This is a genomic window from Succinivibrio faecicola, from assembly GCF_019448115.1.
Lineage (GTDB): Bacteria > Pseudomonadota > Gammaproteobacteria > Enterobacterales > Succinivibrionaceae > Succinivibrio > Succinivibrio faecicola.
This window is the reverse complement of sequence record NZ_JAGFNY010000014.1, coordinates 1-49,140: the sequence shown is the minus strand read 5'-3', so window position 1 is coordinate 49,140 and position 49,140 is coordinate 1. Positions and strand designations below refer to the sequence as shown.

Annotated in this window: 42 protein-coding genes and 1 tRNA gene; 29 read left to right on the top strand and 14 right to left on the bottom strand. The window is 36.0% G+C overall.

Annotated elements, in window-relative coordinates:
* Positions 1–83 precede the first annotated feature (83 nt).
* A complete protein-coding gene (locus J5V48_RS05440; protein WP_219937556.1) occupies positions 84–797 on the top strand; it encodes an HAD family hydrolase in 714 nt (237 codons plus the stop codon).
* Here J5V48_RS05440 and J5V48_RS05435 read toward each other — a convergent pair whose 3' ends face one another.
* The gene (locus J5V48_RS05435) at positions 798–1,490 is read right to left on the bottom strand and encodes a hypothetical protein (RefSeq protein WP_219937555.1); all 693 of its coding nucleotides are present in this window, start codon (positions 1,488–1,490) and stop codon (positions 798–800) included.
* 170 nt (positions 1,491–1,660) lie between these two features.
* Between J5V48_RS05435 and J5V48_RS05430 the strand changes: the two genes are divergently transcribed.
* The 10 genes from J5V48_RS05430 (at position 1,661) to J5V48_RS05385 (ending at position 9,537) form a co-directional block, all read left to right on the top strand.
* Positions 1,661–2,194: a YceD family protein gene (locus J5V48_RS05430; RefSeq protein WP_219937554.1), complete on the top strand. Its 534-nt coding sequence runs from the start codon at positions 1,661–1,663 to the stop codon at positions 2,192–2,194.
* 163 nt (positions 2,195–2,357) lie between these two features.
* Positions 2,358–2,582, top strand: coding sequence for a 50S ribosomal protein L32 (gene rpmF / locus J5V48_RS05425; RefSeq protein WP_219937553.1), 225 nt, complete (start codon positions 2,358–2,360; stop codon positions 2,580–2,582).
* A 65-nt stretch (positions 2,583–2,647) separates the two neighbouring features.
* A complete protein-coding gene (locus tag J5V48_RS05420; protein WP_219937552.1) occupies positions 2,648–3,622 on the top strand; it encodes a phosphate acyltransferase in 975 nt (324 codons plus the stop codon).
* Between the two features lie 66 nt (positions 3,623–3,688).
* Positions 3,689–4,642, top strand: a complete 954-nt coding sequence (locus J5V48_RS05415; RefSeq protein ID WP_219937551.1) for a beta-ketoacyl-ACP synthase III — start codon at positions 3,689–3,691, stop codon at positions 4,640–4,642.
* A gap of 20 nt (positions 4,643–4,662) precedes the next feature.
* The gene (fabD, locus tag J5V48_RS05410; protein WP_219937550.1) at positions 4,663–5,595 is read left to right on the top strand and encodes an ACP S-malonyltransferase; all 933 of its coding nucleotides are present in this window, start codon (positions 4,663–4,665) and stop codon (positions 5,593–5,595) included.
* Positions 5,596–5,604: 9 nt separating this feature from the next.
* Positions 5,605–6,348, top strand: coding sequence for a 3-oxoacyl-[acyl-carrier-protein] reductase (gene fabG, locus J5V48_RS05405; protein WP_219937549.1), 744 nt, complete (start codon positions 5,605–5,607; stop codon positions 6,346–6,348).
* 182 nt (positions 6,349–6,530) lie between these two features.
* Positions 6,531–6,767, top strand: coding sequence for an acyl carrier protein (acpP, locus tag J5V48_RS05400; protein WP_219937558.1), 237 nt, complete (start codon positions 6,531–6,533; stop codon positions 6,765–6,767).
* A gap of 105 nt (positions 6,768–6,872) precedes the next feature.
* Positions 6,873–8,120: a beta-ketoacyl-ACP synthase II gene (fabF, locus tag J5V48_RS05395; RefSeq protein ID WP_219937548.1), complete on the top strand. Its 1,248-nt coding sequence runs from the start codon at positions 6,873–6,875 to the stop codon at positions 8,118–8,120.
* 230 nt (positions 8,121–8,350) lie between these two features.
* Positions 8,351–9,028 (top strand): hypothetical protein, encoded by a 678-nt coding sequence (locus tag J5V48_RS05390; RefSeq protein ID WP_219937547.1) that lies wholly within the window; start codon positions 8,351–8,353, stop codon positions 9,026–9,028.
* Positions 9,028–9,537, top strand: a complete 510-nt coding sequence (locus J5V48_RS05385; protein ID WP_219937546.1) for a CinA family protein — start codon at positions 9,028–9,030, stop codon at positions 9,535–9,537. Before J5V48_RS05390 ends, J5V48_RS05385 begins: the two co-directional genes overlap by 1 nt.
* On the opposite strand, the gene J5V48_RS05380 is transcribed toward J5V48_RS05385, so the two are convergent.
* The 4 genes from J5V48_RS05380 to J5V48_RS05365 form a co-directional block, all read right to left on the bottom strand.
* On the bottom strand, positions 9,534–11,210 hold the full coding sequence (locus tag J5V48_RS05380) for a glycoside hydrolase family 36 protein (protein WP_219937545.1): 1,677 nt from the start codon (positions 11,208–11,210) through the stop codon (positions 9,534–9,536). The genes J5V48_RS05385 and J5V48_RS05380 overlap by 4 nt on opposite strands.
* Positions 11,211–11,312: 102 nt before the next feature.
* A tRNA-Ser gene (locus tag J5V48_RS05375) sits at positions 11,313–11,403 on the bottom strand.
* A 26-nt stretch (positions 11,404–11,429) separates the two neighbouring features.
* Positions 11,430–12,158 (bottom strand): DNA alkylation repair protein, encoded by a 729-nt coding sequence (locus J5V48_RS05370; RefSeq protein WP_219937544.1) that lies wholly within the window; start codon positions 12,156–12,158, stop codon positions 11,430–11,432.
* Between the two features lie 2 nt (positions 12,159–12,160).
* Complete coding sequence (locus tag J5V48_RS05365; RefSeq protein ID WP_219937543.1) at positions 12,161–13,471, bottom strand: Y-family DNA polymerase; 1,311 nt, start codon at positions 13,469–13,471, stop codon at positions 12,161–12,163.
* Positions 13,472–13,674: 203 nt separating this feature from the next.
* Here J5V48_RS05365 and J5V48_RS05360 point away from each other — a divergent pair, with 203 nt between their 5' ends.
* Positions 13,675–14,706 carry a LacI family DNA-binding transcriptional regulator gene (locus J5V48_RS05360; protein ID WP_219937542.1) on the top strand — a complete coding sequence of 344 codons (1,032 nt, stop codon included), beginning with the start codon at positions 13,675–13,677 and terminating at the stop codon, positions 14,704–14,706.
* A gap of 179 nt (positions 14,707–14,885) precedes the next feature.
* Here the strand turns inward: J5V48_RS05360 and J5V48_RS05355 are convergent, their stop codons facing one another.
* The 3 genes from J5V48_RS05355 to pta form a co-directional block, all read right to left on the bottom strand.
* Entirely contained in the window at positions 14,886–15,593 is a 708-nt protein-coding gene (locus J5V48_RS05355; protein ID WP_219937541.1) for an L-ribulose-5-phosphate 4-epimerase, read from the bottom strand.
* Between the two features lie 154 nt (positions 15,594–15,747).
* Complete coding sequence (locus J5V48_RS05350; protein ID WP_219937540.1) at positions 15,748–16,533, bottom strand: NAD-dependent epimerase/dehydratase family protein; 786 nt, start codon at positions 16,531–16,533, stop codon at positions 15,748–15,750.
* 44 nt (positions 16,534–16,577) lie between these two features.
* Positions 16,578–18,545, bottom strand: coding sequence for a phosphate acetyltransferase (gene pta, locus J5V48_RS05345; RefSeq protein ID WP_336244988.1), 1,968 nt, complete (start codon positions 18,543–18,545; stop codon positions 16,578–16,580).
* A gap of 295 nt (positions 18,546–18,840) precedes the next feature.
* Here pta and yfbV point away from each other — a divergent pair, with 295 nt between their 5' ends.
* The 8 genes from yfbV (at position 18,841) to J5V48_RS05310 (ending at position 27,607) form a co-directional block, all read left to right on the top strand.
* Positions 18,841–19,287, top strand: coding sequence for a terminus macrodomain insulation protein YfbV (yfbV, locus tag J5V48_RS05340; RefSeq protein WP_219937539.1), 447 nt, complete (start codon positions 18,841–18,843; stop codon positions 19,285–19,287).
* 345 nt (positions 19,288–19,632) lie between these two features.
* Positions 19,633–20,616, top strand: coding sequence for an ABC transporter substrate-binding protein (locus J5V48_RS05335; protein WP_219937538.1), 984 nt, complete (start codon positions 19,633–19,635; stop codon positions 20,614–20,616).
* An 84-nt stretch (positions 20,617–20,700) separates the two neighbouring features.
* The gene (locus J5V48_RS05330) at positions 20,701–22,233 is read left to right on the top strand and encodes a sugar ABC transporter ATP-binding protein (protein WP_219937537.1); all 1,533 of its coding nucleotides are present in this window, start codon (positions 20,701–20,703) and stop codon (positions 22,231–22,233) included.
* Positions 22,217–23,272, top strand: a complete 1,056-nt coding sequence (locus tag J5V48_RS05325) for an ABC transporter permease (RefSeq protein WP_219937536.1) — start codon at positions 22,217–22,219, stop codon at positions 23,270–23,272. Before J5V48_RS05330 ends, J5V48_RS05325 begins: the two co-directional genes overlap by 17 nt.
* On the top strand, positions 23,265–24,287 hold the full coding sequence (locus tag J5V48_RS05320) for an ABC transporter permease subunit (protein WP_219937535.1): 1,023 nt from the start codon (positions 23,265–23,267) through the stop codon (positions 24,285–24,287). The genes J5V48_RS05325 and J5V48_RS05320 overlap by 8 nt, the downstream gene beginning before the upstream one ends.
* Before the next feature lie 181 nt (positions 24,288–24,468).
* A complete protein-coding gene (locus tag J5V48_RS09915; RefSeq protein ID WP_255557730.1) occupies positions 24,469–24,603 on the top strand; it encodes a hypothetical protein in 135 nt (44 codons plus the stop codon).
* A 147-nt stretch (positions 24,604–24,750) separates the two neighbouring features.
* A complete protein-coding gene (locus J5V48_RS05315; RefSeq protein WP_219937534.1) occupies positions 24,751–25,866 on the top strand; it encodes an IS110 family RNA-guided transposase in 1,116 nt (371 codons plus the stop codon).
* Between the two features lie 508 nt (positions 25,867–26,374).
* Complete coding sequence (locus J5V48_RS05310; RefSeq protein ID WP_219937533.1) at positions 26,375–27,607, top strand: carbohydrate porin; 1,233 nt, start codon at positions 26,375–26,377, stop codon at positions 27,605–27,607.
* Between the two features lie 72 nt (positions 27,608–27,679).
* On the opposite strand, the gene J5V48_RS05305 is transcribed toward J5V48_RS05310, so the two are convergent.
* Together J5V48_RS05305 and J5V48_RS05300 are read right to left on the bottom strand one after the other, a co-directional pair.
* Complete coding sequence (locus tag J5V48_RS05305; RefSeq protein ID WP_219937532.1) at positions 27,680–29,059, bottom strand: carbohydrate porin; 1,380 nt, start codon at positions 29,057–29,059, stop codon at positions 27,680–27,682.
* A 168-nt stretch (positions 29,060–29,227) separates the two neighbouring features.
* Positions 29,228–30,826 carry an AAA family ATPase gene (locus J5V48_RS05300; RefSeq protein WP_219937531.1) on the bottom strand — a complete coding sequence of 533 codons (1,599 nt, stop codon included), beginning with the start codon at positions 30,824–30,826 and terminating at the stop codon, positions 29,228–29,230.
* Between the two features lie 279 nt (positions 30,827–31,105).
* Here J5V48_RS05300 and J5V48_RS05295 point away from each other — a divergent pair, with 279 nt between their 5' ends.
* On the top strand, positions 31,106–32,455 hold the full coding sequence (locus tag J5V48_RS05295) for a carbohydrate porin (protein WP_219937530.1): 1,350 nt from the start codon (positions 31,106–31,108) through the stop codon (positions 32,453–32,455).
* An 83-nt stretch (positions 32,456–32,538) separates the two neighbouring features.
* Here J5V48_RS05295 and J5V48_RS05290 read toward each other — a convergent pair whose 3' ends face one another.
* Entirely contained in the window at positions 32,539–33,966 is a 1,428-nt protein-coding gene (locus J5V48_RS05290) for a carbohydrate porin (protein ID WP_219937529.1), read from the bottom strand.
* 356 nt (positions 33,967–34,322) lie between these two features.
* On the opposite strand from J5V48_RS05290, the gene J5V48_RS05285 reads away from it, so the two are divergent.
* A complete protein-coding gene (locus J5V48_RS05285; RefSeq protein ID WP_219937528.1) occupies positions 34,323–35,666 on the top strand; it encodes an ATP-binding protein in 1,344 nt (447 codons plus the stop codon).
* 71 nt (positions 35,667–35,737) lie between these two features.
* Here J5V48_RS05285 and J5V48_RS05280 read toward each other — a convergent pair whose 3' ends face one another.
* Positions 35,738–37,153 carry a carbohydrate porin gene (locus J5V48_RS05280; protein ID WP_219937527.1) on the bottom strand — a complete coding sequence of 472 codons (1,416 nt, stop codon included), beginning with the start codon at positions 37,151–37,153 and terminating at the stop codon, positions 35,738–35,740.
* A 266-nt stretch (positions 37,154–37,419) separates the two neighbouring features.
* Here J5V48_RS05280 and J5V48_RS05275 point away from each other — a divergent pair, with 266 nt between their 5' ends.
* Together J5V48_RS05275 and J5V48_RS05270 are read left to right on the top strand one after the other, a co-directional pair.
* Positions 37,420–39,048 carry an AAA family ATPase gene (locus tag J5V48_RS05275; protein WP_219937526.1) on the top strand — a complete coding sequence of 543 codons (1,629 nt, stop codon included), beginning with the start codon at positions 37,420–37,422 and terminating at the stop codon, positions 39,046–39,048.
* 173 nt (positions 39,049–39,221) lie between these two features.
* Positions 39,222–40,535: a carbohydrate porin gene (locus J5V48_RS05270; protein WP_219937525.1), complete on the top strand. Its 1,314-nt coding sequence runs from the start codon at positions 39,222–39,224 to the stop codon at positions 40,533–40,535.
* 81 nt (positions 40,536–40,616) lie between these two features.
* Here the strand turns inward: J5V48_RS05270 and J5V48_RS05265 are convergent, their stop codons facing one another.
* A complete protein-coding gene (locus tag J5V48_RS05265) occupies positions 40,617–42,047 on the bottom strand; it encodes a carbohydrate porin (protein ID WP_219937524.1) in 1,431 nt (476 codons plus the stop codon).
* Positions 42,048–42,412: 365 nt separating this feature from the next.
* Between J5V48_RS05265 and J5V48_RS05260 the strand changes: the two genes are divergently transcribed.
* Genes J5V48_RS05260 through J5V48_RS05250 form a run of 3 tightly spaced genes read left to right on the top strand, consistent with a single transcriptional unit; the run spans position 42,413 to position 46,118 of the window.
* Positions 42,413–43,645, top strand: coding sequence for an extracellular solute-binding protein (locus J5V48_RS05260; RefSeq protein ID WP_219937523.1), 1,233 nt, complete (start codon positions 42,413–42,415; stop codon positions 43,643–43,645).
* Positions 43,646–43,678: 33 nt separating this feature from the next.
* On the top strand, positions 43,679–44,890 hold the full coding sequence (locus tag J5V48_RS05255) for a sugar ABC transporter substrate-binding protein (RefSeq protein WP_219937522.1): 1,212 nt from the start codon (positions 43,679–43,681) through the stop codon (positions 44,888–44,890).
* Positions 44,891–44,915: 25 nt separating this feature from the next.
* Positions 44,916–46,118, top strand: coding sequence for an extracellular solute-binding protein (locus J5V48_RS05250; protein ID WP_219937521.1), 1,203 nt, complete (start codon positions 44,916–44,918; stop codon positions 46,116–46,118).
* A gap of 78 nt (positions 46,119–46,196) precedes the next feature.
* Here J5V48_RS05250 and J5V48_RS05245 read toward each other — a convergent pair whose 3' ends face one another.
* Positions 46,197–47,798: a xylulokinase gene (locus J5V48_RS05245; RefSeq protein ID WP_219937520.1), complete on the bottom strand. Its 1,602-nt coding sequence runs from the start codon at positions 47,796–47,798 to the stop codon at positions 46,197–46,199.
* A gap of 168 nt (positions 47,799–47,966) precedes the next feature.
* Between J5V48_RS05245 and yfcE the strand changes: the two genes are divergently transcribed.
* Both yfcE and J5V48_RS05235 read left to right on the top strand, forming a co-directional pair.
* Positions 47,967–48,539 carry a phosphodiesterase gene (yfcE, locus tag J5V48_RS05240; protein ID WP_219937519.1) on the top strand — a complete coding sequence of 191 codons (573 nt, stop codon included), beginning with the start codon at positions 47,967–47,969 and terminating at the stop codon, positions 48,537–48,539.
* An 8-nt stretch (positions 48,540–48,547) separates the two neighbouring features.
* Positions 48,548–49,000, top strand: a complete 453-nt coding sequence (locus J5V48_RS05235) for a NanQ anomerase/TabA/YiaL family protein (protein WP_219937518.1) — start codon at positions 48,548–48,550, stop codon at positions 48,998–49,000.
* The last annotated feature ends 140 nt before the right edge of the window (positions 49,001–49,140 follow it).

Genomic DNA, 49,140 nt, shown 5'->3' with positions numbered 1-49,140 from the left:
AATACATGTTTTTAAAGAGCATCAACGCTAGAGTGCATCTAGGTTTGTTTTAAATTTCCATGTGGGAAACTAGAGTTAATTAAATGTCAGATTACTCTCATATTGATGGAGCCCGTGACATTGTAAGGGCTGAGTGTTTTTCAAAGATAAAAGAACATCTAAAGGCAGTTGTTTTTGATCTGGATGGAACTCTTACAGACAGTGTAGGACAGATTATTGCATGTACTCATCATACATTTGATTTTTATAAAATCAGACAGCCGGAAGATAAAGCTATTATGAGTACCATAGGAAAAGAGCTGTCTGAGGCTTTATGCATACTTCTGCCAGACGAGTATAAACATCTTAAGGTTCAGTTTACCAAGGATTATAGAGAAATCTTTTCTGCTCACAAGGAATATCAGATAGATAAGGTTTTCCCGGGAGTAGAAGAGCTTGTAAAAAAACTAAGAGAGCACAACATAAAGATTGGCTATGCCTCTGGCAGATCTGAAACTGGTATAAAAAGAACTTTAGATGCCACCTTTCTTGGCGATTACTGTGATGCAATCTGTGCAGGAAGTGAGGTTCCGTCTAAACCTGAACCTATGATGATGTACAAGGTATGTTCAAGACTCAATGTCAGCGAAAAAGACACACTTGGAGTTGGAGATTCTGGGCTTGATATAAAAATGTACCAGAATGCATCAAGCATGTCTTTAGGAGTTCAGACTGGAGTATGGTCAGGAGAGGCTCTTTTGACACTCAATCCTGATATGCTGCTAAAAAGCATAGGCGATCTGACCTCATATCTCTAGTTATTTTCCTTTGGTGCACTTCATATCGTTTAGTGCACCGTGACCTGCAAATATGAATGGATAGTTATCTGTTGCTCTGTCTGTTATAAAAAGAACATTGATTTTGCAGTTAGAGTTAAGATCATTCATTTTTTCTTTTGTATAGAAAATACTGTCAATAAGCTGAATATCGAAAACAGCTCCCTTTATATCATTGGTAATAAAAAGCTTATTCTCAAAATTTCTGCTTACACTCTGAACCTCAAGATCAGATAAAACTAGAGGAACTTTTGAAAGCTCTAAAAGGTATGGCTGCATTGTTTTGTTGTTAGCCATTTCAGATAACTGCTTTTGAGTTACAAAAATTCCGCTATAGGTTGCATATCTGTTATCTTTACTGATATTTACAGTTGCAGGTATTGTGTTATTGTACTGCTCAGTTGTTATGACAGAGACAGCTGGCTCCTTAATAGTGCTTGAAAGTCCTTTTGATGAATAGTTAAAAACAATGGTAGTAGTCTGAAACTTCTTTCTTGCTGTCATGTCCTTTATCATAATCTGTTCAAGATTATCATTGTAAATTTCAGTCTTTCCTAAAATTGCCTCATAAACACCGTAATGTTCAGTCACAAATTTTTCTGTAAGAACATATGCATTTGAGCTAGCTGTATAAATCAAGGCCAGGGCTGCTGCAAAAACAGATAATGCTTTCATTGATACTCCAATATACTGTACGGACAATTTAAGTATAAATGTTAATTGTAAAAACGTTGAAAAAAAAGAAAATTTTTTGATGTGTGTATATAAAAATTTGTACTCTACACTACACAGCATAAACTACTGTATAATTTGCACCATGTATTAACAGTTTTCAGGATATAAGCATGCAGGAATTACCATTTAGCAAGGTTATTAGTTTTGATAAGGCAGTAGGAAGTAGTGCTCAGTACAGTGTAAAGATTGAACAAGAGCATTTTCCAAGGCTTAGTGAATCATGCTGCTCAATATTAGAGCCAATTGAAGCAAATTTCAGATTCTTTAAAGATCTTCAGGGGCTTTCAACTATTGAAGGTAGCCTGAAGGCAAAAGTTACATTTGTATGCCAGAGATGTTCTAAGGAGTTTGTAAAAGAGCTTAACAGTACTTTTTCAAGTACCTGCGATGAGCAGAAGGCAAAAAGTCTTAAGATTGATCAGAAACTTGATATAGTTGAACTCAACGATGACGGCACTTTCAATCTGCTAGATTTTCTTGAAGACTGCCTTCTTTTAGAAATACCTTTTATTACATCACACGATGAGGATGATCCTGAGTGTATTGAAAACGAGAATGGATGGTCATTTGGAAAAATAGTAAAAAGTTCAGAGGACAATCCATTTGCTAAGCTTCAAAGCCTGAAAGAAAACTTAAAAAAATAAGCAGAAAAATATAAAAGGTAAGTTAATTTTTCTTCTTGAAAACAAAACTGAATATAAGTATAATACTGCGATTAGTTCAGCCTGTGGCTGAGAGTTTTTTTGTTTATGTGAAGCAGAGCATTAGGCTTTGCGATGATGTTAAGTTATATTAGGAGACAACAAGATGGCTGTTCAGCAGAACCATAAGTCCCGTTCACGTCGTGACATGCGTCGTTCACACGATGCTTTATCAGCAATGAGATTATCAACCGATAAGACTTCAGGTGAAGTTCATATTCGTCACAACATCACTGCTGATGGTTACTACCGTGGTGAGAAGTTAAACTTAAAGGCAGCTGAGCCTTTATTATCAAAGAAAGATTACTTAGCTTCTATTAAGGCAAAATAATTTTTTTTTAATAAAATGATTTATAGGAGAGGGTGTCGAGTTATATTTGACGCCCTTTTTTGCTTATGAGAACTGATAATTATATTACAGTAGCTTTAGATGGTACCGGTGGAGATAATGTTGATCCACAGTCAGTAGCATCTGCTGTCCGATTCGCAACTGTTTTTGAGCCAAAGCTCAAGGTTATTGTCTACGGAGACAAGAAACTACAGACAGCTTTAGAATCACAGAAAATTAGCCCTGATCGTTATCAGTTTGAATATGCTCCGGTCGTTATTGCACAGGATGAAGAGCCAAGAAAGGTAATTTCAGGCTTTTTGAATTCTGCTATGAGATTGGCAATTGAAGCTGTAAAAGACAAAAAGGCATCAGTTGCAGTATCAAGTGGCGGTACAGGTCCATTGGTATGTTTATCAAGACATATTCTTGGTGTCATTGATTCAGTAAGACCAGCATTATGCGCGAAAATTCCAGCAGGTCCTGGCAGATACTCATTAATGCTTGATTTAGGGGCAAATGCCTTAAGCGGAAGTGAGGATATGTATGAATTCGCCCTTTTAGGATCAGCTGCCTACAAGTCAATGTTTAATACTGACAGACCAAGAGTCAGCATTCTTAATGTAGGTACTGAGAGAAACAAGGGCAGTGCAAAGGTCAAAGAAGCAAGAGACCTTGTCGAGAGTAACAGCAAAATCAATTTTGTAGGCTTTGTTGAAGCAAACAACATGTTCTGCGACTATGCAGATGTCATAGTAACTGATGGCTTTACAGGAAATGTAGCACTAAAGGCTGCTGAAGGTGTTGCCTCAGTATTTTTAAATGCACATGGAATCAAGAAGTTTTTCTCAATGCTTGCAAGACCTGATTGGCTTGAACCATGGCAGTATAACGGCTCTATGCTTTTAGGTGTAGACGGACTTGTTGTAAAAAGCCATGCAAGTGCAGGTAAGGAAGCTGTTGCAGTTGCCCTTGTACAAGCTTATAAACTTGCAAGACAGAATATTGTTGAAAATATCAAGAATGAACTGAAAAAAGCATAATAGAAATATTTGCATTTTCTTGATAGAATACCGTCCATTGTTTTTTTTAAATTTGTGGAGACTTCATTGTTTACTAGAATTCTAGGAACAGGTAGCTATTTGCCTGAGCAAGTGCGCACTAATGCTGATTTAGAGCGTATGGTAGAAACCTCTAATGAGTGGATATTAGAGCGTACAGGTATCAGTGAGCGTCGTATTGCAGCTCCTGACGAAACAGCTGCTAGTATGGGTGCTATTGCTGCAAAAAGAGCTATTGAAGCTGCTAATGTTGACGTATCCGAAATTGATCTTGTTATTTGTGCAACAACTTCTTCACAAAATGCTTTCCCATCAACAGCCTGTGAAATCTCTGGAATGTTAGGTATTTCAGATTGTCCTGCTTTTGATCTTGCTGCAGCCTGTTCAGGTTTTAGCTATGCATATGCATTAGCACATTCCATGATTCTTTCAGGTCAGTCAAAGAAAGTTCTGATCGTTGCTGCAGATCTTATGTCTAGAGCATGTGATCCTAATGACAGAACTACCATTGTTCTTTTTGGTGATGGTGCATCAGCATGTATTCTAGGTCAGTCAGATACTGAAGGAACAATCGCTGTTCATATGTCTGCTGATGCCAAATATGGTCCTTTACTTTCATTACCTTATCCAAAGCGTGGTGAGAAGTCTGAAAATGACTGGTTGTATATGAAAGGAAATGATGTGTTCAAGCATGCCGTAACTGTTCTTGCATCTCTGGTAAGCAAAACCCTTGAGAAGGGCAATATCAAACCAGAACAGCTTGATTTTCTTGTTCCACACCAAGCTAACATGAGAATCATTGCAGCTACTGCAAGAAAGCTAAAACTTGATATGTCACAGGTTATTGTTACTCTCGACAAGCAGGGTAACACATCAGCCCCATCTGTTGGTCTTGCTCTTGATGAAGGTATCAGATCAGGACGCATCAAGCGTGGTGACATACTATTATTAGAATCATTTGGTGGCGGTTTTACCTGGGGCTCAGCTCTGATTCGCTACTAATAAATACAGGAGTTTATTTTATGAAAAAGTTCGCTGCCGTTTTCCCAGGTCAGGGTTCACAAAGCGTTGGTATGTTTGCTGATTTCATGGACAATGAAATTGTAGCAAAGACTTATGAAGAGGCCAATGCTGCTTTAGGTTACGATCTAAAGGATATTACTTTAAACGGCCCAGAAGCAGAATTAAACAAGACTGAAGTTACTCAGCCAGCTATTTTAACTGCATCAGTTGCTGCATACAGAGTTCTTGAGGCAAAGGGCTTCAAGCCTGAGGCTGTTGCAGGTCATTCTTTAGGCGAGTACTCAGCATTGGTTGCTGCAGGTGTTATTTCATTTGCTGATGCAGTAAAACTGGTTCGTCTTCGTGGTAAGGCAATGCAGGAGGCCGTTCCTGCTGGTGTTGGCGCAATGGCTGCTGTTTTAGGTCTTGAAGATCAGGTTATCGTTGATGTATGCAACGAAGTATCTACAGAAGATGACAAGGTTTGGGCAGCAAACTTCAATACTCCAGGTCAGGTTGTTATTTCCGGTAACAAGGGGGCTGTAGATAGAGCCTTAGAGCAGTTTACAGCTAAGGGTGCCAAGAGAGTTGTTCCTCTTGCAGTGTCAGCTCCTTCACACTGCCCTCTAATGCAGAAAGCTGCAGATGTTTTAAAGGCTGAATTATCAAAGATTCAGATCAATGATGCATCAATCCCTGTATATGTTAATGTTCTTGCAAAGCCATTAACCAAGAAAGAAGAGATTATTGATGCTTTAGTAAAGCAGTTAACTATGCCAGTTCGCTGGGTTGAAACTGTAAATCAGTTAAAGGCTGATGGTGTTGAGGCTTTAATTGAAGTTGGTCCAAATAAGGTGTTATGCGGTTTAAACCGTAGAATCGACAAGACTCTTGGCAGTGCAAATATCTGCAATGAGGAAACTCTTGCAAAAGCTTTAGAAGTTATTGCTTAAGGATTTAATATGAAATTAGATTTTACAAATAAGGTTGTATTAGTAACTGGCGCAAGTCGTGGTATCGGTAAGGCTATTGCTCTTGCATTCAAGGATCTTGGTGCTAAGGTTTATGGTACAGCTACATCACAGTCAGGTGCAGATGGCATTACTGAGTACTTACAGGGGCAGGGTAAGGGTTTTGTAATGAACTCTCTTGATTCTAAGACTGTTGAAGAGTGTTACAATGCTGTTGTTGCAGATGCTGGTACCTGTCCTGATGTTTTAGTAAACAATGCTGGTATCACAAGAGATACTCTTTTCATGAGAATGAAAGATGAGGATTTTATGGCTGTTATGCAGTGCAACCTTCTTGCATGCGTTCAGTTATGTAAACTCTGTGTTAGCCCTATGATGAAAAAGAGAGCTGGTAGAATCATCAATATCTCTTCAATCGTAGGTCAGGATGGTAATGCAGGTCAGACCAACTATGCTGCAGCAAAGGCTGGATTAATCGGTTTTAGTAAGTCACTTGCTAAGGAAGTTGGATCTCGCGGAATCACTGTAAACTGTGTAGCTCCAGGTTTCGTTGCAACTGACATGACAGCTGCATTAAATGAGGAGCAGTTAAAGGCTTGGACCAATACTATTCCTCTAAAGAGAGCTGCAACTCCAGAAGATATTGCAAATTCAGTTGTTTTCTTGGCATCTGATATGGCATCATACATCACTGGTTCAACCATTGATGTAAACGGTGGTTTACACTGTAACTAGTGAAAATTGTGGTTTAAATCACTAAATGCTGTAAATTTGGTGATTTTAAACTACCAAAATGTTTAATTAAAGGCTATAATAGGTCACAAGGTTTTAACTGATTTTGACATTGGGTCGAAATCGCTTTTTATAGGACAGTAGCTGCTTAGGCAGTCTGATCAAGGAAAGAAATGAGTAACGACATCAAAGATATTGAAGAGCGCGTTAAGAAGATTATCGTTGACATGTTAGGTGTACAGCCTGAGGATGTAGTACCTGAGGCATCATTTGTTGATGATCTAGGTGCTGACTCACTCGACACTGTAGAGCTAGTAATGGCTTTAGAGGAAGAGTTCGAGACTGATATTCCTGATGAGGAAGCAGAGAAGATCAATACCGTTAAGGCTGCTATTGATTACATCACTGAGCATCAGAACTAATCAATTTTAAATAAGATGGCTAAACCATCTTCTGATATTTAATCAAATAGACTGGAGATGAATTTCATCTCCTTTCTTTTTCTTATAAATTACGGAGATCCAACGGTGCAATTACGTAGGGTTGTAGTTACTGGTCTGGGTATGTTAAGCCCAGTTGGCGGTAACCTTGAAGAGTCTTGGAAAAATCTTTTAGCTGGTAAGAGCGGTATCAGCAAAATCGAGCATTTTGATACTACTGATTACACAGTAAAAATTGCTGGTTTAGTAAAGAATTTCGATCCAGAGCAGTGGGGCATCGCTCGTAAAGATGAGCGTAAGATGGATACCTTCATTCAGTACGGTATCGCTGCTGGTATTATGGCAATCAATGATTCAGGTCTTGAGATTACAGAAAAGAATGCAGACAGAATCGGTACCATGATTGGTTCAGGTATTGGTGGCTTAACCTTAATCGAAAAGAATATTAATGGTCTTGCTGCACGTGGTCCACACGGTATCAGCCCATTCTTCGTTCCATCAACCATTATTAACATGGTTTCAGGTCAGCTTTCTATCATGAAGGGTCTTCGCGGTCCTAACCTATCTACAGTAACAGCTTGTGCAACCGGTACTCATGCTATCGGTTTATCAGCTCGTTTAGTTGCTTTTGGTGATGCTGACGTAATGATTTGTGGTGGCGCTGAAAAGGCTTCAACTCCTATGGGTATCGGCGGTTTTGCTGCAATGAAGGCATTATCACACCGCAATGATGATCCAGAAGCTGCATCACGTCCTTGGGATAAGGATCGTGACGGTTTCGTATTAGGTGACGGTTCAGGTGTTCTGGTTCTTGAAGAGTACGAGCATGCAAAGGCACGTGGTGCAAAGATCTACGCTGAGTTAGTCGGCTTTGGTATGTCAGGTGATGCTTACCACATGACTGCAACTCCAGAGACTGGCGAAGGCGCAGCTCGTTCAATTCTTCATGCTTTAAAGGATGCCAACGTTAAGCCAGAGCAGGTTAACTACATCAATGCTCACGGTACTTCAACACACGTTGGCGACTTATCAGAGCTTCGTGCAGCAAAGAGCATCTTCGGTGACGCTCCTAAGAACTGCTGCATGAGTTCAACCAAGTCAATGACTGGTCACTTATTAGGTGCAGCTGGTGCTATCGAAGCAGTTATTACTGTTATGTCAGTTAAGGATCAGATATGTCCTCCAACAATCAACCTTCAGAATCCTGAAGATGAGGTTGGCGATTTTAATCTTGTTCCTAACGTTGCTCAGAAGCACGATATTGAGTACGCATTATCAAATAACTTCGGTTTTGGTGGTACTAACGGCTCATTATTATTCAAGCGCGTTGACTAATAGATTAACCAATATCATTTAGCCACAAAGAGGCTCATCTTTTTGATGGGCCTTTTTTTTATTGGTCAAACATCAGTTGAAATAATTAAAAACAAAGATTTTATATAATATAATTAAGCGTTTGTTTTTGAACACTTTTGAGAAATATCACATCATTTGTAGCAATTTTTTGTATAGCAAGTAAACAAGTGTTATATTACTAATAGGAATTTTATAAAAAAGAGTAAATCATGCAGTCATATCTAGATGTTTCTATCATTGCAGTTATCATTGTAACGGTTGTTATACTCCTTTTTATACTCATATCATTTCTTATAAATTCTCACAGAGCATCAGCTGTTGAAAAGAATTTACTTCGTGTAATAAGTCAGCAGGAAGTAAAGATAACTGAGCTTGTATCTGAAAATGAAAAAATTAAAAATATCAATGATTCTCTTGAAAGAAGAATCAAATCATCAGAACGCTCATTACAGTATGTAACAGATACTCTTCAGGATCTTATTGATAAACAAAGAAAGATAGATTCATCTTTTGACTCATTAACCAACAAGATAGAGCTTCAGAAAAAAGAGTTTGAGGAAAAATCAGTTGATAATCAGCCAATTGTTCTTGCTAAAAGACTTCTGTCTGAAGGATTGAGTATCTCTGAGGTTATTGATAGAACAAATCTTCCAAGTTATGAAGTTGAAATGCTTGCAAAAGTCCATAAACTTGATAAGAGCACTTCTCCAATGAGTATTGAAGATCAGGTAAGAGCTCAGACAGAGAAGTTCATCAGCACACCATCGGTTAAAGTTGATGAGCCAATAGTTGCAAAGAGTGCTCCAAAGACAGCTCATGTAGCTAGTTTAAAAGCAAGAGATGCTTACGGAATCGGCTCTAAATCCATCTTAAGAAGACAAAGATAATGAACTACAAATCAATGATTACTCAAAAAGCACAGGAGCTTTTTGAGCTATATCCTATTTATAAAGAAGTATACGTAACAGCTGAATCTTTAACTGCAGGATTGATAGGTGCCAGCATCGTTGAGATCCCAGGATCATCTGCATATTTTGACAGGGGCTTTATTACTTATTCAAACGAGGCAAAAATGGAGTGTCTTGGCGTTAGTGAAGATACTTTAAAATCATACGGAGCAGTAAGTGAGCAGACAGTTGTACAAATGGCAACAGGAGCCCTTTTAAAAAGCTCTTTAGGAACCATGAGTGTTGCTGTAAGTGGAATTGCAGGTCCAGATGGTGCAACTAAGACAAAAAGAGTTGGTACTGTGTGGATGGCTGTAAAGCAAAAAGATAAAGCTGCTTATACAAAGTGCTTTATCTTTGATGGCAATCGTGAAGAGGTTAGAGAACAGACTGTATATCAAGCATTGTGTGCTTTAGTCAATCTTACAAAAGGACTGGCTCCTTTTTAAATATTTGATACAACCATGACCTTGCCGTAATCTAAGGTAAGGTCACCTTTAACCATCTTACCTGTAAAGAAATCTTTAAATTCCTCTTTTAGCGAAAATGTTTTTCTTTGTGAATCAAGATTAAAGAAGATCCTTGTTTTATATTTATTTCCTTGAAGAATGAAACTGTCAAATTCATCAGATATATTTATATCAATGCAGTCTTTGTGAATATCAAGAATACGTTTAATCAGTTTTTTATTATTAGGAGATATTTTATCAAGACTGTCGCCAAGGAAAACAGATCCGTTAGCAAGAAGAATAGTTGCCACATGCATCATGAAATCCTCAGGATCTGCAATCTGGTCTTTGTAATTATGAAGACACATACAGTCAGGATCGTTAATCCAGAGTGATTCATTCATCCAGGTTCTGTGTCTTAGCTCATTTAGCTGCTGAATAAATCTATCTTTATTTCTTATAACATCATCAGAAATTCTCATTGAATGAACTAGACCAATAGACGGCCAGAAAGGAGCATTACATCCAAGAAGGATACTATCTTTTCCTACAACATCAAGAATTGTTTTAAGTCCTAATCTGTAATTTTCAATTGGAGTGATTCCACTCTTGAAAACAAGATGCTCACAGGCTCCCCAGTAACAGGCATCAAGTTTATAGAATCGTATATTTAATACATCATGAAAGTAAGAGAAAACACGGGATATATAATTTCTTACCTCTTCAATTGAAAAATCAAGAGAATACCAAGGTAAATCTCTCCATCCTTCATAGGTATTTACACCAGCATCCTCCAGTTTTCCTAATCTGCTTTTAGCAAAATATTCTTTATTTTTTCTAAAAAGCTCTGAGTCTCCTGAAGCGATGAAAGGTGCAACCCAGATACCAGGCTCTTTTCCTGCGTCTTTAATTTCCTTAATAAGATCCTGCAGATTATTAGAGAACTTGTTTGTAAAATCAAGCCAGTCACCCATGTGTTTTTGATAACCGTCGTCAATTAAAACATATTTTGTATTGTCTATATGTTTCATAAATCTTAAGTTATCTTTTATGATCTGCTCACTGATATTCTCATAATAACAGTACCATGAGCACCATCCACTGGGTTTTTGTGCAAATAGACGTTTGTTGTATCTGTTTATGCGAGCAGACAAACTTTTTAGCAGTTCATTGTTGGATGTTGCACCAAGAACAGTGACGATTTCAGACTCAATTGTATCAGCAAGTTTGTTTGCATGAGAGAAAATCTGCATTACTACAGTGAGTCTGCCAGAATTGTAGATTCTGAATTTTAACTGATATTTATTGCAGGAAAGAGCTCCTATAAGGAGTTTTTCTCTACCTTCATTCAGGAGAATATAGTTATAGCCTTCTTTATATTCATTAGTAATGAATTTGCTTTTCTTATAAGGCTCTTTATCATCAGGGCAGCGACCTATTTCAGTAATATTACTGAAAGTTCCCATACTCTGAGAAAGCATTTGAAAACCTTCAGCATAGTAAGTTGTATTTGAAGATGCTATAACCTCATCAAAAAGAACAATTTCTTCATTCTCAATTTTTGATGAAATAAACTTTTTAAAGGTGATTTCCTGGTTATTAACAGTTACTGCTGCATTGAAGTTTTCAAGATTCTTCTTGATTTTTTCGAGTACATCTACTGCTGTAAGCATATCTGGCCATCTCCTGTTTTTTTCTAATTCTCTGAGAGATAAGGATATTTTGCAATAGAAACGAATGATAGAGGTGTGAAAATGAGATGTACTTCAATCAAATGGCGGAAAGGAGGAGATTTGAACTCCTGGAACATTAAAAATGTTCGTCGCATTTCGAGTGCGATGCATTCAGCCTCTCTGCCACCTTTCCTTTGATGATCATTATAAGAATTTTCATTATTGATTCAATGATCTTTTCTTCAAAGTTTTAATAAAACTTTTGTCTTCTGCACTGGGTATTCTTGATTCAGTGATTTTTGCAATTGCCTTGTTATGAGTTTTTATGGACAGGTTATCTTTTTTTAGATATTCAATTGTAGTGTCTTTATCTGTACAGTACATACTTGCAATGCACCATGCAATAGCCATATGAACATAGTAATGGCTGTCATCTGCTTTATCAAAAACGCCAAACAGATAATTCATATATTCAAAAGAGCAGTAACAGTTGTTTGCACAAACAATGGCAAAACGTCTTACAAAAGGAGGATTCTCATTATCAAATAGAGGCTTTATAAATTCGAAGAATTCTTTTTTATTATTCTTTATAAATGGTTTTAAAAGTGTGCAAAAACCATCAACAATTGTCCAGCTGTTTAATAATTTAAAGAATTGCCTTATAAGTTTTATTTTATCTTCAAAAGATAAATCTGCTTTGCTAATTGCAACAGCAAGGCAGTATCTTGTTTCAAAGTATGAATTTTCATCTAGTTGATTTATCAAAGATATTAAATCGTAATTGTGTTTTAAAAGTGACAAAGCTGTTTTTTTGACAGTAGGGACTTTTACGCCAAGGATGATATCGTCTTTACAGATTTTTGATGTAAATTCTTTGTATTTTTCCTCTTTGTGTACACAAAGTATTTGTTCAAGCTCTTTTGTAGAAATAGTTTTATTTGTGTTCATTTCTAGAAAACCTCAGGAAGTTCGTCAAAAGAAGCTGTATATCTCTTTGAAAAATGATCTTTATTGATTTTGTCTTTCTTTTTGTTTTCAACTTTTGTAAGTGAATGTAAAGCTCCAAGATATATGGTATCTTTGTTGTCTTTATTTATTTTATCTACTGCATTCATGAGGTTATTGTTTTTGTTCAGTTCACTTTGATTTGGAGCTTTATTAAACAGATCTGACTGAAAGGTTCTTGAATCCGTAAATTCATACAATATGATGCCAGCCTTTGCATATTCGTATCCATCAACAAAGATTCTATCTAAAAGAATTTTGGCAGCAGATGCGAATACCCTGGTATCAGAGCATGGATATTCAAGACAGATTGCAATTTCGTTTGAATATTTCTTTGCATTACCAAAATAAGATGTTCTTATAAAAAGAGCCATCTTTTTTGCATAAAGCTCTAATGAGCGAAGTTTTTCACATGCACATGAGACGTAATTTGCAAGAGCCTCATAAATATCATCAATCTTTGTTAGTCTGTTTTTAAACGATCTTGACCACATGATCTGATTTTGACAATCAGAATCTACAATACTCTCTATGCAGTCTATTCCGTTAAGCTCGTTTATAGTTCTTGAAAGATTGATATTATATTTTTTTCTCATTACCTCAGGATCAGCTTTTGATAACGAATAAGCTGTTTTAAAACCTTCATTAGTGAGTTTTTCCTCACTTGAAGGGCCAATTCCCCATATTTCCTTTAATGGACTTTCAATAAGAATCTTCTGCCTTTTATCATCGCTAAGTGCACTAAAGATTCCTCCTGTATATGAATTTATCTTTGCATAGTGATTGGCTAGTTTTGCTAATGTCTTGCTTGTCGCAACCCCTATTCCTACAGTAATTCCTATCTGCTTTAGAACGCATGCTCTGATTTTTTTTGCAGTTTTTATTGCTTCAGCTTCTGTAATATTTCTATAACATAAAAATGCTTCATCAACAGAATATACCTCAATATCCTGGCAGAATGATTCAAGGCAGAGCATTACTCTGTTTGATATATTTAAATATAAAGAGAAGTTTGATGAGAATGTTTCAATTTTATATCTGTTAATTTTGTCCTGAATTTTAAAAACAGGAGAGCCCATTGCAATACCGAGATTCTTTGTTTCATTAGATCTTGATACGACAATTCCGTCGTTGTTTGATAAAACTGCAACTGGCCTGTTTTTTAGATCCGGTCTGAATATCTTTTCGCATGATACGAAAAAGTTATTGCAGTCGCACAGAAGATATACCATTGATAATTTATTTATCTCTTTCATAAGACAAATATAACTTTTATAGGTATTTATTTCAATAGAATATTTATCGCAAAATTTGTGATTTATTAAGTAAAATGAAAAAATATTACAATTTTTGCAAGCTGAATAACATTAAAAAACATTTATGTTAGTAAATGATAAAAAAATATAACATAATTAAGGCAAATAATTTTGTAATCGTTTACGGATTTTATGGTGAACTGATGAGCGTAACATTAAAAGATCTTGCTAAAGCTTCTGGTGTGTCGATAGGAACTGTTTCAAGAGCTTTAAATGATAAAAATGAGGTAAGTGCAAAGACTTCTGAAAAGATAAGACAGCTTGCCCATGAACTTGGTTATATTCCAAACAGAGCAGGTAGAGCATTATCTGCACAGAAGAGTATCAGCTGTATTGGAGTATCACTTCCAAGTATTAATTCTCCTTTCTTTGATGATATCAAAAAAGGTATCGATAATGGATTAAGAGAGTTTAAAGATCTCGGCATTGATGTGATATTAAAAGAACAAGAAGGCTGGGATGTTTCAACTCAAATAAAGATCATTGATGAGCTTGTAGAAGCAGGTTGCAAGGCATTAGTAATCTGTTGCGTTGATTCTATCAGTATGAGAGATAAGATAAACTCTCTGTTTGAAAGTGGAATTCCTGTAGTTCTTTTAAACAATGAGGTCCCAGAGACTAACAGATTATTTTTTGTAGGTCCTGATTATTTAAAATCAGGTCAGGTTGCAGCTTCAATGGTTACAAAATGCTGCAATTTTACACCTCTTAAGATCCTCTTGGTTGTCGGTTTCAAAGATCATATCGGTCATAAAACCCGTGTCAAAGGCTTTATTGATGAGCTTAAAAAAGAGAGAGATGATGTTGATATTGTAGATACTATTGAAGGATGCGATCAGGATATCATTACTCAGCAGGTAACAATGAAAGCATTTTTAGAGCATCCTGAGATAAATGTTGTATATATGACATCAGGCTCAGGTGTAAGTGGTCTTGGAGCAGCAATTATCGCTGATTCCATGCACAAGCGCTTTGTTGTAGCCTGCGATGAGATTTATACAACAAAAGAACTTGTAAAAAACGATATAATCGATTTTGTTGTATGTCAGCAGCCATATAATCAAGGATATCAGGTTATTAAAAAGCTGCATGAATATTTAAACAAGGTCGGAAATACAACTGCTTGTGATTACATTGTTGAACCAGTTATAAAAGTTAAAACTCATTTTGATTGACTTTTTTAGATTTTATAATGGTTCTTTTAAGATCCTTTATTAGATAAATCAACTGCTACCTTTTGGTAGCATTTTTTTGGATACCAGCTAATAAAGAATAACAAGTAAAAATATGATACTCAATATAAGAAAGCCTGGCATAAGCCAGGCACATGAGTGTTATTCATTGTAAGGAAAAATCAGTTTTTCTTTTTCTGTCCGTAGTAGGCATTTTTACCATGCTTTCTTAAATAGTGCTTATCTAAAAGCTCCTGCTGCATTCTTGTAAGATCAGATCTTAAAGTTAAAGCATGATATGCCATATAGGCAACTTCCTCTAAAACTACAGCATTATATACAGCATTGTCTGGATCTTTTCCCCAGCAGAAAGGTCCATGTGAATAAACAAGGCATGATGGTACATCCTTAAGCGCTATATTTCTTGTTTTAAAGGTTTCAACTATAAGTTTTCCTGTCTCAAGTTCATATTCACCTGCAATTTCCTGAGGTGTCATTTTTCTTGTACATGGAATGTCACCATAAAAATAATCTGCACCAGTTGTACCAAGCGCAGGAATATCAAGACCTGCCTGTGCAAATGATGTTGCATTTCTTGAATGGGTATGTACGATACCGCCGATATCCTCACATGCTTTATAAATCTCAAGATGAGTTGCAGTATCGGTTGAAGGATTTAAATCACCTTCAACTACCTTACCTGTTTCAAGATCAACTACAACCATATCAGAAGCTTTCATTGTTTCATAATCAACTCCTGATGGTTTGATAACAACAAGACCTGTATTTCTGTCGATTCCTGAAACATTACCCCATGTAAATGTTACAAGATTGTGTTTTGGAAGGTCCAGATTTGCTTTGAAAACGGCGTGCTTTAATTCTTCTAACATGGATATAACCTCAGTTGATCATTAATCTACTGCTATTATAGAAAAGAAATAAAATAAAAACTTGATGTAGTTAAAATATTCGTAAAGGGTTTGAGTATATAAAATTAACGCTTTGAAAAATAAGTAAAATTAAATATACAAACGATTGCGAAAATTATATGTAATTAGTAAATGTCATGGAGTTTTTAAGAAGTTTTACTGGTTTTATTCTCTTATCTATAAGAAGAAGAGAACTTCTTTTATCAATAAACAGAGCTTCTTTTAATAGTGGCAATGAAATGGTATTGATAATCTTTGATTGCTGAAAATGCAAAATAAGATTCTGTAAATTGAGCTGATAGTCAGAGCAGATGTCAACTATATCATCAAGTTTCTCATCAATAATGATATTAAGAGCTCTAATACAGTCATTTAAAGTGATGTATGGAACATAGTTCTGCCCATTCAAGAAATTCAATTTAGGAAGATAGGACAGATAATGGATTAAACCATCTTTTTTTGAAAGAACAGTTGCAAATCTGGCAAGACAAACTTTAGTCATTGAAAATCTTTTTTGTGCTCTTTTCTCAACTTTCTGACAGATATATGCAAAGCAGCTATCATCCATTGTAATAGCACTTGCCTGAATAAACAGAACAGGAGGATTTTCTTTTAATGCATAGTAAAGATAGTCAATAAGATCAATTCTTGATTTTTCAATTTCCAAAAGTCTTTTCTTTGTCAGAAATTTTTTAGAAATTGATTCTCCTGCAAGATTTACAACAACTTCAATTGAGGGAATTTTATCAGTATAGCTAAGAAGTCTGATTGCAGATGGCAGTAGTTTCTTTGCATCTATTGGGGTTCTTGAGAGCACAAAAATTTCATGCCCTTTTTGTAAAAGATCAGAGCAAAGTGATCTTCCTATAAGACCAGTACCACCTGTAATCAGTATTCTCATAAACAAATAAGGGCAGCAAAGCTGCCCTCCTTATAGCTAAATCATTAAGCCTGAGTTGCCTGAATAGCGGTTACTGCAATTGTATAGATGATATCATCCACTAATGCACCACGAGACAAATCGTTTACAGGCTTTTTCATACCCTGAAGCATAGGTCCGATTGAAACGAGGTTTGCAGAACGCTGTACAGCCTTATAAACAGTGTTACCAGTTGAAAGGCTTGGGAAGATAAATACAGTAGCCTTACCAGCAACAGGTGAGTTAGGAGCTTTTTGTTTTGCAACATTTTCCATAACAGCAGCGTCGTACTGTAGAGGACCGTCAACAAGAATATCTGGACGCTTCTGACGAACAAGCTCTGTAGCTTCTCTCATTAAATCAACATCAGCACCCTTACCTGAGTTCATTGTTGAATAGGTAACCATAGCAACGCGAGGATCAATTCCAAAAGCCTTTGCTGTATCAGCTGACTGAATTGCAATCTCAGAAATCTGCTCAGCATCAGGATTGATATTTAAAGCACAGTCACCATAGATGTAAACCTGCTCATCCATTAACATGAAGAAAATTGCAGAAACAAGTTTTGCATTTGGAGCGGTCTTGATGATCTGAAGTGGTGGACGGATGGTGTTAGCTGTTGTATGTACTGCACCTGAAACAAGACCGTCAAGCTCATTTCTCTCGATCATCATTGTTGCAAGAGCAACGTTGTCCTTTAGCATATCAAGAGCCATCTGCTCAGTCATACCCTTTGACTTGCGAAGCTCTACTAATCTTGCAACATAGTTCTCACGAACCTCATCAGGATCAACAAATTCAACTCTCTCATTCAAGGTTACACCCTGCTGTTTTGCAACCTCAAGAATAGTTTCTTTCTTACCGAATAATACAGGAGTTGCAATACCCTGTTTTGCAACTGCTGCAGCTGCTGCAACTGTACGTGGTTCATCACCTTCTGGAAGAGCAATCTTCTTGTTAGCAGCACGTGCAAGCTCTGTTAACTTGTAGCGGAATGCAGCAGGGCTCATTAAAGGTAATGCATTCTTATCATAGGTCTTGATTAACTCAATAGCCTTTGAATTAAAAGCTTTAGCAACAGTATTTTCAATATATGAAATCTGCTCTTTCTTATCATAGTTAACGCAAGCAACAGCAGATGATAAAGCCTGTACAACTGCTAAAGCTGACTTATCAGTTCTGATAATAGCCTTGCTGTTTGATTTGCCATCTACACCTGAACAGATAATGGTTAATGATGCATTTGTTGTAACATCTGCATCTTCAGTAATAAGGATCTGACCTTCTTTTGCATTTTGTGCACTGAATGTTACCTTGAATAGCTCAACATCAGTATCGCCTGTAACTTCTGATTTTAGAATTGAAGCTACTTCATTTGCATTTAATGAGTAGAACTTCTTGTCATAATCAACAGTAGCAATAAAGTCCTTAAGTACAGGCTCTTTTACAGAGCAGCTGCCATCAGAGCACTGGCACTTGCCACAGCCTGATAAAACAAGCTTCTTGTTGCCGCTAGCATCTTTAGGTGCCTTGTGATTTAAAAGAATTGAACCTAATACTTTCTTTTTACCGGCATTGCCAAAGAAGTTTAAGGTTGCATCAATTGCATTTTTTGCACATTCGCAAACGCCGGTTGTAAGAGTAATGATATCAGCATCAAAAGCATGGCAGATATCAGCATTGATGATATCGGTATCAAAAGGAGCATCACAAACACCTTCGATGATAACTACATCGTAGTCCTTACCCTTTGTAAGATCGTTAAAATCAGCAACTATTCTTTCTAGAACTTCTGATTTGTTACCTTTTGCAATCTGTTTTGCTGCGCAGAACTTACATAATCTGTCTTTTGTACATGAATTTGTAGGATTGTAGAAAGGTGAGAATAAAGCTGCCTTTACGCCATTATCATTTAAAGCTTTTACAAGACCTAATGATACAGTATAGATACCGCTGGTTTTATATGTAGGAACCAGCATTACATTGTGTGCCACGAGAATTTCTCCAACTGATATTAAATTCAAATCTGATAAAAATAAAACTTATAAAATTATACCACGAACAAATTGAAGCTAATAAAACAGAGCCAATATTATTTTGTTAATGGACATAACATTAAGATTTGTATTAAAAAACTCAGTCAAACACCTATGAGTGTATAATAATTGCAAAGAGACAATAAATACTTGAAGTGATTATCTTACAAAACTGTGCTCAATGATGTGGTGACAAGCCCACAGGCTTTAGCCATGGGACGCAGTCAAATTTTGTAAAACCAAGTGGATTTATATGATTAAGAAACTGAAAGCAGGCTATATCTATATGAAAGACTGGCCTTTAGAGGATTATCTAAATCCTGTATTTGCTGAAAACAGAGTAAAAAAATCAATGAATTTTGCAAATAAAGCTATTCCTCCATTATTGTTTCTTACAATCATCTGGAGCCTATTTATAGGTGGATATTTTAAAGGAGTTCCTTTTATCTACGCTCTGTCTTTGAATTTGGAAGCTACATTAGCATGCCTTTTTGTTTTGTGCATTATTCCAATTCAGGGACTATACTGGTTTTACAGACGATCAGTAACCCCCCTAAATGAAAAGCAGCAGGTGTTTTACAGAACACTTTGCAAAAAACTGGATCATACCTTCACACTAATGCCTACCATGAGAGATTTGGAAGTTGAAATAAATTATGGATTAAAAAAACTTCCAAAAGACTTTTTAAAGGAACTGTAAAATTTGTATAGCGCAATCGTTTGCAAAATGAAGGCTTTATATGTGAATATTACAATATATTAAAAGAAATATTATTTTTTAACTTATTGAAAATAAAGTAGAAAAAAAATAAACAAGAGTAATTATTGATAAAGCGTAAATGTTTGCGTAAATAGTGACCTTTGTCTAAAAAATCTTTTTTTTGTAAAAAAAATACATAACGTATCACGTTTTTATTCACTTGTGCTTAAATCTTCAATTATCTGTTTTATTATCAGTAATGTTGGCGGATATGCAGATATACTGCCTAATATATAGATATCTTAAAAGATAAAATATATAAGAGTAAAACAAACAGGAGATTTTATGAGACTAGTAAAAGCTGTTTTAGCTGCTTCTATCGGTGCTGCAATTGCTTTATCCTCATCTGTTCAGGCAAAGCAGATCACAATCGGATTCTCTCAGATTGGTGCTGAGTCAGAGTGGCGTACTGCAAACACAAATGACGTAAAACGTGCTGCAAAAGAGAATGGTATCAACTTAAAGTTCTCAGATGCTCAGCAAAAGCAGGAAAACCAAATTAAGGCTATTCGTACCTTTATTGCTCAGAAAGTTGATTTAATTGGTTTTGTGCCTATTGTTGCAACTGGCTGGGACAATATTCTTCGTGAAGCAAAAAGAGCAAAAATCCCTGTACTTATTATGGACCGTGACTTAACAGTTTCAGATCCAAGCTTATATGTTGCAAAGATCGGTACAGATATGTATACAGAAGGCCGCAAGGTATTTGACTGGCTTGATGAGTATGTAACTAAGAACAACATCAAACCACGTAACGGCGGTGACAAGATTAACATTGTTATCCTTGAGGGTACTGTAGGTGCATCAGCAACAACAGGTCGTGGCAACGGCTTTAATGATGCAATGAATGATTCTGATAATAAAGACAAGTACAAGATCCTGGCATCTCAGACCGGTGACTTTACACGTCAGAAGGGCCAGGAGGTTATGGAGTCATTCTTAAAGTCAAACCGCAATGACATTGATGTTCTGTTCGCAATGAACGACGATATGGCATTAGGTGCAATTCAGGCTATTGAAGCTGCAGGTTTGAAACCATCAAAGGATATCATTATCGTATCAGTAGATGGTGTTAAGGGTATTTTCCAGGCTATGATGGATGGCAAGGCAAATGCAACAGTTGAGTGTAACCCACTACAAGGTGATCTGTTCTTCAAGACCGCTCAGAAGATTTTAAAGGGTGAATCAGTACCTAAGAGCGTATTCGTAGAAGAGGGTGTTTATACTTCTGACAATGCAGCTGAAGTATTCCCTACACGTCAGTACTAATATAATCTCAATAAAAAAAGGGTGCCACGAGCACCCTTTAACAGATCTATCAGTGTAATTCACCACATATATAAGGAGTGCTATATGTCTGATTGTGAAGATTATATCTTGCAGATGAGGCACATAGATATGTTCTTTCCTGCTGTAAAGGCACTAAAGGACGTTTCATTCAATTTAAAAAAAGGCGAAATTATTTCTCTTATGGGTGAAAACGGTGCTGGTAAGTCAACTTTAGTAAAGGTACTTACAGGCGTTTATCACAAGACCAACGGTGAGATCATTTTTGATGGAAATAAGATAGAGCCAACAACCCCTCTTGCAAGTCAGAAGATGGGTATTTCCACAGTGTATCAGGAAGTAAATCTGTGCGCTAATCTATCCGTTGCAGAGAACATCTATATTGGCAGAGAGCCTAGAAATTCAATTGGTGGAATCGATTGGCCCACCATGCAGAAAAATGCATCAAAACTACTGTTTGATTCATTAGGAATTGACATAGATGTAACAAAGGAGCTGAATTTCTATCCTGTTGCAATGCAGCAGATGATTGCAATTGCCCGTGCAATTGATACTAAATGTAAAATTCTTATCCTGGATGAGCCAACATCATCACTGTCAGATGCAGAAACTCAAAGACTTTTCAAGATAATGAGATCCTTAAAAGAGCAGGGTATTTCAATTATCTTTATTTCTCACTTCCTAGAGCAGATTTATACAATCTGCGACAGAATAACCATTTTAAGAGATGGCTCATATATCGGTGAATATGAGATTGAAAACCTTCCAAAGATTGAACTCATTTCAAAAATGATGGGTAAAGAGGTAAAGGATGGTGAGATTGAATCAGATGTTGAAAAATCAAAGCCTCGTGCAAATAACTATATTGAAACCTCACATGTAACAGTTCCAGGAAAGGTTAAGGATTTAACCTTAGATATCAAGGAAGGTGAGGTTGTAGGTTTTGCAGGTTTATTAGGCTCTGGCCGTTCCGAGATTGCAGAAACACTTTTTGGCACCATGTTAAAGAGCAGTGGTGACATATATGTTGAGGGTGTAAAAGTATCCATAAAATCTCCTATGGACATGATGAAGCATAAAGTTGCATTTTGTCCTGAGGATAGAAAAGTACAGGGCATCATAGGTGATCTATCTGTTCGTGAGAACATTATTCTTGCTCTGCAGGCAAAGATGGGAATGTTCTCTCACATCTCAAGGGCAAGACAGAATAAGCTTGCAGATTACTATATTGATCTTCTGAGAATAAAGGTTTCTGACAGAGAGCAGTTAATAAAGAACCTGTCTGGAGGAAATCAGCAGAAGGTTATTATCGCAAGATGGCTTGCAACCCAGCCAAGTCTTTTAATTTTAGATGAGCCTACAAGAGGTATCGATGTAGGTACCAAGACTGAAATTGAAAATCTGGCTGTGACATTGGCTAAAGAAAAGGGAATGTCGGTTGTTTTCATATCAGGTGAGATGGGGGAAATGGTTCGTACCTGTTCAAGAGTCATGGTTATTCGTGATCATGTAAAGGTAACAGAACTTAATGATGATGAAATATCAACAGCCCATATCATGCAGGCTATTGCAGGAGATTATCATGGTAAATCTGTTTAGGAGCTTTTTTAAAAGTTCACTGGCATTACCTTTGATGGCACTATTTGTGCTACTTATGTTTAATGCTTTCTTTGTGGATGATTTCTTTAAGATTGAAGTAATGGAAAACGGAAATCTTTATGGTCGTCCTGTCGATATTTTATACAGAGCATCTTCATTAATTATTCTGTCACTTGGAATGACTTTTGTTATTGCAACAGGCGGTATTGATATTTCTGTAGGTGCGGTTGTAGCAATTTCATCTGCAACATGCTGTGTCCTTTTAGGCGGTGATATCAGTGGAATTCCTGCTCATCCATTCTTTGTTGCAATTTTATGTTCACTAGGTGTTGGCATCCTTGCCGGTATTTGGAATGGAACATTGGTTGCCAAGTTCAAGATCCAGGCAATGGTTGCAACACTGATTTTAATGACAGCAGGTCGTGGTATTGCCCAGCTTATGACAGACGGTCAGATTATTACTGTCTACTATAAGCCTTTTGCTTACATAGGTGGCAATATTCCAGGTGTAATGCTGCCAACAGCAATGCTAATTGCAATTGTTATGGTTGCTCTTGTTATCTTTATTGACAGAAAAACCTCAATTGGTCTTATGATTCAGTCTGTAGGTATCAATGCAACTGCAGCAAGATATGCAGGTATCAAGGTTACAGCTGTGCTGTTTGCTGTATACATTTTCTCAGGCTTTTGCGCCGGCTGTGCAGGTTTAATCGAAGGCTCTCTTATCAGAGCTGCCGATGCTAATAATGCTGGTCTTAATATGGAAATGGATGCGATTTTAGCTGTTACACTTGGTGGAACTCTGATGGTTGGTGGCCGTTACTATATTGGCGGTACCATTATTGGTGCTATTACCATTCAGACACTTACAACAACAATGTATGCTGTAGGTGTATCATCAGACAGACTTCCTGCAGTTAAGGCAATTGTAATTCTTATGATTATTGTTATCCAGTCAGAGAAGTTCAAGCAGATGTATCAGGACTTTAAAGCAAAACGACTGAATCATGATGCACATAAGGAGGCTGAAAATGCGTAAGTTTTTATCAAATCTTGTTGCATCTCAGAACTTTCCTTTTTATGTGACAGCTTTTTTATTTGTTCTGTTATTTGCAATAGGATCAGTTACATTTACAGGTTTCTTCTCTTTACAGGTATTTTTAAATCTGTTTATTGATAATGCACCTTTAATTATTGTAACTGTTGGTATCACCTTTACAATTTTATCTGGCTTTAGTGGAATCGATCTGTCAGTAGGTGCAGTTGTTTCTCTAAGTTGTATGACACTTGCAGTGCTTATGCGCGATACTACAATCAATCCATATGTCTGTATGCTGATTGTTCTTTTAATCGGTATCGTTGTAGGCCTTGTAAACGGTGCACTTATCACTTACTTCAGATTGCAGCCATTCATAGTTACCCTGGGTACAATGTTCCTTTGCAGAGGTATTACAGCAATTCTCTCAAGAGACAGCGTGGCAATTGTAAATCAGGAGTATTCAGAACTTGCCTTCACATCATTTGAGTTCTCTGACTACTTTATATCACTTGGTGCTGTGATTGCTTTATTCATGGTGCTGACTGCAACAGTTATATTACGCTATACATCATTCGGTCGTGGCGTATATGCAATAGGTGGTAATGAGCAGTCTGCAAGACTCATGGGTCTTAAGGTTGATTCAATAAGAATCAAGGTTTATGTTATCTCTGGTTTTTGTGCTGCTTTAGGTGGTATTACATACTCATGGATCATGCTCTCAGGTTATACACTGCACGGCCTTGGTATGGAAATGGAAGCAATCGCATCATCAGTTATCGGTGGTACCCAGCTTATGGGTGGCGTAGGTTTCATGCCAGGAACACTCTTAGGTGTGATGATTCAGGGCACTATTCTTACAATCATTTCATTCCAGGGTACATTATCTGCCTGGTGGACAAAGATTGTTGTAGGCGTGCTCTTATGCCTGTTTATCGTAATGCAGGCAATTGTAACATCGCACAAGAGCAAACTTATGAATCTGAATGCAGAGGATTCTGCCTCAAAAGACAGATAGTAAAAATCTTTTGAAACATTAATCACAATCTTATGAGAGGAAGTTAGGGATGTGTCACAAACGCATCCCTAACTTATTTATGTTAACTTAGCGATAACTTAGAATTAAATTAGAAGATAAAAATAATAAGTATTACTCTTATTCATCAATAACCTATGACAAGTTTATAGGAGGTGAAAGTATGTCAAAAGCAAATAGCATTTTAATTATCATTACACTGATTGCTGCAATAGCAACAGTTGCTATCAGTGCCTATAATCCAAGTATTGGTGCATCAATAGCACTTGACAGCACTCAGATGGCAGCAATGTATTAGTCAAAGCGCATAAATTCATAAAGTTTTATTCAAGGCTAAATGATTTTGTGCGTTTTTTTCTCTTTATCGCGTTCTTTCTCTCTTTTTTCAAATTCATCTTCTGCTATGGTCTAGTTTCCTGCATTTTACAACCAGAGGAGACAGTCTATGGACTTACCAAAACTATCTTTCTATGAGTTAAAATCATTGAGAATGTATGCAAAACAGAATGGTTTTGTTATTGGTGTTGACTTAGCTTCAAGAGTGTTTCAGATCTGTTATGCCGATCTGAAAACAGGTCAGCTTGTGAACCGGTCAATTTCACGTAGTGAATTTGAAAATATGATAACTGACAGTCAGTTTGGAAAATGTGTTTTTGGCATTGAAGCTTGCGGTCAGTGTAATTTCTGGGGACGTTTTATAAATGAAAACGGACATATCTGTCGTGTTATTCCTCCTGCAAACATTAGCAGCTTTGGAAATCTAAGAGACAAATCTGACTCGATTGATGCTGTTAAAATTTTCAAGGCCACGTTCTCCCCATCTGTTCCTGAAAGTATTCTCAAAGATGAAGCTGCGCAGGCTCTTGCAACATTATTTGCACACAGAGCAATGCTTATGAAAGCAAGAATTCAGCTTGAAAATTCTTTCAGATCAGCAAGCTATGAAATGGGATTTATATCAGCTCGCGGACTTGAGGCAATCTTGCAATCATCAAAAGAGTTACTTTCACAGTTAGACAGTCAGCATAAAAGACGATCATTTAAAGCTTATAAACTTATATCTACAGACTGTTATACGATTATTCGCTGTATAAGAGAAAAAATAGACAAGATCGATCTGTTTTTAAAAAAGTTTGCCATGAACAACAGAATGTGCAAACACTTTATGACAATCGATGGAGTCGGACCAATTGTTGCTGCAGCTTTGTACTCAGCAATGAATGGAAATCCCAAGATGTTCAAGAATGGAAGAAAGTTTGCAGGATTTTTAGGTCTTGTTCCAAAGGTAACGGGTACTGGAGGCAAGATCATTGTAACCTGTGTAAGAAAGGGCGGAGCAACTCACTATAAACAGCTTGTATACATTGCTGCGGTTGCTCTTATATCAAGATTTAGAAGAACAAAGGCAACGGAAGAATCATCTCTTTTAAAAAAGCTTGATAAAGCAAAGATAAAAAGAAAAATTGTGCTATCCGTCGCAAACAGAATAAGTAGAATTGCATGGGCACTTGCTTACTATGATATGGATTTTGATATTGAGAAGTGTAAATTCCTCTCCTAACTTTGAAAAAAGAGTATTTATAACCTAATATACAAATATAGAGCGTAAAGCTCGTAAAAACTTCGGTTCGAAACAAGGTCTGACTAGCGACTTGCCTTCGAGGCAATTCCTGGCAGTGGCCCTCGAACCGAAGTTTTTTTTTATTTTTTGTATAACACCAAATTATCAGTTGATAAATCCGATTAAGTGAGAAATTATCAAGGATAAAACTGTATATATTTTTGTACAAAAAGCATATATATCGGATTTGCTAAGAACCTTTGTCTGACAACATAAACTTCGCATTAAATAAAAAAACAATTAAGAGAAACAAGGATAAAATTGAAAAAAGTTCAATAATAATGTGTGAGATGAATCAAAGAAATGTCTATCAACAAGAATAAAAATGAGCCTTTGATCACTTTTTGTCAAAAACTCGTTTGTCATAAGGATTCAGATAGATAAAATGACATCGTGACATGAACAAGTCATGTCTGAATTTAAATTTTTAATTATGGGATGTAAATAAATGAAAAAAGTTACTTTACTAGCCGCTAGTGTTCTAGCAGGTTTAATGTCAGCTCAGGCAATGGCTGCACCAGCAGAGTTTAATGGTTACATGCGTTCTGGTGTTATGCAGGGTACCTCAACATATGGTCACAAGGCTCTAGTTCAGCAGTTAGGTCGTTTAGGTAACGAGGACGATACTTTTGGTGAAATGCAGATCACTGGTGATGTTGCTAAGGTTGATGACACCGTATGGTCAGTTTCAACCATGTTTGCATTAGGTGGTAACAATGAAAACAACTGGGAAAGTAATATTTCAAATCGTCAGTTCTACGCACAGGTTAAAGGTCTTTTAGACAAAGAATCAACTTTATGGGTTGGTAAAAAATATATCAAGCGTGAAGATATCCATATCGGCGACTTCTACTACTATGATGTTTCAGGTCACGGTGTTGGTGTAGAAAACTATGCTATTGGTTCAGGCAAGTTATCAACTTCATGGTCACGTAAGGATAATGGTAGCGTAACTGCCTTAGATGGTTCAAATGTAAATGTTCGTTTAAACGTATTTGATGCTCGTTATGAATTACCAGTATGGGATGGTGCTACATTACAGGTTGGTACTACCTATTTAAGAGCATTACGCGATAAGAATGGCGCTGCAGGTCATACAACATGGACTGATGAAACTGAAATTAAAGACGCATTTAACTTCACTTTAGAATTAGGTGTTGGCTTCTCAGCTGGCTGGAACAAGACTGTTGTACAGTCATTCTCTGGTTCATCTGCTGACTGCGCTTGGTCTACAACTGCTAGTGTAAACGGCGATGCATTTACTGGTCAGGGTTACCGTTTATTAAACTTCGGTGAGACTCACTTTACCGATAACTTAGGTATGTTCCATCAGTTCAATGCTGCATACTCAACATCTAATGCATATGACAGCAAGAGAACTTTAGGCTTAGTAGTTCGTCCATACTACAAGTTAACAAAGATGACCAAGGTTTTAGCAGAGTTAGGTGCTTACGTTGAGCGTACAAAGGCTGAAGACGGTTCACACGTAACTGAAGGTGGTCAGAAGGCAACTTTAGCTTATGCAATTTCACCTGATGCAGGTAACTTCTGGTCACGTCCTGAGATTCGTTTCTACGTTTCATATATCAACGTAACTGATAAGAACGGCGAATTTAATAAACTTGGTAAGCAAACTGGTCACGACACCGTATTCGGTGCTCAGGTTGAAGCATGGTGGTAATAAACTCCTAATTACCATTAAAAAGAGCGGCACAAGCCGCTCTTTTTCGTATTTTGTCTAAGCTAAATCAGATTAGAACCATGACTCAGCCTGAACACCGAAGTAGAATTCAGTCTTGCGACCATCGCTGAGAGAATCTACAGTACTTGCACCAGCTGTTGCCTTATCCATTAGATTTACAGTAAAGCCATTTCCATAAGTACCAGTTCTGCCTTCGTTGTGACCAAAGTGCTTATAGGTTGCAAAGAAACGAATTTCAGGACGTGACCATGCATTGCCAGCATCTGGTGTAATACCGTATGCTAAAGTTAACTTCTGCTGCTGAGTATTACCTTTCTCACTTTCATCACCAAATACTGTTGTATCAGATGAACTTGTAAACATACCAGCTTCTAAGATTAAACGTGTCATCTTAGTTAACTTGTACTGAGGACGTAATACTAACTGGAAGTCACGACCATGAGTTTCCTTGTTATCTAAGCTATTCTTCACCTTAGAGAAGTTAAACCATGTGTGGTATAGCATATTGAAGTTTTCGGTGAAGTTTACAGCACCAAAATCGATGATATCAATGTTATATGAGCTGCTATCCTTTGAACCAGTATAGGTGTGTGACCATAAACCAGCACCAGCAGTTGAGCCCTTAACATAACGAACTACAGTATTATTCCAGCCACCTAATAAGCTCTCACCTAAAACAGCTGTAAATAAATGACCGTTACCTACTTCTTCCTTAAGCTTATAACCATAATTTGAGTACTCTGAAGCATAACGCTGTGGAGCTACTAAAGTATAGCCAACGCTTGCCCATGATGAATCAAATGGAGCAAAACCATATTCAACATCAAACATGTTAGTTGCTGTTCTTGATGGTTTTGTTACAGCTTGCTTGCCGTCACCATCATCATTGTGACCATTTTCTAATGAATATCCACTAGCTTTTAATGCAAAATCTCTTGCATCATCACGACGAGTCCAGTTAGCACGTAACTTACCTGAACCTAATGATAAGTTTTCAATACCTACACCGTTACCTGAAACATTACGCCAGTAGTTATCAACAACATGTGAATCAACACGAACGTACTTCTTACCAACCCATAAAGCAGCACCCTTATCTGAGTCTAAAAGACCTGTTACTCTTAAAAAAGCCTGAGTGTTAGCAAATGCAATATTTTCACCATTGCCAGCAGCTTTATCAGTAGCCTGCCATGCACCTTCTTCATCTGTTGACATAGCAAAAGAAGTTGTAAATCTCCACTCTGTACCATCAACTTCTGCTAGAGTTACTGATGGAGCTAACTCAATGTAGTTATCATGCTCGTTACCTAAACGGCCTACATTTCCTTTATTATTGTTAAAATGACGGCTGTATACACCTGCACGGAAATATGATGCATCACCCTTTAATGCAACATCTGGTGTAACAGCTGCAGAAGCCTGAGCTGACATTAAACCTGCTAGAACACTAGCGGCCTATAGAAAGCTATATTATGATTTGCGATAAAGTATCTAATTATTTTTAAAGGAAATTTTTTCTGATTAAGAGCTCTATTATTGCCAAAATTGTTTAGTTATCAGCACAAAATGTACAAAGTTCTTCAATTTGATTTGCATGAATTACATGGAGATCTTTTCTATGATGCATTGATGCTTTTTACTAGTCTTATCATAATTTATTCCTACTAATAAAACATCTCCACAATAGTCTTTGAAAAATTCTGCATATTTTTTGTCTTTGATTTGTTTGATTGCTGACTCAGCACTCTTATCATATTTTAACTCAACGATTAGTGCTGGTTTATCAGCACCAACTTTTGGTAGATATGCAATATCAGCAAAGCCTTTTCCTGCAGGAAGCTCCCTTATTTCATTATAGTAATTTCTTGCATGAATCATTGATATTGAAATGATGCAAGCTAAAGAGTTTTCATCGTTGTATTTGAGAATTGATGAATTATTCTGATGATAAACATCCAGTGTTCTTGCAACGCTGTCCTGATCACCGTTCAAAATATCGGATAGCAATTTTTTTGATTCGGTTATTGCATTTGCTTCTGCTACATATGAATTACTTTTTCTAAGACATTTAAAGAATTCATATCTGATTTCTTTATTAGGGATCTTTACGTAAGTAAATTCTCCCTCTTCTTCCTGAATCTGTCTTGATACAGCTAGATAGCCGAGATGAACTAGTAATGTTAATATGTCATCTTTATCTTTGAAAGTTGACATATCATTGTGAAAAGCAGTTGTATCTACCAAAACTTCATTGCCAGCAATAAGTTTTATGATAGCTTCTTTCAATCCGTCCATATTTATATCAATATAGAATTGAAGAGCCTCATATATTTCAGTTTTAGTCCAATAACTTAAAAAGCATTTGCTTTGCAGGGCATTAACAACTGAATTAGGATTATATATATGCTCTGAATTATCATAGATATATCCATCATACCATTGTTGGAGTTGTTCAAAATCAACAGAATATTTATTGCATAATGGCTTTATTTCATTTTCTGTAAATCCAATGTATGAAGCATAGTCTAATGGATAAATCATAGAGTACTCTTTAAACATATTGAGAGCACTATGAGTTCCGTACTTTTTGATAGGAAGAATGCCTGTCATATAAGCTAAAGCTACATATGGCTGATCTTTGAAAAGTGTTCTTAAATAGTCTAAATAAGTTTCAAAAGAAGTAGTATCCTCTTTTTTTTCTCTAAGAATACAGTCCCACTCATCAATGATGAAAATAAAGTCTTCTTTTACTTGATCATATACATAAGTTAAAGCAAGATTAAGCTTTGTGTACTGTTCAAGATCAATATCTGGGTATAGACATTGAATTTCATTGATAACAGCTTTATCAAGATCAATTAGCATTTTTTTAACATCAAAATTAGAATTAGATAAAAAATTCTGCATATTGATGAAAATAACATTATGCTTATTAAGGTGTTGTTGATAAGAACTGTCTGAAGAAATTTTTAAATTTTTGAACAGATCTGAACTATCAATGCCCTTTGCGTAATAAGCTGAAAGCATATTTGCTGTAAGGGATTTTCCAAAACGTCTTGGTCTGCTTATACAAATATAACATTCATCTGAATGTATTTTCTTGTTTAGAATAGCGATTAAATCTGATTTATCCACGTAAATTTCAGAATTTAAGCTTCTCTGAAATTTGATATTATCAGGATTTAAATAGCTGCCCATTCATAAACTCCAAGAAATTTGAATACAAGATAACAGAACCTCATCAAATATCTTACCAAAATTAATATAAAGATGATGTGATTTAATCAATTATTTACCACATTCTATCTTCATAATAAGTTTAATTTTTGATAGTTTTTTTTGCTCAAACAACATATCTATCAACAAAACAGAGCTTATTCTTCTTTAAATTTAAAAAAAATCAATAATTTCAATTAGATAAAAATTTACTTAACCTTATCATCGCTTATATAGGCCGCTAGTGTTCTAGCAGGTTTAATGTCAGCTCAGGCTATGGCTGCACCAGTAGACGTTAGTGGTTACATGCGTTCTGGTGTTATGCACGGTAAGTCAACATATGGTCACAAGGCATATGTTCAGCAGTTAGGTCGTTTTGGTAACGAGAACGATACTTTCATGGACATGCTATTCTCTAGTGATATTGCTAAGGTAGATGATACTGTATGGTCAATTGGAGCCTTGTTCTGTGTAGGTGGTGACGGTAAAGAAAACAACTGGGAAGGTAATATTGTAAATCGTCAGCTCTATGCACAGGTTAAAGGTCTTTTAGATAAGGACGCAATTCTATGGGCTGGTAAGAAGTACGTTCAGCGTGAAGATTCATATATTGGCGATTTCTACTTCTATGATGTTTCTGGTCATGGTGTTGGTTTTGAACAGTTAAATGTTGGTACTGGTAAATTATCAGCTGCATGGACAAGAAAAGACAACGGCAATGCAACCTATAAGACTTTTAAAGATAAGTATGTTATTAAGCAGAAAGCTGACGAGAAAGACGATAAAGGAAATGCTTTACCAGGTAACGTTAAAGAAATTGTAAAAGGTCAGTTTGCAGAAAAAAAAGAGGTTAAAGTTCGCTTAAATGTATTTGATACCCGTTACGTATTCCCTGCATGGGATGGTGCATCTGTAGAGTTAGGTGCAACATATTTACGTCCTGAGCGTGATAAGAATGGTGAGTTCTCTTCATACACTTGGACTAAGGATAATGAGTTAAAAGATGCATTCAACTTGACTGCTGAATTAACCTTAAACGTATTAGGTGGCTTCAATAAGACTGTATTACAGTCATTCTCTGGTTCATCAGCAGACTGTGCTTGGTCAACAACTGCTGACATCAAGTCAAATTCAGGTTTTGGTGGTGTAGCAGGCTTTACTGGTCAGGGCTACCGCTTATTAAACATCGGTTTAAGCCAGTTTACTGAAAACTTCGGTATGTTCCATCAGTTCAATGCTGCATACTCAACATCTAATGATTATGACAGCAAGAGAACTTTAGGCTTAGTAGTTCGTCCATACTACAAGTTAACCAAGATGACTAAGGTTATCGCTGAGTTAGGTGCATTTGTTGAACATGAGAAGTACTTAAAGCATGATGCTGGTAAGGCAGATCATAGAACTCATGCAGGTCAGAAGGCAACTTTAGCTTACGCTATTAATCCTGATGCAGGTAACTTCTGGTCACGTCCTGAATTCAGATTCTATGTTTCATACATGAATTTAACTGCTGACACAAATGTATTCAACGAAAAGGATGAAGATACGATCGGTGGTGCAAAGAAAGGTCACGATACTGTATTCGGTGCTCAGGTTGAAGCAATGTGGTAAAATATCACTTATAATTCACCATAAGAAAAGAGCGGCATATGCCGCTCTTTTAATTATACAAGACTATTTCTTAACAAGTTCTATTAGAACCAAGCTGTAGCCTGAACACCGAAGAATGTGTCATGAGTTCTCTTTAGACCGCTTGATACAGACTCTAACTTACCATCCTTCTTTTCAATAACAGATGCATTAGTAATATCATTTAGTGAACCATATGCTCTATTATCGTGACCTGCATGCTTATATGTTACATAGAAGCGGAATTCTGGGTTTGAATAGAGGTTTGCTCCAAATGGATTTAAAATGTAAGCTAATGTTACCTTCTGAGCCTGATTGTTTGAATCATCTTTAGAGTTAACATTCTGCTTGCTCTGAGTCATGAAACCAGCTTCTAAAGCAAGCTTTGTCATCTTGGTTAACTGGTACTCAGGACGAACTACAACCTGGAAGCCACGAGCATGTGTTAAACCACCTGAAACATCAGTATCATAACCACCTGTTATATAGCCTCTTACATGTGAATATAACTTAAAGTTTTCAGTAATTTTGATAGCACTCAGATTGATAAAATCCCATGCCCATGAGCTGCTTGAAGCCTTTGAGCTTGCATAACCGTATGCTGTGTAGTCACCCCAACCGCCATCACCAGCAGTCTGACCTTTAACAAAACGGAGGTAAGTTGAATTATGACCACCTAGTAATGACTGATTATAACCTAATGTAAAGATTTGGCTATTTGCAATTTCACGAGCTAAAGAGTAGCCTGATGAAGCATACTCTGAAGAATAGCGTTGTGGAGTGATTAATGTATAGCCTAAATCTAAGTTTTTACCATCTGCTACATTGAAACTGTAATCAAAGTCAAACATGTTGATTTCTACAGTCTTTGCCTTTTCAACGCTTACTAACTTATAGCCTTTACCATCAGTAACATTTACATAATCAGCTTTATCTAAATCAACTTGTTCTAGATACTTATCATATTTATAGGTATCGTTATTTGAAGTAAAATCAGCATTACCTGTACGCTTAGTCCAGCTTGCTCTTAGCTTACCGCTACCCACTGATAAATTGTCAATACCAACACCTGTACCAGAAGTATTACGCCAGAACTGATCGGTTAAGAATGAATCTGAACGGATGTACTTTTTACCAACCCATAAAGTTGCACCCTTATCAAAATCAAAGAATCCATTTACATATAAATAAGCCTGATCAAATTCAATTACAGCATCTTTACCGTCAAAAGTCTGAACTGCAGATTCATTAGCTGTTTTATAAGCAAATGCGGTAGCAGCACCCCATTCTGTTCCATCAACTTCAGCAATTGTAAAGTTTGGAGCCATTTCAAAATATGTATCGTGCTCATTACCTAAACGACCAACATCGTTAACACCACCAAAATCAAATAAAGTTCCTGCAAATTTGCTTGAGTGAACACTTGTACGGAAACATGATGAATTACCTTTTAATAATGAACCATCACCATTTGCGTAAGCCTGAGCTGACATTAAACCTGCTAGAACACTAGCGGCCTATATATGTAAGATCAAAATATAAACTTTTGATTTATCAAATGGATAGTAAATATAAATCGGTCCTATGTTAAATTTTTTTATTTGCAATTGTAGTTTCAATTCATATTATTTCAATGATCGAATGTTTTATCGTGGGGGTTACAGATCCTGAATTTTTTTCTTGTAGATCATTTTGTCCAATTCAATTTTTATTCTTTTTAAAGATTGTGTTCTTCTATTAAAAAAATTTTTCTACGTTAATATAACGTGAAAATAAATGTATTCTATAATTAGAATAACGTGAAATTATTAAGAATATCTACACTCAAAAACGTGATAACGGTTATTAAATGTATAGAAAAGTCGAAGAACAACTTACTTCTTGGAAAGCAAGTAAAAAGAAAAAGGCTCTCCTTATTACAGGAGCAAGGCAAATCGGTAAAACATACATTATTAGAGCTTTTGGAAAAAAGAACTATAAAAGTTTTGTTGAACTCAATTTCATTACTCATCCTGATGCAAAAAAGATCTTCAGTGGAAATCTTGATGCAGAGACGATTATTATGAATTTATCTGCATTCACTAATGAAGAACTAATTCCAGGCGAAACCTTAATCTTCCTTGACGAAATTCAAGAATGTCCAAATGCCAGAACAGCAATAAAATTTCTTGTTGAGGATGGCAGTTATGATTACATAGAATCAGGATCATTACTTGGAGTAAATTATAAGGCAGTACCTTCATATCCAGTTGGTTTTGAAGAATGCATTCAGATGTATCCAATGGATTTTGAAGAATTCTGTATCGCAAATAACATTAAAAAGGAGCTCCTTGATTATCTTAAGGATTGTTACCAAAAACGCATTCCACCAACCGATCTGATCCATGAAAAAATGATAAACATGTTTAAGTATTACATTATTGTTGGTGGTATGCCTGATGTTGTAAAAACATTTATAGAGCACAAGGATATTAAACAGGTTATAGCTGTTCAAAATGATATTCTGAATCTGTACAGACAGGATATAAGCAAATATACATCGAAGGAAAAAGTTAAAGTTACCAACATTTTCGACAGAATACCATCAGAGCTTGATCAGAAGAATAGAAGGTTTAATTTAGCAAGCATAGATAGGAATGCAAGATTAAGAGAATATGAAGATTCTTTTGTCTGGCTGTCAGATGCAGGTGTCGCTTTGCCTTGTTATAACTTAAATGAGCTAAGAGCTCCTTTAAAAATCAGTGAACAAAGACGTTTATTTAAGCTATTTATGTGTGATACGGGCTTACTGTGTGCAATGTGCCTAGAGAATATTCAGTTTGAAATACTACAAGGAAATCTCTCAGTTAATATGGGAGGAATTCTTGAAAATGTTTTTGCTCAACAATTAAAGGCAAACGGATTTTCTTTAAGATATTACAATAGACAAAAAAATGGAGAAATTGATTTTGTTGTTCAAATAGGCCCAGATGTTTTGCCGATAGAAATTAAATCAGGAAAAACATATAAAATGCACTCTGCTTTAAACAACATACTAGAAATTGAAGAGTGGGATCTTAAAAAAGGATTTGTTTTCTGCCAAGGTAACTATGAATCTGTTGAAAAAATTCACTATATTCCATGGTATATGATTATGTTCTTGAAGGTTGAAGAGCAAGAATATTCAAATATTCAGCTAGACATATCAATTTGATTTTCCTATCAAGAAAAGAGCGGCATATGCCGCTCTTAATGTTATACAAGACTATTTCTTAACAAGTTCTATTAGAAAGCTGCATCAACTTGAGCACCAAAGAATGTCTCAGTCTTACGACCTTCATATAACTGAACAGGCTTACGAGTTGCTACATTTTCAACCTTGAAGCCATTTCCATAAGTACCTACATGATCATCGTTATAGTGCTTGTATGTAGCAAAGAATCTTATTATTGGGGCAGCCCATATAGCGCCAGCATCAGGAGTAATAGCGTAAGCTAAAGTTAGCTTCTGAGCCTGAGAATCGCTAAATGAATTTTTCTTTGTTAAATCCTTTTCTGCATAGTTATCATTTGCAGTTACCTTTGTACTCATACCTGCTTCTAATTCTAAGCGAGTCATCTTAGTTAACTTGTAGTAAGGACGTAAAACTAACTGGAATGATCTTGATACTTCTTTGCTGTCATTAGCACCAATATTATTGGTTGTTCTAGCAAAGTTGAACCAAGTATGATAGTGCATACCAATTCGATCAGTAAGCTTTGCATAACCATGATTGATTAAATCAATACTGTATGAACTGTCATCCTGTGAGTGAACGTCATAGGTATGTGCAGTATAACCACCTTCAGCTGTTGAACCTCTTACATAACGTAGAACAGTTGTGTTGTTTACACAGTTGAATAATTTAGTATCTAACCTACCTAAAACAAGGTGAGAATTACCAACTTCATCCTTCAACTTGTAACCATAATTTGAATACTCAGATGCATAACGCTGTGGAGCAATAAAAGTATAACCTAAATCTAATGAAGTTTCAGCACCAACAGGGAATGCATAAGAAACATCAAAAATATTGTTGGTAGTCTTAGATGGTCTTAAATCACCGTCTTTAGCATCCCAGTCTAATGCAGTATATCCATCATACTTATTAGTGAATACATTTTGATCATCGCGACGTACCCAGGTTGCACGTAGTTTACCTGAACCTACAGATAGATTCTCAATACCTACTGAATCACCAGAAACATCGCGATATTTATTATCAACAATGAAAGAATCCTGACGCTGATATCTTTTACCGACCCAGATTGTTGCATCTTTATCTGAATCTAAAAGACCTGTAACTCTCACATAAGCCTGAGTTAAACCAAATGATAAATTTGAGAAGTCACCTAAATTACTGTTCTTTTTTGTTGGATCACGATCTGCTTGTGGACCACGCTGATTATTTGTTCCAGCCCAGCCACCTTTGTATTCTGAACCCATACCAAATGAAGACACAAATCTATACTCAACACCATCCACCTCTGCTAAGGTAACTTGTGGAGCCAATTCTAAATAAGTGTCATTTTCGTTACCAAGACGACCTACATCACCAACATTCTTTTTGAAGTTTCTTGAAAAGAGGCCAACACGAAACCAACCAGCATCGCCTTTTAAAGCAACATCTGGTGTAACAGCTGCAGATGCCTGAGCTGACATTAAACCTGCTAGAACACTAGCGGCCTATATAAGCTTTCATATCTTCTACAGTAATTTCTATTTGATTGATTTTTCTTAATTTTGATTTTAGAAAGAACTGAATTTATGATTTATGAATGTTGTTTTCTTGCTTAAGTGAAAGTTTTTGATGAATTGTTTGTTTTCATGGATATATATTTGAGAATGAAATTTGTGAATGTCTGTGATATAAAAATATTAACAAATAGGCTATACTTCTATGAAAAGATTCATTGGAGTTATTTGGTATGAAGTCCATTTTATTATCAGACAGTTTTGTTGAATTAAGAAGTGGTAATAATATTTATGTAGATAAAACCAATGAAATTTATAAAATCATTTCATCTTACAGCAGAATATTCTTTTCTCGACCAAGAAGATTTGGAAAGTCATTAACACTGGATACTATAGCAACGCTATTTGGCTTAGGAAAAGATCCATATTTTAAAGGAACTTTTATATACGATAAGTGGAATGAACCAACCTATCCTATTTTAAGAATTAATTTTCTTGACTATATTTCATCTGACTATGAATCCTTTTTATCTGGTCTTAAAAATCAGATTTTAAAGTTTGCATCAAAAAATAATTTTTCAATAGATCCGATTATTGATACACCAGCTGGCTATATAAAGGCTTTGTTTGAAGCTATGCCTATAGGAAAGCAGATTGTTGTTCTGATTGATGAATATGATTGCTTGCTAACAAGAAATATTAATAATAAAGCCCAATATGAAAAGTTTTCAGAAACTTTAAAAAGTTTATATGCGTCCTTAAAAGGTGGTGGTCACATTAGATTTCTTGCAGTAACTGGTGTTACAAGACTTAAGCATGTAGCATTGTTTTCTGTAGGTTCAGATATTATCGATCTAACATATAAAAATCTATGTTCAAACATAGTTGGTTATACAAAAGAAGAGATTATAGAATATTTCAAAGATTACATTGATGATGTCATATTAAAGCTATATGGCAAAGATATTTCATTATTGCAGAAAGATGATCCAGTAAGAATTGATTATGTTGATAGATTAGTCAGTAAACTAGCAATGGAATATGATGGCTATTGCTTTGATGAAGATTTTGAAAATAAAGTTTTTTCAACATGGTCAATCAATAATTTTTTCAAGGAATCATTTAATAGAGAAAAAATCAAGTTTGGTGATTACTGGTTTGATAATGGTGGTATTCCATCAATTCTGAAAAATTACTTGGATAACCATGAACTAGATGTTACAGAATATTCAAATAAAGATATTTATATATCACATGAATCATTCTCTAATCCAAATTCTCTTTTAGATATCAATCCAACAGTTTTGATGTGCCAAACTGGGTATTTAACATTACACTCAGAACTAGAACTTGGAAAAAATATCGTTTTGGGAATTCCAAATAATGAAATAAGAAAGGCTTTGTCAAATCTGCTTTATTTCAAGACATTTGGAATTGAACCTTCAATATCTAATATTCAAATAAATTCATTGATAGATGGTAATGCAGAAGAGATTGTTTCTTTGTTCAATGCCATCTTAAATTCTATATCATATGACAAGTATCCAATAAAAGATGAATCTTCATTAAGAAGTCACATACAGATGTATCTTCAAGGTGCCGGATTAAATATTCTTTCTGAATCCAATAGCTCAAAAGGAAGATCAGATCTTCAAATTGAATTTGATTCATCAAGAATTGTAATTGAGTTTAAATATGCAAAATCAACAGCTGATCTTAAGTTATTGCTAAAACAAGCATCTGAACAGATTATCAAAAAACATTATGGAGATACGCTGCCTCTTAAAGATAGAGTAATAAAAATAGCAATGGTTTTTGATTCAAAAGAAAGATCAATATCAGAATACTGCGTCATTAAATAATCTCTTTTATCCAACGATAAAACATTCGATCATTGAAATAATATGAATTGAAACTACAATTGCAAATTAAAAAATTGCACATAGGACCGATTTATATTTACTATCCATTTGATAAATCAAAAGTTTATATTTTGATCTTACATATATAGGCCGCTAGTGTTCTAGCAGGTTTAATGTCAGCTCAGACATTTGCAGCACCAGCAGAGTTCAACGGTTATATGCGTTCTGGTGTTATGCACGGAAAATCAGCTTTTGGTACTCGTAGCCAGGCAACGAAAGTAGGTCGTCTAGGTAATCAGAATGATACTTTTGGCGAAATGCAGATTACTGGTGATATTGCTAAGGTAGATGACACTGTATGGTCAGTATCAACCATGTTTACTGTAAGTGGTGACGGTAAAGAAAATAACTGGGATTCAAACATTGCAAATCGTCAGTGCTATGCACAGGTTAAAGGCTTTTTAGACAAAGATTCAACTCTATGGGTTGGTAAAAAGTATGTAAATCGTGAAGACGTTCATATCACTGATTTTTACTACTACAATATTTCAGGTCATGGTGTAGGTATTGATAATTTAACTTTAGGTTCAGGTAAGTTAAATCTAGCATGGACTCGTCATGATGGCGGCTATAACGCAAAGTTACAGAATGGCTATACTGATGAAACTGTATATGAATTGGATTCAGAAAAAGGTGGAACAAAAGAATCAAAAAAATCAAAGAATCAGCCAACAAAATCACGTATCAACAACTTTGATGCAAGATATAGCTTCCCAGTATGGGATGGTGCAACCCTTCAGTTAGGTGCAACATACTTAAACGCAGAGCGTGATAAGAATGGTTCAAATGATCTATTTACCTGGGCTGATGGTGAAGAAGTTAAGGATGGTTTAAATCTTTCTGCTGAATTAACATTAAATGTATTAGGTGGATTCAACAAGACTGTATTACAGTCATTCTCAGGTGCTTCTGCTAAAGATGCATCTTTAGATGGTACAAGCTCAGAACTATATAATGATGAAGGTCAGGGCTGGAGATTTATGAACTTTGGTAACGTTTACTTTACTGAAGATTTCGGTATGTTCCATCAGTTCGTTTATGCATATAATTCAGGAACCAAGTCACGTGATCACTTCAGAGGTGTATCTGCTGTAGTTCGTCCTTACTACAGATTAACAAAGATGACTAAGATCGTTGCTGAAGTTGGCGCATTTGATGAGAAGGAGTATGGTACTTTAGAAGTTGGCAAAGCACAGTCAAAGGTATCAAAGCATGGTGCTAAGTATACATTAGCATATGCTATTTCTCCTAATGCAGGTGATTTCTGGCAGCGTCCTGAGATTCGTTTCTATGTTTCACATATCAGCACATCAAGCAACCTTTCTTTAAATCAGACTGAATTCGGTGCTGCTCCTGAGTTAAAGAATGGTGAAGGTAGAATGACATCAGATAATATGTTTGGTGTACAGGTTGAAGCATGGTGGTAATATATCACTTATAATTCACCATAAGAAAGAGCGGCTTATGCCGCTCTTTTGTTATACAAGACTATTTCTTAATAGTACATACTAGAACCAAGCTTCTACTTGAGCACCAAAGAATGTCTCAGTCTTACGACCTTCATATAACTGAACAGGCTTACGAGTTGCTACATTTTCAACCTTGAAGCCATTTCCATAAGTACCTACGTGAGAATCGTTATAGTGTTTGTAAGTTACGAAGAAACGAATTTCAGGACGTGAGAAAGCATTGCCAGCATCAGGAGTAATAGCGTAAGCTAAAGTTAGCTTCTGAGCCTGAGAATTGCTAAATGAATTTCTATCCTTTACTTCCTTGGCTAAATAGTCATCAGTTGCAGTTGACTTTGTACTCATACCTGCTTCTAACACTAAGCGGGTCATCTTAGTTAACTTGTAGTGAGGACGTAAAACTAACTGGAATGATCTTGATACGGTTCTGCTGTCATTCTCACCAATATTATTGGTTGTTCTAGCAAAGTTGAACCATGTATGATACATCATGCCGATTCTATCAGTAAAATTAACAGATCCAATATTGATAAAATCGATATTGTATGAGCTGTCATCCTGTGAGTGAACGCCATAAGTATGTGCACCAAAGCCACCTTCAGCAGTTGAACCTCTTACATAACGAAGAGCTGAAGTGTGGTTTACGCAGTCAAATAACTTAGTATCTAACCTAGCTAAAACAAGGTGAGAATTACCAACTTCATCCTTCATCTTGTAACCATAATTTGAATACTCTGAAGCGTAACGCTGTGGTGCAATAAAGGTATAGCCTAAGTCTAAGAAACTTTCAGCACCAACAGGGAATGCATAAGAAACATCAAAAATATTGTTTGTAATCTTGGATGGTCTTAAATCCACCTTATTTGTATCATCCCAGCCCAATGCAGTATATCCATCATACTTATTAGTGAATACAGCTTCACCATCGCGGCGTACCCAGGTAGCACGGAATTTACCAGAACCTACAGATAGATTCTCAATACCTACTGAATCACCAGAAACATCTCTCCAGAAAGCATCAACTACATGTGAGTCCTGACGCTGATATCTTTTACCAACCCAGATTGCTGCATCTTTATCTGAATCTAAAAGACCGGTAACTCTCACATAAGCCTGAGTTAAACCAAATGATAAATTTGAGAAGTCCTTTAAATCACTGTTGTCTGATTTGCCTGCATTTTCCATGTTTCGTGATGCTCTGTCACCACGCTGATTATTTGTTCCAGCCCAGCCACCTTTATATTCTGAACTCATAGCAAATGAAGATATTAATCGATACTCAACACCATCTAATTCAGCTAGTGTTAATGATGGAGCCAATTCTAAAAAGGTATCGTTTTCATTACCTAAACGACCTACATCACCAGCATTCTTATTGAAGTTTCTTGAAAAGAGGCCAACACGAAAGTATGAAACATCACCCTTTAATGCAACATCTGGAGTAACAGCTGCAGATGCCTGAGCTGACATTAAACCTGCTAGAACACTAGCGGCCTAGAAGAGTAGATCAATATAAACTGATAAAAAATAAGAGTTTAAAAAACAAATAATTAACTTTTTAACAAGAGCAACGATTTCGCATATTATTGGAAGAAACATAAAATTGCGACGTTTTTAATGAAAATTCTCGATTTTTTTGTTAACCGTGATCTGATAATTAACAATAAAAGGGGATCTAACAACCAAAATTTGTAAATTGATATTGATAATCATGTAATTACTAAAGATATAATATGTATAGGTATTTTAATTTAATAGGCTTTATAAGCTAGCTGCTTAATAAAAAATAATCTTATTGCACAATTCAAATTAATGGTTCCTACAGCGGGGATAAAATGAAAAAAATTACAAAAATAGCATTATTCCTAATGTCATCTCTTATTACCACTCAGGCACTATCAGCAGAAAAGTGTCATTTGAAAGTTTGGGAGGACGATAAGAAGTCCATGGGTACAAGTCAGGCTGTAGCTGACTTTGAAAAGGATTTTGACTGTACTGTTACTGTAGAAGAAGTAAACTTTCTGACTCAGACAGATAAAATGAGATTAGAAGGCCCTACTGGTAATGGTCCAGATGTTTTCTTAATCCCTGCTGATAAAATGGGATCAGGCGTAATGCAAGGATTGATTACTCCTATCAAATTTATGCAAGAAGAGCAGGATAGATATATACGCTCAGCTGTTTCTGCTTTTTCACAGAACGGCGAAATCTATGCAGTACCTAAAGTTGTTGAAACTCTTGTAATGTTCTACAACAAAGATTACCTCAAGCATTCTTTGCTGACTTTTGAAGACTATTTTGATTATTCTAAGAAACTTGTTTCAGAGAATAATGGAAAATATGGTTTGTTGGCAAAATGGGATTCTTTTTACTACGCATATGGTGCAATACAGCCATTTGGCGCATATGTGTTTGGTTCTGATCCAGATGGCAACATTGATGCTAACGATGTTGGTTTATCAAATGATGGTGCCGTAGAAGGTGTGGAGTTTATAAAGAGCTTCTTTGCATCAGGTTGTTTTCCTCCAGACCTTAGGGGCAAGAATGGAATTGCTAATGTAGACAGGTTGTTTACAGAAGGCAATGCTGCAGCAGTAATTAACGGTCCATGGGCACTTGAGCCTTATTCAAATTCAAAGATTAACTTTGGTGTTGCTCCTTTGCCGATTCTACCAAACGGAAAGCCTATGTCTTCATTCCTTGGTGTTAAAGGATATGTTATCTCAGCATGGGCAAAGAATCATGATCTTGCTGAAGAATTCTTACATTATATAAATCAGCCAAAATACGCAAAGATAAGATACCAGGAAACAAGAGAAATCCCTCCTGTAAAAGCAGTAATGGCTGATCCTGTTATTACAAATGATGAATTTGCAAATGCTATTGCAGTTCAGGCAAGTAGAGCGGTTCCAATGCCTTCAGTTCCTGAAATGTCAGAGGTTTGGGGGCCTATTGATGCTGCTTTTGATTCCATAATCACAGGACGACAGAGTGTTAAGGATGGTTTAAAGACAGCTACCGAGCACATAAATTACCAGATTGAGGCTTTCAGAGCTGGAATGCAGTAACAACACTACTAATTGGGGTTCAGAAAATAGCTAATGAAAAGCAAGATTGTATGTTATCTAACAGCTTTATTGATGTCTTCGGTAGTTTATTCGCAGGAGAGAACAGTCCTTAGAGTTTGGGATGATCCTCAGAGAGTTGACTTTCTAAATGATAGCGTAAAGCCTTTTGAGGAAATGTACAATTGTGATGTTATTTTTGAGCCCGTTGATTTGCACAATCAGGTAAGACGATTTTTAGCATTGCCACCTAATGCCACAAAACCTGATATTATTCTCCTTCCATCAGATGGTGTTGCTGAAGCCCATAAACTTGATTTAATTGCACCTATCCAGTTCATGCAGGTAGATGCTCCTAACTATCTGAGCAATGCAATAAGTGCTATCTCATTTGATGGTAATTGCTATAGTGTTCCAAAGGCAATAGAGACACTGGTTGTATACTACAATAAAAAATATCTTAAAATGCCTTTAGAATCCTGTGATGATTATCATGAACTTTCTTTAAAAAGAAAGGCAGAAGGTAGATATGGTCTCATATTCAATTATTCTCAGTTCTATTCAATATTCCCTTTAATGGCTGCAAATGGTGCATATGTATTTGAAAACCATAACGATGCTATAAAGGATTATGAAGAATATGGCCTTGATAATGAAGGTGCGGTTAATTCTTTTAAATATTTAAGAAAAATATACAGTGATGGGATTTTTCCTACACTTCCATCAGATCCTCAAGATGCTTTCGATGAGTTATTCAACTTATTTGTTTCAGAAAAGGCCGATGCTGTTATTGATGGTCCTTGGAATCTTTCAAAATACATGAAATCAGGAATTGATTTTGGTATTGCATCACTTCCAGATATGACAAACGGTAATGCACTCACTCCATTTTTAAGTGTAAAAGGCTGGTCAATTCTAAAGTCTTCACACAATGCACAGCTATGTGAGAATCTTTTGCGTTATTTAAATTCAACAGAGGTTGCTGAAAATCGTTATCTGATAACAAAAGAAATACCTCCTATTGTATCTGTATTAAAGAGTTCAAAGTTATCAGACGATATCTTAGTAAATGCAATTGCTGTTCAGACCGTTAATTCTGTGAATATGCCATCATCATCAAAGATGGTATATATATGGGAATGTATGGATCAAGCATTAAAAGAATTATATGAAACTGATTTGACTGAAGAATATATTCTTATGAACGCACATAAGAAATTTGATTCAGTTTCAGAGGGTGAATTTTAAATTGTAACAACATAAGGAAGGCGCTATGAATCTGTTGTCAAAACTGCTTTTAGTTTCAGGTGTTGTTCTTTTTGCAGGCACTAGTGTAAATGCAAAAGAGCTTGTAGTCTGGGAAGATTTAAATAAAGACAATGGCATTGCAAAAGCTGTTGAAGATTTCCAGAAAGAATACAACTGTACTGTTCGTGTCACTAACAGTGATTACGTTTCTCATGTAAATGAATATGAGAAAATGTTAAACAGTGGCACTAAAAATCTTCCTGATATTTTAATGCTTCCTGCAGATCGTCTTGGAGCTTCAGCTCAGAAAGGACTGATTCAGCCACTTCGCTTCATGAGTTCAGATTCTTCACTTTATCTTGATAAGTCAATTGATGCTTTTACATATAACGGACAGATATATGCATGCCCTCGCTCAGTTGAAACAATGGTTGTTTTCTATAATCAGGATCTACTTAAATATCCTCTTGAAACAATGGAAGACTATTACAATTTCTCTGCTGCTAAAAAAATGGAAGGTAAGTGGGGTGTAATAGGTAAGTGGGACTTTATGTACTTTATTTACGGTTTCATCAGAGGAAATGGTGGTTATGTTTTCGGCAAGGATGGAGCAGGAAACTACAATCCCCATGATATTGGTCTAAACAACGCAGGTGCCATCAAAGGACTTGAGTATCTTAACAAATTTGTACAGAATGTTGTTCCTGTTTCTGTTTTAGGTCCTGATGGTTTCGGTCATATCAATAGTCTGTTTACATCAGGTAAGGCTGCTGCTGTTATCACAGGTCCATGGGAGTTTAACGGCTATGCAAAATCTGGTATCAATTATGGTGTAGCTCCACTTCCAAAGCTTCCAAACGGAAATTACATGTGCCCATTCTTAGGATTTAGAGGATATGTAGTTTCAAAATCATGTAAGGATAGAGATCTAGCAGAAAAATTCCTGCGTTTTATTAATCAGGAAAAATATGCTCTTAACAGATATGAGCAGATTCAGGAGCTTCCTCCTTTAAAATCTGTTTTCAAGAATCCTTTAATTGAGAATGACGATTTTGCAAATGCTATTGCAGTTCAGGCTCAGAATGCCGAGCCAATGCCATCAATTCCTGAGATGGGTAACGTATGGGGCCCAATGGATAAGGCTATTGGAAAGGTTCTTTCTAAGAAAGCAACTGCAAAAGATGCTTTAGATGAAGCTGTAGCAGAAATCAAAGCCTCAATAGAGTAGTATGATACAAAAAGAGGAAGTTTTAAACTTCCTCATTAAATAAAGGAGCCAAATTTGGCTCCTTTGTCATTTTAAATTTTATCTTTTAAGACAAGATACAGCCTGCTTTTCAATTCCAAGACAGAGAACATATCTTTCGAGGAATTTATCAAATCCATCAGAACCTGCCTTATCAGGATCAATCTTTTCCCCTACAGCATCCTTGAATACGTTGTTATCAAGGAATTCTGATAGGGATTCATTCTTTGTGTTTTGAACACTGTATGCTGCAAGAACTGCAATACCCCATGCACCGCCTTCTCCTGCTGTAGTCATAACCCATACAGGTGTATTAAGTGCATCTGCCATAATTGACTGACCTACTCTTGGAGTTTTGAAAAGTCCTCCATGACCTAGTAGTTTATCGATTTTAACCTGCTCTGATTTTAGGATATTCATACCAAGCTTGATTGCACCTAAAGATGTGTACAGATTAGCTCTAAACAGGTTTGCGATATTGAAGTTTGAATTTGGCATTCTTGCAAGAAGAGGTCTTCCTTCAGGAACAGATGTTATATTCTCTCCAGAGAAATAACCATAGCTGATGATACCGTCGCAATCTTTAGCTCCATTGTTTAAAGCTTCCTCATAAAGAGTTTTGAACAGGGTGTTCATATCCATCTTTATGTTTGCAACCTTTAAGAAATCAGCAAATAATCCGACCCATGCATTAAGATCAGATGTGCAGTTGTTTGCATGAACCATAGCAACTTGCATACCATCTGGAGTTGTCACATTATCAATTTCTCTGTGAAGCTTTGATAATGCCTTTTCAAGAACAACCATTGCAAAGATTGAGGTTCCTGCTGACACATTGCCAGTGCGTACAGCAACACTGTTTGTTGCAACCATACCAGTTCCTGCATCACCCTCTGGTGGACATAAAATACAGCCTGGCTGTAAATTGCCTGTAGGATCGAGCAGTTTTGCTCCCTGTTCTGTAAAAGTACCTGCATTATCGCCAGCACATAATACCTTTGGTAGCAGTTCTTCAAGTTTATATGGCATATTCTCTTTTGCAAGAATTTCATTAAACTGCATTAGATATTTCTCATTGTAGTTCTTAGTATAAGAATCTATTGGGAACATACCTGCTGCATCACCGATACCAAGAACCTTCTGCCCTGTGAGTTTATAGTGAACATAACCTGCAAGAGTGGTGAAGAAAGCGACATTTTTTACATGTTCTTCCTTATCAAGGATACATTGATAAAGATGGGAAATAGACCATCTTTCAGGAATATTAAACTGGAAAGTATCGGTTAAGATCTCAGCGGCTTTTGTTGTATTAGAATTTCTCCATGTTCTAAACTGTGCCAGATGGTTATCATCCTTATCAAAAGCCATATAACCGTGCATCATAGCTGAAATACCTAGAGATGCAACAGCTTTGAGATCTGCTTTATATTTTTCCTTTACATCTTTTACAAGCTCACTGTAGCAGTGCTGTAAGCCTCCCCAGATATCGTCAATATGATATGTCCACAAACCGTTTTCAAGTCTGTTTTCCCATTCATGTGAGCCTTGAGCGACTGGTGCAAAATTTGTAGGGTCAATTAAAACAGCTTTGATTCTTGTAGAACCAAATTCAATGCCAAGAGAGCATTTTCCTTGTAAAATTAAAGAGTTAATATCTGACATAATACATCCTTGTTTGTTATATCTATAATTATAATATAGAATACAAACGTTTACGGAATTGTTATTTATCTCAGATTTTAAACAAAAAAATTCTGATTTATATTTTTTTCAAACATTCTAAAAAGCTGATTTTGTATATAATTGACCTGAATAGATAAGGAAAAGCAAATGAAGTATTTAGTGATTTCTGATGTTCATGGTGGATGTGAGGAGTTGAAAAAAGCTCTTTTATTTTTTGAATCCATGAAATGCGACTATATTATTCTTTTAGGTGATCTTTTAAATCACGGCCCTCGTAACAAAGTCCCACAAAGCTATGATCCGATGTCAGTTGGAGAAATTCTCAATCAGTATAAAGATAGGATTATCTCTGTAAGAGGAAACTGTGACAGTGAAGTTGATTCTATGGTGTTTTCCTTCCCATGCAACGCTTCTTACGGATATGTTCTTTTAAATACAGTATCAGGAGTAAGAAAGGTATTTTTGACACACGGTCATCTGCATAAGATAGAAACTCTAGAACAGATTGAGAAAATAGGCTTGAAACACAATGATATTGTCCTATCAGGTCATACACATGTTTCAGGAATATTCTATAAAGATTCTGGCGTTGTAAATATTAATCCAGGTTCCATTACATTGCCTAAAGGTGGTAGTAAAGCGGGCTTTGCTATAATGAGTGAGGAGGATATCTCTTTATATTCTCTTGATGGAATCAAATATATGAGCTATAGCTTATAGGAGCTTTTATGTTAGCAACTTCATTAAAACTAGTAACAAAATACAATTACCTGTCAGAAAAATTTGAAAAAGCATACAACTGGCTTTCCAATCATGATCCAGTGAATATGGAAGATGGCAGATATGACATTACAGATGGTGTATTTGCAATTGTACAGCGCTATCAGTCAATAAAATTTGAAGATGCAAAATTTGAGTCACACAAGGATTATATTGACATTCAGTATATTGCAAAAGGCTATGAAAGTTTTGGTCAGGCATATGTTGAGGACTGCACATTAACTGAATCATATCCAAACGATGATCTGTATTTTTACAATATGCCTAATGTATATACGCAGGTTACCTTAAGACCAGGTGATCTTGTTGTTGTTCCCCCAGAGGAGGCTCATCAGCCAAGAGTTTTATATAAGAACAGCGAGGAAGTAGTAAAGGTTGTTATAAAAGTATCAGTCAAATAAGCTTAAATAAGCCTTTAAAAAAAAATTTTATAAAAATCATAAAAAAAAGTTTGACAGCTTTCAAAAAAAGTCTATAATGCATTTCCGTTGTCACGAACGACAACGAACATTAACCAAGCGTTAATGCAGATCTTTAAAAA

What these genes read in the sequence shown, in the direction of transcription:
- J5V48_RS05440 (WP_219937556.1), top strand. Translation starts at nt 84, where the DNA reads ATGTCAGATTACTCTCATATTGATGGAGCCCGTGACATTGTAAGGGCT.
- J5V48_RS05435 (WP_219937555.1), bottom strand. Translation starts at nt 1,490, where the DNA reads ATGAAAGCATTATCTGTTTTTGCAGCAGCCCTGGCCTTGATTTATACA.
- J5V48_RS05430 (WP_219937554.1), top strand. Translation starts at nt 1,661, where the DNA reads ATGCAGGAATTACCATTTAGCAAGGTTATTAGTTTTGATAAGGCAGTA.
- rpmF (WP_219937553.1), top strand. Translation starts at nt 2,358, where the DNA reads ATGGCTGTTCAGCAGAACCATAAGTCCCGTTCACGTCGTGACATGCGT.
- J5V48_RS05420 (WP_219937552.1), top strand. Translation starts at nt 2,648, where the DNA reads ATGAGAACTGATAATTATATTACAGTAGCTTTAGATGGTACCGGTGGA.
- fabD (WP_219937550.1), top strand. Translation starts at nt 4,663, where the DNA reads ATGAAAAAGTTCGCTGCCGTTTTCCCAGGTCAGGGTTCACAAAGCGTT.
- fabG (WP_219937549.1), top strand. Translation starts at nt 5,605, where the DNA reads ATGAAATTAGATTTTACAAATAAGGTTGTATTAGTAACTGGCGCAAGT.
- J5V48_RS05390 (WP_219937547.1), top strand. Translation starts at nt 8,351, where the DNA reads ATGCAGTCATATCTAGATGTTTCTATCATTGCAGTTATCATTGTAACG.
- J5V48_RS05385 (WP_219937546.1), top strand. Translation starts at nt 9,028, where the DNA reads ATGAACTACAAATCAATGATTACTCAAAAAGCACAGGAGCTTTTTGAG.
- J5V48_RS05380 (WP_219937545.1), bottom strand. Translation starts at nt 11,210, where the DNA reads ATGCTTACAGCAGTAGATGTACTCGAAAAAATCAAGAAGAATCTTGAA.
- J5V48_RS05370 (WP_219937544.1), bottom strand. Translation starts at nt 12,158, where the DNA reads ATGAACACAAATAAAACTATTTCTACAAAAGAGCTTGAACAAATACTT.
- J5V48_RS05365 (WP_219937543.1), bottom strand. Translation starts at nt 13,471, where the DNA reads ATGAAAGAGATAAATAAATTATCAATGGTATATCTTCTGTGCGACTGC.
- J5V48_RS05360 (WP_219937542.1), top strand. Translation starts at nt 13,675, where the DNA reads ATGAGCGTAACATTAAAAGATCTTGCTAAAGCTTCTGGTGTGTCGATA.
- J5V48_RS05355 (WP_219937541.1), bottom strand. Translation starts at nt 15,593, where the DNA reads ATGTTAGAAGAATTAAAGCACGCCGTTTTCAAAGCAAATCTGGACCTT.
- J5V48_RS05350 (WP_219937540.1), bottom strand. Translation starts at nt 16,533, where the DNA reads ATGAGAATACTGATTACAGGTGGTACTGGTCTTATAGGAAGATCACTT.
- yfbV (WP_219937539.1), top strand. Translation starts at nt 18,841, where the DNA reads ATGATTAAGAAACTGAAAGCAGGCTATATCTATATGAAAGACTGGCCT.
- J5V48_RS05335 (WP_219937538.1), top strand. Translation starts at nt 19,633, where the DNA reads ATGAGACTAGTAAAAGCTGTTTTAGCTGCTTCTATCGGTGCTGCAATT.
- J5V48_RS05330 (WP_219937537.1), top strand. Translation starts at nt 20,701, where the DNA reads ATGTCTGATTGTGAAGATTATATCTTGCAGATGAGGCACATAGATATG.
- J5V48_RS05325 (WP_219937536.1), top strand. Translation starts at nt 22,217, where the DNA reads ATGGTAAATCTGTTTAGGAGCTTTTTTAAAAGTTCACTGGCATTACCT.
- J5V48_RS05320 (WP_219937535.1), top strand. Translation starts at nt 23,265, where the DNA reads ATGCGTAAGTTTTTATCAAATCTTGTTGCATCTCAGAACTTTCCTTTT.
- J5V48_RS09915 (WP_255557730.1), top strand. Translation starts at nt 24,469, where the DNA reads ATGTCAAAAGCAAATAGCATTTTAATTATCATTACACTGATTGCTGCA.
- J5V48_RS05315 (WP_219937534.1), top strand. Translation starts at nt 24,751, where the DNA reads ATGGACTTACCAAAACTATCTTTCTATGAGTTAAAATCATTGAGAATG.
- J5V48_RS05310 (WP_219937533.1), top strand. Translation starts at nt 26,375, where the DNA reads ATGAAAAAAGTTACTTTACTAGCCGCTAGTGTTCTAGCAGGTTTAATG.
- J5V48_RS05305 (WP_219937532.1), bottom strand. Translation starts at nt 29,059, where the DNA reads ATGTCAGCTCAGGCTTCTGCAGCTGTTACACCAGATGTTGCATTAAAG.
- J5V48_RS05300 (WP_219937531.1), bottom strand. Translation starts at nt 30,826, where the DNA reads ATGGGCAGCTATTTAAATCCTGATAATATCAAATTTCAGAGAAGCTTA.
- J5V48_RS05295 (WP_219937530.1), top strand. Translation starts at nt 31,106, where the DNA reads ATGTCAGCTCAGGCTATGGCTGCACCAGTAGACGTTAGTGGTTACATG.
- J5V48_RS05290 (WP_219937529.1), bottom strand. Translation starts at nt 33,966, where the DNA reads ATGTCAGCTCAGGCTTACGCAAATGGTGATGGTTCATTATTAAAAGGT.
- J5V48_RS05285 (WP_219937528.1), top strand. Translation starts at nt 34,323, where the DNA reads ATGTATAGAAAAGTCGAAGAACAACTTACTTCTTGGAAAGCAAGTAAA.
- J5V48_RS05280 (WP_219937527.1), bottom strand. Translation starts at nt 37,153, where the DNA reads ATGTCAGCTCAGGCATCTGCAGCTGTTACACCAGATGTTGCTTTAAAA.
- J5V48_RS05275 (WP_219937526.1), top strand. Translation starts at nt 37,420, where the DNA reads ATGAAGTCCATTTTATTATCAGACAGTTTTGTTGAATTAAGAAGTGGT.
- J5V48_RS05270 (WP_219937525.1), top strand. Translation starts at nt 39,222, where the DNA reads ATGTCAGCTCAGACATTTGCAGCACCAGCAGAGTTCAACGGTTATATG.
- J5V48_RS05265 (WP_219937524.1), bottom strand. Translation starts at nt 42,047, where the DNA reads ATGTCAGCTCAGGCATCTGCAGCTGTTACTCCAGATGTTGCATTAAAG.
- J5V48_RS05260 (WP_219937523.1), top strand. Translation starts at nt 42,413, where the DNA reads ATGAAAAAAATTACAAAAATAGCATTATTCCTAATGTCATCTCTTATT.
- J5V48_RS05255 (WP_219937522.1), top strand. Translation starts at nt 43,679, where the DNA reads ATGAAAAGCAAGATTGTATGTTATCTAACAGCTTTATTGATGTCTTCG.
- J5V48_RS05250 (WP_219937521.1), top strand. Translation starts at nt 44,916, where the DNA reads ATGAATCTGTTGTCAAAACTGCTTTTAGTTTCAGGTGTTGTTCTTTTT.
- J5V48_RS05245 (WP_219937520.1), bottom strand. Translation starts at nt 47,798, where the DNA reads ATGTCAGATATTAACTCTTTAATTTTACAAGGAAAATGCTCTCTTGGC.
- yfcE (WP_219937519.1), top strand. Translation starts at nt 47,967, where the DNA reads ATGAAGTATTTAGTGATTTCTGATGTTCATGGTGGATGTGAGGAGTTG.
- J5V48_RS05235 (WP_219937518.1), top strand. Translation starts at nt 48,548, where the DNA reads ATGTTAGCAACTTCATTAAAACTAGTAACAAAATACAATTACCTGTCA.